General features: G+C 70.5%; 56 protein-coding genes and 1 pseudogene (1 of these 57 running past the window's edge). 39 read left to right on the top strand and 18 right to left on the bottom strand.

Translation table 11 applies throughout. The annotated features are described in order from the left end of the window. Nucleotides 1–1,121: the 5' portion of an AMP-dependent synthetase/ligase gene (locus ABI385_RS04285; RefSeq protein ID WP_348102497.1), read on the bottom strand. It extends 682 nt beyond the left edge of the window; 1,121 of the gene's 1,803 nt are visible here — the first part of the coding sequence; the start codon lies at nt 1,119–1,121; its stop codon lies off the left edge, out of view. A gap of 122 nt (nt 1,122–1,243) precedes the next feature. Between ABI385_RS04285 and ABI385_RS04280 the strand changes: the two genes are divergently transcribed. From ABI385_RS04280 to ABI385_RS04265, 4 genes are all read left to right on the top strand, one after another. Next, nucleotides 1,244–1,687, top strand: a complete 444-nt coding sequence (locus ABI385_RS04280) for an SRPBCC family protein (RefSeq protein WP_348102496.1) — start codon at nt 1,244–1,246, stop codon at nt 1,685–1,687. Between the two features lie 6 nt (nt 1,688–1,693). After that, nucleotides 1,694–3,085: an ArsA family ATPase gene (locus ABI385_RS04275; protein ID WP_348102495.1), complete on the top strand. Its 1,392-nt coding sequence runs from the start codon at nt 1,694–1,696 to the stop codon at nt 3,083–3,085. A gap of 65 nt (nt 3,086–3,150) precedes the next feature. Beyond that, entirely contained in the window at nt 3,151–3,621 is a 471-nt protein-coding gene (locus ABI385_RS04270; RefSeq protein WP_348102494.1) for a hypothetical protein, read from the top strand. Next, nucleotides 3,618–4,604 carry an ROK family glucokinase gene (locus ABI385_RS04265; protein WP_348102493.1) on the top strand — a complete coding sequence of 329 codons (987 nt, stop codon included), beginning with the start codon at nt 3,618–3,620 and terminating at the stop codon, nt 4,602–4,604. Before ABI385_RS04270 ends, ABI385_RS04265 begins: the two co-directional genes overlap by 4 nt. Before the next feature lie 41 nt (nt 4,605–4,645). Here the strand turns inward: ABI385_RS04265 and ABI385_RS04260 are convergent, their stop codons facing one another. Together ABI385_RS04260 and ABI385_RS04255 are read right to left on the bottom strand one after the other, a co-directional pair. After that, nucleotides 4,646–5,233, bottom strand: a complete 588-nt coding sequence (locus ABI385_RS04260) for a hypothetical protein (RefSeq protein WP_348102492.1) — start codon at nt 5,231–5,233, stop codon at nt 4,646–4,648. An 11-nt stretch (nt 5,234–5,244) separates the two neighbouring features. Further along, nucleotides 5,245–6,066 carry an alpha/beta fold hydrolase gene (locus ABI385_RS04255; RefSeq protein ID WP_348102515.1) on the bottom strand — a complete coding sequence of 274 codons (822 nt, stop codon included), beginning with the start codon at nt 6,064–6,066 and terminating at the stop codon, nt 5,245–5,247. Nucleotides 6,067–6,212: 146 nt separating this feature from the next. Between ABI385_RS04255 and ABI385_RS04250 the strand changes: the two genes are divergently transcribed. From ABI385_RS04250 to ABI385_RS04220, 7 genes are all read left to right on the top strand, one after another. Next, nucleotides 6,213–7,118, top strand: a complete 906-nt coding sequence (locus ABI385_RS04250) for a lysophospholipid acyltransferase family protein (protein ID WP_348102491.1) — start codon at nt 6,213–6,215, stop codon at nt 7,116–7,118. A gap of 12 nt (nt 7,119–7,130) precedes the next feature. Beyond that, nucleotides 7,131–8,273 (top strand): MacS family sensor histidine kinase, encoded by a 1,143-nt coding sequence (macS, locus tag ABI385_RS04245; protein ID WP_348102490.1) that lies wholly within the window; start codon nt 7,131–7,133, stop codon nt 8,271–8,273. Nucleotides 8,274–8,282: 9 nt separating this feature from the next. Then, nucleotides 8,283–9,077, top strand: coding sequence for a response regulator transcription factor (locus ABI385_RS04240; protein ID WP_348102489.1), 795 nt, complete (start codon nt 8,283–8,285; stop codon nt 9,075–9,077). 132 nt (nt 9,078–9,209) lie between these two features. After that, a complete protein-coding gene (locus tag ABI385_RS04235; RefSeq protein ID WP_348102488.1) occupies nt 9,210–10,049 on the top strand; it encodes a DUF4397 domain-containing protein in 840 nt (279 codons plus the stop codon). A 60-nt stretch (nt 10,050–10,109) separates the two neighbouring features. Further along, complete coding sequence (locus ABI385_RS04230) at nt 10,110–10,853, top strand: sortase domain-bontaining protein (RefSeq protein ID WP_348102487.1); 744 nt, start codon at nt 10,110–10,112, stop codon at nt 10,851–10,853. A gap of 16 nt (nt 10,854–10,869) precedes the next feature. Next, nucleotides 10,870–11,454, top strand: coding sequence for a sigma-70 family RNA polymerase sigma factor (locus ABI385_RS04225; protein WP_348102486.1), 585 nt, complete (start codon nt 10,870–10,872; stop codon nt 11,452–11,454). Then, complete coding sequence (locus tag ABI385_RS04220; RefSeq protein WP_348102485.1) at nt 11,438–12,229, top strand: anti-sigma factor domain-containing protein; 792 nt, start codon at nt 11,438–11,440, stop codon at nt 12,227–12,229. The genes ABI385_RS04225 and ABI385_RS04220 overlap by 17 nt, the downstream gene beginning before the upstream one ends. Before the next feature lie 67 nt (nt 12,230–12,296). On the opposite strand, the gene ABI385_RS04215 is transcribed toward ABI385_RS04220, so the two are convergent. Further along, nucleotides 12,297–13,145 carry a DUF1028 domain-containing protein gene (locus ABI385_RS04215; protein ID WP_348102484.1) on the bottom strand — a complete coding sequence of 283 codons (849 nt, stop codon included), beginning with the start codon at nt 13,143–13,145 and terminating at the stop codon, nt 12,297–12,299. Nucleotides 13,146–13,383: 238 nt separating this feature from the next. Here ABI385_RS04215 and ABI385_RS04210 point away from each other — a divergent pair, with 238 nt between their 5' ends. Beyond that, a complete protein-coding gene (locus tag ABI385_RS04210) occupies nt 13,384–14,682 on the top strand; it encodes a class II 3-deoxy-7-phosphoheptulonate synthase (protein ID WP_348102514.1) in 1,299 nt (432 codons plus the stop codon). Nucleotides 14,683–14,689: 7 nt separating this feature from the next. Further along, the gene (locus tag ABI385_RS04205) at nt 14,690–15,772 is read left to right on the top strand and encodes a GntG family PLP-dependent aldolase (protein WP_348102483.1); all 1,083 of its coding nucleotides are present in this window, start codon (nt 14,690–14,692) and stop codon (nt 15,770–15,772) included. Nucleotides 15,773–16,017: 245 nt separating this feature from the next. Here the strand turns inward: ABI385_RS04205 and ABI385_RS04200 are convergent, their stop codons facing one another. Both ABI385_RS04200 and pknB read right to left on the bottom strand, forming a co-directional pair. After that, nucleotides 16,018–16,875, bottom strand: a complete 858-nt coding sequence (locus tag ABI385_RS04200; RefSeq protein WP_348102482.1) for a DMT family transporter — start codon at nt 16,873–16,875, stop codon at nt 16,018–16,020. 125 nt (nt 16,876–17,000) lie between these two features. Continuing rightward, a complete protein-coding gene (gene pknB / locus ABI385_RS04195; RefSeq protein WP_348102481.1) occupies nt 17,001–18,935 on the bottom strand; it encodes a Stk1 family PASTA domain-containing Ser/Thr kinase in 1,935 nt (644 codons plus the stop codon). Nucleotides 18,936–19,071: 136 nt separating this feature from the next. On the opposite strand from pknB, the gene ABI385_RS04190 reads away from it, so the two are divergent. Genes ABI385_RS04190 through ABI385_RS04180 form a run of 3 tightly spaced genes read left to right on the top strand, consistent with a single transcriptional unit; the run spans nt 19,072 to nt 20,153 of the window. Further along, on the top strand, nt 19,072–19,470 hold the full coding sequence (locus ABI385_RS04190; protein WP_348102513.1) for an Rv2175c family DNA-binding protein: 399 nt from the start codon (nt 19,072–19,074) through the stop codon (nt 19,468–19,470). 21 nt (nt 19,471–19,491) lie between these two features. Next, entirely contained in the window at nt 19,492–19,815 is a 324-nt protein-coding gene (locus tag ABI385_RS04185) for a lycopene cyclase domain-containing protein (RefSeq protein ID WP_348102480.1), read from the top strand. Continuing rightward, nucleotides 19,812–20,153 (top strand): lycopene cyclase domain-containing protein, encoded by a 342-nt coding sequence (locus tag ABI385_RS04180; protein ID WP_348102479.1) that lies wholly within the window; start codon nt 19,812–19,814, stop codon nt 20,151–20,153. Before ABI385_RS04185 ends, ABI385_RS04180 begins: the two co-directional genes overlap by 4 nt. Before the next feature lie 13 nt (nt 20,154–20,166). Here ABI385_RS04180 and ABI385_RS04175 read toward each other — a convergent pair whose 3' ends face one another. Next, nucleotides 20,167–21,252: a polyprenyl synthetase family protein gene (locus ABI385_RS04175; protein WP_348102478.1), complete on the bottom strand. Its 1,086-nt coding sequence runs from the start codon at nt 21,250–21,252 to the stop codon at nt 20,167–20,169. 95 nt (nt 21,253–21,347) lie between these two features. Between ABI385_RS04175 and metF the strand changes: the two genes are divergently transcribed. Next, entirely contained in the window at nt 21,348–22,268 is a 921-nt protein-coding gene (gene metF / locus ABI385_RS04170) for a methylenetetrahydrofolate reductase [NAD(P)H] (protein WP_348102477.1), read from the top strand. 1 nt (nt 22,269) lies between these two features. Here metF and ABI385_RS04165 read toward each other — a convergent pair whose 3' ends face one another. Continuing rightward, nucleotides 22,270–22,953 carry a DUF4126 domain-containing protein gene (locus ABI385_RS04165; RefSeq protein WP_348102476.1) on the bottom strand — a complete coding sequence of 228 codons (684 nt, stop codon included), beginning with the start codon at nt 22,951–22,953 and terminating at the stop codon, nt 22,270–22,272. A gap of 155 nt (nt 22,954–23,108) precedes the next feature. On the opposite strand from ABI385_RS04165, the gene ABI385_RS04160 reads away from it, so the two are divergent. The 7 genes from ABI385_RS04160 to ABI385_RS04130 all read left to right on the top strand — a co-directional run bounded on the left by ABI385_RS04160 (nt 23,109) and on the right by ABI385_RS04130 (nt 32,179). After that, nucleotides 23,109–23,333 (top strand): DUF1684 domain-containing protein, encoded by a 225-nt coding sequence (locus tag ABI385_RS04160; RefSeq protein ID WP_348102475.1) that lies wholly within the window; start codon nt 23,109–23,111, stop codon nt 23,331–23,333. 140 nt (nt 23,334–23,473) lie between these two features. After that, entirely contained in the window at nt 23,474–23,833 is a 360-nt protein-coding gene (locus ABI385_RS04155; protein WP_348102474.1) for a DUF6504 family protein, read from the top strand. A gap of 49 nt (nt 23,834–23,882) precedes the next feature. Continuing rightward, entirely contained in the window at nt 23,883–24,542 is a 660-nt protein-coding gene (locus ABI385_RS04150) for an SAV_6107 family HEPN domain-containing protein (RefSeq protein ID WP_348102473.1), read from the top strand. 8 nt (nt 24,543–24,550) lie between these two features. Beyond that, nucleotides 24,551–29,317, top strand: a complete 4,767-nt coding sequence (locus tag ABI385_RS04145) for a DNA polymerase III subunit alpha (RefSeq protein WP_348102472.1) — start codon at nt 24,551–24,553, stop codon at nt 29,315–29,317. Between the two features lie 85 nt (nt 29,318–29,402). Beyond that, complete coding sequence (locus ABI385_RS04140) at nt 29,403–30,254, top strand: methyltransferase domain-containing protein (protein WP_348102471.1); 852 nt, start codon at nt 29,403–29,405, stop codon at nt 30,252–30,254. Nucleotides 30,255–30,338: 84 nt separating this feature from the next. Next, complete coding sequence (dinB, locus tag ABI385_RS04135; protein WP_348102470.1) at nt 30,339–31,601, top strand: DNA polymerase IV; 1,263 nt, start codon at nt 30,339–30,341, stop codon at nt 31,599–31,601. 176 nt (nt 31,602–31,777) lie between these two features. Next, nucleotides 31,778–32,179 carry a DUF3040 domain-containing protein gene (locus ABI385_RS04130; protein ID WP_348102469.1) on the top strand — a complete coding sequence of 134 codons (402 nt, stop codon included), beginning with the start codon at nt 31,778–31,780 and terminating at the stop codon, nt 32,177–32,179. An 88-nt stretch (nt 32,180–32,267) separates the two neighbouring features. Here ABI385_RS04130 and ABI385_RS04125 read toward each other — a convergent pair whose 3' ends face one another. The 4 genes from ABI385_RS04125 to ABI385_RS04110 form a co-directional block, all read right to left on the bottom strand. Continuing rightward, on the bottom strand, nt 32,268–32,753 hold the full coding sequence (locus ABI385_RS04125; RefSeq protein ID WP_348102468.1) for a DUF456 domain-containing protein: 486 nt from the start codon (nt 32,751–32,753) through the stop codon (nt 32,268–32,270). Between the two features lie 22 nt (nt 32,754–32,775). Further along, entirely contained in the window at nt 32,776–32,985 is a 210-nt protein-coding gene (locus tag ABI385_RS04120; protein ID WP_348102467.1) for a hypothetical protein, read from the bottom strand. A gap of 230 nt (nt 32,986–33,215) precedes the next feature. Beyond that, a complete protein-coding gene (locus ABI385_RS04115; RefSeq protein ID WP_348102466.1) occupies nt 33,216–34,310 on the bottom strand; it encodes an S-adenosylmethionine:tRNA ribosyltransferase-isomerase in 1,095 nt (364 codons plus the stop codon). Beyond that, nucleotides 34,307–35,077 carry an SDR family oxidoreductase gene (locus ABI385_RS04110; RefSeq protein ID WP_348102465.1) on the bottom strand — a complete coding sequence of 257 codons (771 nt, stop codon included), beginning with the start codon at nt 35,075–35,077 and terminating at the stop codon, nt 34,307–34,309. The genes ABI385_RS04115 and ABI385_RS04110 overlap by 4 nt, the downstream gene beginning before the upstream one ends. 25 nt (nt 35,078–35,102) lie before the next feature. On the opposite strand from ABI385_RS04110, the gene soxR reads away from it, so the two are divergent. The 7 genes from soxR (at nt 35,103) to ABI385_RS04075 (ending at nt 42,824) form a co-directional block, all read left to right on the top strand. After that, the gene (soxR, locus tag ABI385_RS04105; protein ID WP_348102464.1) at nt 35,103–35,564 is read left to right on the top strand and encodes a redox-sensitive transcriptional activator SoxR; all 462 of its coding nucleotides are present in this window, start codon (nt 35,103–35,105) and stop codon (nt 35,562–35,564) included. 144 nt (nt 35,565–35,708) lie between these two features. Beyond that, the gene (locus tag ABI385_RS04100) at nt 35,709–37,826 is read left to right on the top strand and encodes a DNA topoisomerase IV subunit B (RefSeq protein WP_348102512.1); all 2,118 of its coding nucleotides are present in this window, start codon (nt 35,709–35,711) and stop codon (nt 37,824–37,826) included. A 406-nt stretch (nt 37,827–38,232) separates the two neighbouring features. Continuing rightward, entirely contained in the window at nt 38,233–39,231 is a 999-nt protein-coding gene (locus ABI385_RS04095; RefSeq protein WP_407068220.1) for an AAA family ATPase, read from the top strand. A 33-nt stretch (nt 39,232–39,264) separates the two neighbouring features. After that, nucleotides 39,265–40,158, top strand: coding sequence for a DUF58 domain-containing protein (locus ABI385_RS04090; RefSeq protein ID WP_348102463.1), 894 nt, complete (start codon nt 39,265–39,267; stop codon nt 40,156–40,158). Beyond that, a complete protein-coding gene (locus ABI385_RS04085; RefSeq protein WP_348102462.1) occupies nt 40,148–40,618 on the top strand; it encodes a hypothetical protein in 471 nt (156 codons plus the stop codon). The genes ABI385_RS04090 and ABI385_RS04085 overlap by 11 nt, the downstream gene beginning before the upstream one ends. Next, nucleotides 40,609–41,625, top strand: a complete 1,017-nt coding sequence (locus ABI385_RS04080; RefSeq protein ID WP_348102461.1) for a VWA domain-containing protein — start codon at nt 40,609–40,611, stop codon at nt 41,623–41,625. Before ABI385_RS04085 ends, ABI385_RS04080 begins: the two co-directional genes overlap by 10 nt. Beyond that, nucleotides 41,622–42,824 (top strand): vWA domain-containing protein, encoded by a 1,203-nt coding sequence (locus tag ABI385_RS04075; RefSeq protein ID WP_348102460.1) that lies wholly within the window; start codon nt 41,622–41,624, stop codon nt 42,822–42,824. The genes ABI385_RS04080 and ABI385_RS04075 overlap by 4 nt, the downstream gene beginning before the upstream one ends. A 122-nt stretch (nt 42,825–42,946) precedes the next feature. On the opposite strand, the gene ABI385_RS04070 is transcribed toward ABI385_RS04075, so the two are convergent. After that, entirely contained in the window at nt 42,947–43,246 is a 300-nt protein-coding gene (locus ABI385_RS04070; protein WP_348102459.1) for a hypothetical protein, read from the bottom strand. Between the two features lie 43 nt (nt 43,247–43,289). Here ABI385_RS04070 and ABI385_RS04065 point away from each other — a divergent pair, with 43 nt between their 5' ends. Genes ABI385_RS04065 through ABI385_RS04055 form a run of 3 tightly spaced genes read left to right on the top strand, consistent with a single transcriptional unit; the run spans nt 43,290 to nt 45,322 of the window. Further along, nucleotides 43,290–43,595 carry a hypothetical protein gene (locus ABI385_RS04065; protein WP_348102458.1) on the top strand — a complete coding sequence of 102 codons (306 nt, stop codon included), beginning with the start codon at nt 43,290–43,292 and terminating at the stop codon, nt 43,593–43,595. A gap of 41 nt (nt 43,596–43,636) precedes the next feature. Further along, a complete protein-coding gene (locus tag ABI385_RS04060; RefSeq protein ID WP_348102457.1) occupies nt 43,637–44,557 on the top strand; it encodes an aldo/keto reductase in 921 nt (306 codons plus the stop codon). Between the two features lie 33 nt (nt 44,558–44,590). Beyond that, on the top strand, nt 44,591–45,322 hold the full coding sequence (locus tag ABI385_RS04055) for a dienelactone hydrolase family protein (RefSeq protein ID WP_348102456.1): 732 nt from the start codon (nt 44,591–44,593) through the stop codon (nt 45,320–45,322). 48 nt (nt 45,323–45,370) lie between these two features. Here the strand turns inward: ABI385_RS04055 and ABI385_RS04050 are convergent, their stop codons facing one another. The 3 genes from ABI385_RS04050 to ABI385_RS04040 form a co-directional block, all read right to left on the bottom strand. Next, the gene (locus ABI385_RS04050; protein ID WP_348102455.1) at nt 45,371–46,363 is read right to left on the bottom strand and encodes a sucrase ferredoxin; all 993 of its coding nucleotides are present in this window, start codon (nt 46,361–46,363) and stop codon (nt 45,371–45,373) included. After that, a complete protein-coding gene (locus ABI385_RS04045; protein ID WP_348102454.1) occupies nt 46,360–48,879 on the bottom strand; it encodes a DNA topoisomerase (ATP-hydrolyzing) in 2,520 nt (839 codons plus the stop codon). The genes ABI385_RS04050 and ABI385_RS04045 overlap by 4 nt, the downstream gene beginning before the upstream one ends. Nucleotides 48,880–49,022: 143 nt before the next feature. Continuing rightward, complete coding sequence (locus ABI385_RS04040; protein WP_348102453.1) at nt 49,023–49,643, bottom strand: nitroreductase family protein; 621 nt, start codon at nt 49,641–49,643, stop codon at nt 49,023–49,025. A gap of 45 nt (nt 49,644–49,688) precedes the next feature. Between ABI385_RS04040 and ABI385_RS04035 the strand changes: the two genes are divergently transcribed. Further along, a complete protein-coding gene (locus ABI385_RS04035; RefSeq protein ID WP_348102452.1) occupies nt 49,689–52,355 on the top strand; it encodes a GNAT family N-acetyltransferase in 2,667 nt (888 codons plus the stop codon). Between the two features lie 164 nt (nt 52,356–52,519). Further along, a complete protein-coding gene (locus ABI385_RS04030; RefSeq protein ID WP_348102451.1) occupies nt 52,520–53,386 on the top strand; it encodes a type IV toxin-antitoxin system AbiEi family antitoxin domain-containing protein in 867 nt (288 codons plus the stop codon). Nucleotides 53,387–53,467: 81 nt separating this feature from the next. Here the strand turns inward: ABI385_RS04030 and ABI385_RS04025 are convergent, their stop codons facing one another. Then, nucleotides 53,468–53,896 carry a DUF2304 domain-containing protein gene (locus tag ABI385_RS04025; protein WP_348102450.1) on the bottom strand — a complete coding sequence of 143 codons (429 nt, stop codon included), beginning with the start codon at nt 53,894–53,896 and terminating at the stop codon, nt 53,468–53,470. Further along, nucleotides 53,893–54,714, bottom strand: coding sequence for a glycosyltransferase family 2 protein (locus ABI385_RS04020; RefSeq protein WP_348102449.1), 822 nt, complete (start codon nt 54,712–54,714; stop codon nt 53,893–53,895). The genes ABI385_RS04025 and ABI385_RS04020 overlap by 4 nt, the downstream gene beginning before the upstream one ends. A gap of 179 nt (nt 54,715–54,893) precedes the next feature. On the opposite strand from ABI385_RS04020, the gene ABI385_RS04015 reads away from it, so the two are divergent. From ABI385_RS04015 to ABI385_RS04005, 3 genes and pseudogenes are all read left to right on the top strand, one after another. Further along, on the top strand, nt 54,894–55,547 hold the full coding sequence (locus ABI385_RS04015; RefSeq protein ID WP_348102448.1) for a DUF5998 family protein: 654 nt from the start codon (nt 54,894–54,896) through the stop codon (nt 55,545–55,547). Next, a complete protein-coding gene (locus ABI385_RS04010) occupies nt 55,544–56,689 on the top strand; it encodes a nucleotide pyrophosphatase/phosphodiesterase family protein (RefSeq protein WP_348102447.1) in 1,146 nt (381 codons plus the stop codon). Before ABI385_RS04015 ends, ABI385_RS04010 begins: the two co-directional genes overlap by 4 nt. 48 nt (nt 56,690–56,737) lie before the next feature. Next, nucleotides 56,738–57,023, top strand: a pseudogene (locus ABI385_RS04005) (thymidine kinase); the annotation flags it as partial.

Below are 57,023 nucleotides of genomic sequence, written 5' to 3'. Positions count from 1 at the left end.
CCGTAACCCTCGAGGACGATCACCCCGATGCCGCGGTAGAAGTGCCCCAAGCGGGTGCCGAGCGGCGCACCCCCCGAAACGGCATACCGGACATGTCCGCCCATCGCCGCGCGGAGCTTGCCGTAGACGAGTCGGTCGAAGACGGCATGCTTGGCCCGCAAGGCGAACCCGGGCCCGCCGGTGTCCTGGGCCTCGCTCCAGCCGATCGCGGTGTCCGCGGCCATCGCGAAAACCCTGCCCTTGCCATCGCTCGCAGCCTTCTGCTCGGACGAGTTGTAGATCTTCTCGAAGACCCGGGGGACGGCGAGGATGAAGGTCGGCTTGAAGCTGGCGAAGTCGTCCAGCAACGACTTGATGTCGCTCGAGTGGCCCATCCGCGCCGCGGACTCCACGCAGAGCACCTCGATGAACCGCGCGAAGACGTGCGCAAGGGGGAGGAACAGCAAGGTCGCCGCGTCGGGTGCGCGGACGACGCTGCCGAGGCTCTCAGCGGTGTTCTCGGCGAGGTCCTTGAAGTTGCCGTGGGTGAGGCGGCAGCCCTTGGGTCGACCAGTCGTGCCCGACGTGTAGATCACCGTGGCCAGCGAGGTGCGGTCGGTGCTGGAACGGCGCTGTTCGAGGTCGTCGTCGGCGACCTCGGCGCCGGCGCGGCCCAGCTCGTCGAGCGCACCCGAGTCGATCTGCCAGACGTCGCTCAAACTCGGCAGACGGTCGCGGACCTTGGCGACCGTCGTTGCGTGCGACCCGGTCTCCACCACCACCGCGACGGCCCCGGAGTCCTCGAGGATCCAGGCGACCTGGTCCGCGGACGAGGTCTCGTAGATCGGCACGGTCACGGCGCCCGCGGTCCAGATCGCGTAGTCGACAAGGGTCCACTCGTAGCGGGTCCGCGACATCAACGCCACCCGGTCGCCGACGCCCACGCCGGCCGCTATCAGGCCTTTGGCGAGCACATCGACCTCCGAGGCGAACTCGGCGGCCGTGACGTCGAGCCAGCCAGCCCCGTCGCGTTTGGCGAAGACGACCTTGTCGGGGACCTCGCGAGCGTTGACCACCACGGTCTGCGCGAGGTTGCCCTGCGTGGTCGGGGCGATCAGTGGTGCGACGACGTTGTCCTGCACGACGTTCTCCTGGTCCCTGCGAGGTGCTGTGCGGCCCGCCCGACGTTCTCGAGCGAGACAGTGGACGGCAGGATACCGGTGAACGAACGGGTGGTGTGCGCCCAGGTTGTAACCTTCCGCGCATGGCCGACCGCACCGAGAGCTCCATCTCCATCGCCGCGGCCCCCGGGGCCGTTCTCGACGTCATCGCCGACTTCTCGGACTACCCGAAGTGGGCGGGTGAGGTCAAGGCGGTGACGGTGCTGTCCGAGGAGGGGGACGGCTGGCCCGACCAGGTCCAGTTCACCCTCGACGCCGGTGTCATCAAGGACACCTACGTGCTCGACTACGAGTGGGACCTCGCCGACGACGGCACCGGCGTCGTGTCCTGGTCGCTCGTCAAGGCCACCGTCCTCAAGGCGATGAACGGGTCCTACACCCTCGGCTCGACGGGCGACGGCACCACGGTCACCTACCGACTTGCCGTCGACCTCACCATCCCCATGCTCGGCATGCTCAAGCGCAAGGCGGAGAAGGTCATCGTCGACACGGCGCTCAAGGAGCTGAAGAAGCGCGTCGAGAGCTGACCCTCGGTGCGCATCGTCCTGTTCACGGGCAAGGGTGGCGTCGGGAAGACCACGACCGCTGCCGCGACAGCCGTCCGGGCCGCGCGGTCGGGAGTCCGCACCCTGGTCCTGTCGACGGACGCGGCGCACTCGCTCGGCGACGCGCTCGACCGTGACCTGCGTGCGGTCGACCACAGCCACAGCCACAGCCACAGCCACAGACACGGTGACGGTGACGGTCAGGTCGGAGCACCCGATCCGGTATGCGTCGAACCTGGACTGCACGCGCTGCAGGTCAGCGCGCCGCACACGGTCGACCGGTCGTGGCGGGTGGTCCAGGACTACCTGCTCCAGCTGCTCGGCACGCTGGGTATCGACACCGTCGTCGCAGAGGAGCTCACCTCTCTCCCGGGAGCGGAGGAGGTCGCCGCGCTGTTGGAGCTGCGGGCTCGCGCCCAGTCCGGCCAGTGGGACCTGGTCGTCGTCGACTGCGCCCCCACCGCCGAGACGCTGCGGCTGCTCGCGCTCCCGGAGGCCCTGGCCTGGCACCTCGAGCGGCTGCTCCCCGGTCAGCGTGGCTTGTTGCGAAGCCTGCGTCCGGCCGCCGCGGCGGCGGCGGGCGTACCTCTGCCCAGCCCGGAGGTCGCCGCGACCGTCAGGGGGTGGTACCGCCAGATGCGCGACGTCCACACCCTGCTGACCACGGACCGGTCGTCCGTCCGGCTCGTCCTCACGCCGGAGCGAGTCGTCATCGCCGAGGCCCGGCGGATGTGGACCTCGCTGAGCCTCTACGGGTTCGTCGTCGACGGCGTCGTCGTCAACCGGCTGATCCCCGTGGGCAATCACAAAGCTGACGAGGCTGACGCGGGTGACCAGGCTGACCAGGCTGACCAGGCGGACTCATGGCAGCGGGCCTGGAACACGGCGCAGGCGGCCGGCCTCGCCGAGGTCGAGCGCTCGTTCGGTGGCGTCCCGATCGCGACCGCCCCCTATCTCGCCCACGAGCCCATCGGCCCCGACGCCCTGGCGGCGCTCGCCGACCAGACCTCCGGGATCGACACCCTCGGTCCGGACCAGCTGCTCGAAGCGGTACGCCGGCCGGGGTTGACCGTGAGCCGCACGACCCGCGGCTACGAGCTCCGCCTGCCGCTCCCTCTGGTCACCGCGTCCGAGGTCGACCTCAAACGGCGCGGCACCGAGCTGCTCGTCGCCGTCGGGGACCACCGCCGGGTGCTCAGCCTCCCGTCGGCGCTGCAACGCTGTGTCGTGCGGGGCGCCGGCGTTCGTGATGGCACACTCCGGGTGGCCTTCCAACCGGACCCGGACCAGTGGCGTACCCCGTCGGTCGACGGCCGGGACGGGCCCGACCACGAACCCGACGAGCCGAGTGATGCCGTCACGCAGGAGGTGGCGCGGTGAGTGACTCCGGCAAGAGCACGAGGGGACAGAGGGGACAGAGGGGGCCGAGGGGACAGGTGGGGTCGGTGGCGCAGGAGACCGCCCGGCTGCTCGACGCGTTGTGCGCGACCACGGTTGCGCTGACTGAGCCGGCTCCCGAAGCCGAGCCCGAAGCCGCACCGGATCCCGAGCCCCAAGCCGCACCGGATCCCGAACCTGAAGCCGCCGAACCCCTCGAGCCGTGTCCCACGTGCGGGCACCGGGGTGAGGCGACGCATACCGGGGCAGGTTCGTCCACGGGGTCGCCGGCCGACGTGTGCCACCTCTGCCCCGTATGCCAGCTGCTCAAGGTGGTCAGGGCGGTGCGGCCCGAGACCCTCGACCGGCTCGCCGAGCTTGCCGGTGCGGTGACCGAGGCACTGCGCGACGCGGCCGCCGCCCGCTGGGACGACACCCGCGGGTCGGCGCCACCGCCACAACCGCCACGGACGACCGTGGAGGACATCCCTGTAGGCGAGGCCGAGGACCTGGGGTCGTGGGACGAGGAGGCACCGTGAGTGCGTTGGCCATCGGCATCGACATCGGTGGCACCAAGGTGGCCGGCGGTGTCGTCGACCACGCCGGCCGGGTCCTCGAACGGGCCCGTCGCGACACCCCTCACCGGTCGATGTCGCCGGACGTCGTCGAGAACACCATCGTCGAGGTCGTGGGCGAGCTGATGTCCGCGGTGCCGGCCGGCGGGACCCAGCAGGTCGTGGCGGTCGGGATCGGGGCGGCCGGGTTCGTCGGAGCAGACCGCGCGACGGTGGTGTTCGCACCGCACCTGTCCTGGCGTCACGAGCCGTTGCGAGACGCTCTCAGCCGGCGGGTGGCCGTGCCGATCTTCGTGGACAACGACGCGAACGCGGCCGCCTGGGCGGAGTGGCGGTTCGGTGCCGGTCGGGGCGAGTCGCACCTCGTGATCGTCAACCTCGGCACCGGGATCGGCGGCGGCTTCGTCATCCACGGGAAGGTACAGCGCGGTCGGTTCGGGATCGCCGGCGAGTTCGGGCACATGCAGGTGGTCCCGAACGGGCTGCGGTGCGAGTGCGGCAACCGTGGCTGCTGGGAGCAGTACGCCAGTGGCAACGCTCTCGTGCGCGAGGCCCGGGGGCTGATCCTGGCGCGCTCGCCGATGGCGAGCGACCTGCTCGTGCATGTCGGCGGCGACGCGGGGGCCCTGACCGGACCGCTGATCACATCGGCGGCGCAGGCGGGGGACCAGACGGCGATCGAGCTGCTCGCCGAGATCGGCGGCTGGCTGGGCGTCGGGATCGCCAACCTGGCAGCGGCGTTCGACCCCGGGACGTTCGTTGTGGGTGGCGGCGTGAGCGCGGCGGGCGACCTGTTGCTGGACCCGGCTCGGGAGACGTTCCGGCGGCAGCTTCCCGGCCGTGGCTACCGGCCGGAGGCGGACATCGTCGTTGCCGAGCTCGGCAACGAGGCCGGCCTGATCGGAGCAGCCGACCTGGCTCGGATCGACCTCGGCTCGTCCGGCTGACCCTCATCCGTGGTCTGGGAGACGGGTCGGGCCGACCGGGATCAGAGGCGGATGCCGTCGTCGTCCTCGTCGCGGTCCAACGGCTGCCTCAGGACCAGCAGGACGAACCCCGCGATCGAGACGAGCAGGGCGAACATCATCCACCAGCCGTTGCCGTCCCGGTTGAACAGCAGGAGGTAGAGGAACAGCAGCGGACCGGTGACCAGGGCGGCGATCATCGTCCAGAAGTGCTTGTCCTCCGACGGGGGGAGCGGCGCCGGTGGCGGCGGGACGTAGTGCGCGTCCTCGGTCAGGCTGCCGTCCGGCCGGACGGTGTCGGGGTCGTCCATCGCGTCGAGGTGGTCGAGCGCGTCGATGAGGTTGCTGGGTTCCACCACCTCGCTCGGCACGATGACCGGCTCGGTCCGAGGTCCGGGGATCACCGGGTTGACGCCGTCGACCGCGCGGTGTCCGCCGACGCCATCAGCGTCCCCATAGCCCTTGGCGTCCGCAGCGTCCGCAGCGTCCGCAGCGTCCGCAGCGTCCTCGATGTCCCGGGTGGGGTCACCGTATGGGTCCAGCCCGAGCGCGACATCGTCCCAGTGAGCCACGATTGCGGCCCACTGCTCTTCGACGTCTCTCTCGGCCATGGCTCAGGGTCTCACTCGGTGTCGTGGATGTCGTGGGAGCTGGTGGGTTCGGTGGTTTCCGGGGTCGGCAGGTCGAGACGCTCGATGAACCGTACGGACTCATCGTGGATCACGTCGGCGTCGTTGTCGAGCGTCGCTACGTGGAACGAGTTCTCGAGCCAGATCTCCGTGACATCGGAGCTGCCGGCGTGCTCCATGAGGTATGCCGAGCTGACCAGTGGCACGACGTTGTCCACCCTCGAGTGCAGCAACAGCACCGGCTGGGTCACCTCCCCGAGGTCACGTCGCACCTCCTGCCACAGCTGGGTCTGGGAGTGCATCGACCGCAGCGGGTTGCGGTCGTAACCGAGCTCCTGCTCGCCGCCCTGCTTCTTGATGTCGTTGGCGATCCCCGGGAACGACGGGACGAGGCGCTGCAGCACCGGCAGCGCGACCAGCATCCGGTTGTCGTGCAGGTAGATGGGGTTGACCAGGATCAGCCCCGCAACCCTCGGGCCCTGCTCGATGGCGAGCTTGGTCGCCAGCAGACCGCCCATGGACAGACCGGCCACGACCACCCGCGTCGTGCGGGACCGCAGCTCGGTGAACGCGTCCTCCACCGCGGCGTACCACTGAGGCCAGCGGGTGGTGTTGAGGTCCTGCCACGTCGTGCCGTGCCCCGGCAGCAGCGGCGCGCTGACGGCATACCCCTGACCGGCGAGGTGCTCGGCCCAGTGCCGCACCCCCTGGACGGTCCCGGTGTAACCGTGCAGGACGAGTACGCCGGTGGCGGCGTGCTCGCCGGAGCCGTCACTGGCGTAGGGCTCGGCCCCGGGCATGACCGGCGTGGGCATCTGCACCGTTCCCTTCGTCGCGTAATCGGTGGGGTCTGAGCGAAATGGTCCCATGCCGGTCCATCCTGCGGGTAGTGCCGTAAAGTGCGGCGGGTCGATGGCGGTGCGACCGAGCGGGATCTCTGCAGGAGAGGACGGGTCGGGCGGTGTTCTACTGGGTGCTCAAGACGGTCGTTCTCGGCCCTCTGCTCAAGCTCCTGTTCCGGCCGTGGGTCGAGGGCGAGGAGCACATCCCCGAGGAGGGGGCGGCGATCTTCGCCAGCAACCATCTCTCGTTCTCCGACTCGATCTTCCTGCCGCTGATGCTGCCGCGGCGGATGACGGTCCTCGCCAAGTCCGACTACTTCACTGGTCGCGGGATCAAGGGCCGGGCTACCGCCATGTTCTTCCGCGGGGTCGGCCAGCTGCCCGTCGACCGCTCCGGCGGCAAGGCGGGAGAGGCCGCCCTCAACTCCGGTTTGCGGGTCCTGCGACGCGGCGAGCTCCTCGGGATCTACCCCGAGGGCACCCGCTCACCCGATGGCCGCCTCTACCGGGGCCGCACGGGGGTGGCCAGGATGGCGCTCGAGGCCGGCGTGCCGGTGCTGCCGGTCGCGATGATCGGCACCGACAAGGCGCAGCCGACCGGCAAGAAGCTGCCGAAGATCATGCGGATCGGCATCCGGATCGGGCGCCCGCTGAGCTTCTCGAGGTACGAGGGTATGGAGGACGACCGGTTCGTCCTGCGCTCGATCACCGACGAGATCATGTATGAGCTGATGCTCCTGTCCGACCAGGAGTACGTCGACGAGTACGCCACCTCGATGAAGAGCCGGCTGCTCACCGCAGCGCGCAACAAGGCGCGCGAGCTGCAGGAGGCAGCCAAGCCGGGAAGCGCGGCGAAGGAGCTCGAGGAGGCGCTCGACGCCGCCGAGGGCGGTGCCTCCGCCAGCGCCGAGGCGGCCACCATGACGGCTCGGAGCTCACCCGTCGACGACGTGCCCATCGGCCGCGCCGGCGACCCCGACATCGCCGACGTCTCCGGTGTCGGCGACGAGCGTGCCGCGAGCTGACCGGCATACTCCATGCTCCAGCGCACCGTCGCCAGCCGCGACGACTCCCTCGTGGTGTCCGCCCTCTGGCGGGCGATCGAGGTGTTCCGCCCGCTTGCTCTCGTGTATGCCGCGTGGTCGGCCTGGACCCGCGCGGGTCAGATGCAGCGGCCCGGGGCGGCGGTGGCAGTCTTCGTGGTCCTGGCCGCCTGGACGGCGGCCCAGGGTGTCTGGGGCCGTCGGCAGCTCGCCTGGCAGCTGACCGAGCTGGGGCTGGCTGCGGCCGCCGTCATCGCGACCCGTTGGGTCGACTCACCCGATGCGGCGATCCTTGGCATGACAACCCTGCCGAGCATCTGGCAGGCGGTGCCGGTGGCGTCGATCGCGGTGCTGCGAGGCTGGCGCGAAGGCACTCTCGCCGGTGCGGTGATCGCCGTCGCCATGGTCGTCGGAACCCAGGCCATTGCGCTCGCTGCGGTGAGCAACGGACTTTTGGTCATGCTCCTCGGCGGCGTGGTGGGCTTCTGTGCCGATCGTGCGCGAGAAGAGCAGGAGGAGCTGCGCCAGGCGCTCGAACGCAAGGCCGAGGACGCGGAACGCGACCGGCTGGCGCGCACGGTCCACGACGGGGTGCTGCAGGCACTCGCGTTCATTCACCGGCGCGGTGTGGACGCGGGCGGGGAGGCGGCCCGGCTCGGCGAGATGGCAGGAGAGCAGGAGCAGCGGTTGCGGGAGCTGGTCAGCGGGGTGCCGATCGACGAGCTCGAGGCAACGGTCGGCGGACCGGTCGACCTGCGACAGAACCTGCACCAAGCCGCGGCCGGTACCGCCGACCTGATTGCCCCGGCCGAACCCGTGCTGCTGCCTCGTCGCCCGGCGGCCGAGATGGTGGCCGCCGTGGAGGCAGCGCTCGACAACGTCCGACGACACGCCGGTCCCGACGCGCACGCCTGGGTCCTCATCGACGACGCGGGCGAGGACATCGTGGTCACGGTCCGCGACAACGGCGTCGGCGTGTCCGAGGACCGGATCACCGAGGCATCGGAGCGGGGGAGGCTCGGCGTGTCATCGTCCATCCGGGGCCGCCTCGAGGAGCTCGGGGGTTCGGCCCGGTACCTTTACGGACCAGGCGGGGGAACCACGGTCGAGATGTGGATTCCTAAGCAGAGTGGGTGAGCTCGGACGATGAGCAGGTCAAGCAGACCGGGAGAGAGTCCGCGTTCGGACGCAGTCAGCGGCACCAGCGGCACCAGCGGCATCGATGCGGACGAGTCGTTCGACGCCGATGACACCGAGGACGCCGATGACACCGAGGACGGTGCCCTCGCCGACTCGCAGATCACGGTCGTCGTGGCCGACGATCACCCGATGTGGCGCGACGCGGTGGCGCGCGACCTGCTCGACGCGGGCTTCGTGGTCGTCGGGACCGCCGCCGACGGACCGTCGGCGATCCGCCGGGTTAAGGCGACCACCCCAGACGTCCTGGTGCTCGACCTCAACCTGCCTGGCGTCCACGGCGTCGAGGTCTGCGCCCAGCTCGCCGCTGAGGAGATTCCGACGAAGATTCTTATCCTGTCGGTCAGCGGCGAGCGTCAGGACGTGCTCGACGCCGTCAAGGCGGGTGCCTCGGGATATCTCGTGAAGTCCGCCGCGCGGGAGGATTTCCTGGAGGCGGTACGCCGCACGGCACGCGGCCGGGCGGTCTTCACTCCCGGGCTCGCCGGGCTGGTGCTGGGCGAGTTCCGGCGGATGCAGAACGCGGCCACCGCTACCTCGCAGACGCCCCAGCTGACCGACCGAGAGACCGAGGTTCTCAAGCTCGTCGCGACCGGGATGAGCTACAAGGACATCGCCTCCGCGCTGTTCATCTCTCACCGCACCGTGCAGAACCACGTCCAGAACACCCTCGGCAAGCTGCAGATGCACAACCGGGTCGAGCTGGTGCGCTACGCGATCTCCAAAGGTCTGCACCGGGACTGACCGGCATGCAGGTGCATCCCCACACCGGTCTCGCGCGGAATAGAGAGTGTGTGGGGGACGCGTCGTCCCATCGGACGGGGCTCAATGCCGCGTGAGCTCCCACAGATCGCCTACTGATCGAAGGAGTACGACATGCGCATCATGCCCGCACTCGGCGCGCTCACCCTCGCCGCTGCAGCATCCATCGGAGCCGCTGTCGCGGCGCCGTCCGCCCAGGCCGCCGGGACCGCCCAGGTCTCGATCCTGCACGCAGTCCCCGACACCCCCGTCGACGTCTATGCCAACGGCAAGGCACTGCTGACCAACTTCACCCCTGGCACGCTGGCCGGTCCGCTGAGCCTCCCCTCAGGCTCGTATGACCTCAAGGTCACCAAGGTGGGCGCCGGTGCTGGGGGCGCCGCAGTCATCGAGGCCAAGGGCGTCAACGTCCCGCCCAACGTCAACGTCACTGTCGTCGCACACCTGTCCGCGACCGGCACGCCCGAACTGACGCCCTACGTCAACGACACCTCGATGGTCCCGGCCGGCAAGGCTCGCCTGACCGTTCGTCACACCGCCGCCGCGCCTGCGGTCGATGTGCGGGCGGGCGGCACGCCGGTCTTCACCGGTCTGACCAACCCGGGTGAGAAGTCCGGTGTCGTCGCCGCTGGCACCGTCTCGGCCGATGTGGTCCTCGCGGGGACCAGCACCGTCGTCATCGGTCCGGCCAACCTGACGCTGAAGGAGGGCACCAACACGATCGTGTATGCGTGGGGCTCCGCGGATGCGAAGAACCTCAAGCTCGCGGTGCAGACCATCAGCGGCATGCACTCCTCGCCCGGTGGCGTCCCCGCCGGTGACGGTGGTCAGGCTGCCGGTTCTGGGTCGTCTGCTCCCGCCATCGCGCTGGTCCTGCTCGGCGGTCTCGCCGCCGGTGGGCTCGTGCTTGTTAGCACTCGTCGCCGCTCCCAGGTCCGCGCCACCTCGGTCTGATGATCGGTCCCGTCACCTCGGTACCGGCCAGCTGACCTCGACAACATGAGGCAAAACGCCGTGAGAGCACCCCGGTGGGTCAGGGTGGTCGCCATCCTGGCGGCCACTCTGGTGGGGTGTGCCCTCACGGCGTTCCTCCTCGTGCCTCGACTCTGGCCGGCGACCACCGACGGCACCTCGGCCGGTCTCATTGCAGCAACCCCTGCGCCGACCGGCATACCGCACGCGAGTGCGACGTCGAGCCCCACCGGTCCGGGCGAAGCGCCCCCGAGCCCGCCCGGACCGGTGGTCACCGCACTTCCGGCCGCACCCGCCACCGTTTCCACCCCACCCTCCGTCCAACCTGCCCCGACCCGCCTCGTCGTGACCCGGCTCGGCATCGACATGGCGGTGGAGCCCACCGGTGTAGACACCAACGGCCAGATGGGGCTTCCGCCCGACCCCGCGACGGCCGGGTGGTACCAGTGGGGCAGCGCACCGCAGGATCCCTCCGGTGCCGCAGTGCTCGCCGCGCACGTCGACAGCAAGACCCACGGCATTGGCCCGTTCGTCCGGCTCGGCTCGGCACGCGCCGGCGACGAGATCGACGTCTGGGTCGGCGTGACCAAGGTCGTCTACCGCGTCTCACAGGTCGCGCGGGTCGACAAGGTCACCCTGGACGCAGACGGCCTGTTCTCGCTGGTCGGCCCGCCCCGGCTGCACCTGGTCACCTGCACCGGCGACTACGTCAAGGGTTCGGGATACACCCAGAACCTCGTGGTCGTCGCCGACCGGGTGCAAAGCCCCCAGGATCAAGGCGGGTGACCTATTGTTTGCCGCAATGACCGAGATGGACACGTCCCGTGGCACGCTCGCCCTGGCCGAGGCCCTGGCGGGCGGGTCTTCCGACGCGTTGTCCGAGTGCTACCGCCTCTGGGGACCTCTGGTCTTGGGCATCGCGGCGCGTTCCTTGGGTAGCCGGGTCGACGCCGAGGACATCGTCCAGCAGGTGTTCGTGTCGGCGTGGCGCAGCCGCGGGACCCTGCGTCCCTCGCAGTCCGCGCTGCCGGCATGGCTGATCGGCATCACCCGACGCCGGGTCGCCGACGAGTATGCCCGCCGCTCTCGCGAGTCGGCCAAGGCGACGCGGGCCGGGTCGGTCCTCGCGGTGGCAGGCGAGGAGCACACGGACCCTGTCGACCGGGTCGACGCAGTGGTGGACCGGGTGGTGCTGAGGGACGCGTTGGACCAGCTTCCGGAACCTCGTCGTAGTGTCCTCAATCTGATTTACCTCGAGGACCGAACACAAGAAGACATCGCCGAACGGCTCGACCTGCCGCTCGGCACCGTGAAGAGCCACGTTCGACGTGGTCTGCTGCATCTGCGGCGCGAGCTGAGGGAGGTGACCGATGACCCACGCTCCTGACGAGCTCCTCGCTGCCCTCGCGCTCGGCGAAATTGATGTCGACCCCGCCGTGCGCGACCACGTTGGTGGTTGCCCGGTGTGTTCCGAAGAGCTCAGCGAGCTCGCGCACGTGCACCAGATGCTCCGCGAGGAGACCGGGACGCCGGCGCCACACCGCGACCTTCCCGGTCCGGACGTGTGGGCACGCATCGTTGCGGAGACGTCGGCGACCGGGCCGTTTCGGCCCGGCGACGTAGACGGCCCCCCGGTGGTCAGCTCAACGCCGGATGAGACGCATACGGCTACCGTCCTCGTACCCATCGAGCAGGGCCGGAGGTCTGGTCGTCACGAAGGCTCGACCACCCGTCGGCGCGTCCCCTGGTTGGTCGCTGCTGCTGCGGCCTGCCTGCTCGTCGGCGCACTGGTCAGTCGAGCAGTGTGGCAGCCGTCCGAGCCGAGCGCCACGGTAGTAGCCAGCGTCGCGCTGACAACGCTCGACGCGTCCCGCCAGCAGGAAGGGACCGCGCAGCTGGTGGACACTCGGGGGGTGACCGAGCTACGGGTCGACACGAGGCCGATGTCCGTCTCTTCGGGCTTCGTCGAGGTGTGGCTGATCAACACCGACCTCAAACGGATGGTGTCGATCGGGGTGCTCTCGTCATCGCAGGCCGTGTTCCCCGTGCCGGCCGACGCGATCGGTCAGGGCTACACCATCGTCGACCTCAGCCACGAGCAGTACGACGACCGGCCCCAACACTCGGGCGACAGCCTGATGCGCGGAACCCTGCCCGCCTGATGCACCTGCCCGCCTGATGCACCTGGCCGCCTGATGCGTCTCAGGCGATGGGCACGGCTGCGCGGCGTCAGTCGGTGGCCTGCCTGAGCGCCGCCAGGACGCGGACGTCGATCCCGTCGGGGCTGAGCCGCATCTCGTAGTTCTCCACGCCTGCCCAGGACTCCAGCGCCTGGGCGACGTCACCACCGCTGTAGCCGAGCGTTGCCAACCGCTCGGTGACCTCCACCCCCAGCTCACCCGCCAGCGGCTGCACGCCCTGCGGGCCGCCGAAGTAGAGGTCGTTGAGGTCCAGCAGCCGCGCCAGCTCGTGAGGGGCGTCCGGGTCATCGTCGACCCGCAGGTCGACCAGGACACCGCTGGCGTCATAGCCGGCGCCGGGCGAGACCACGAGCAGGGCGGCACTCTGGCGCCCGCGTGAGTCGCCACCGGCCGCGTCGCCGGCGAGCAGGGCTGCCACCAGACGTCGTTCGAACGGGTCACCGGCGCTGTCCAGCCAGGCGTGCTCCATGTCCGCCACGACCTGTTCGCCTGTGAGGATGTTGCCCTGGATGGCATAGCGGCCGGAGTCGTCGGCACCAGACCGGCCGCCGGCCCAGTCCATGCAGGCGCTCCCGGTATAGGTCGCCTGGCTGTCGGCGCCGACCACACCGAGCTGGCGGTGCTCACGGTCGTCGTCGGCTGCGGTCACCTGGGCGATGGCGTACGCCGCGTCGTGGCCGCCCCGCAGGTGGTCCAGCGCGTCGATCTTGTAGGACCACTTCGCCATGGCCTGCGTGGCCGCCGCACCGACCACGTGGGTGACCCCGTCGACCGACCCGAGCCGGGCATACGGGACGACACTGCCGACCGCGAGGAACTTGCTCGCCACGGCTACGCCCGCCGCGGTCCCGTCCGTAGCGACGATGGAGAAGGTCATGCCGAGCACCCTAGACGGCCCGTCGAACGTGAGTTGGTCCCGGATCGGGCCCTGCAACGGTGCCAGGCGGGGGGCAACTCCCGTTCGAGAGACTGGGCCGTCATCCGGACCCCGGCCGGGCGGACCGGGTCCCCGACCTAGAATCGACGCCGTGACCGTCACACCACGCCTGGACAGCACCGACTACCAGGCCGACTACCAGGCTGACTACCAGGCCGCGCTCGAGAGTGCCGCCCGCGTGCTGACCGCCGGGCAGCAACCGGAGTGGCCCGACGCCGCCGCGGTCCAGGCGGCCGTAGCGACTCTCGCCAGCTACCCGCCTCTGGTGTTCGCGGGGGAGTGCGACATCCTGCGTGACCGGCTCGCCTCCGCGGCGCGCGGCGAGGCGTTCGTCCTGCAGGGCGGCGACTGCGCTGAGACGTTCGCCTCGGCGACCGCCGACAACATCCGCGACCGGATCAAGACGATCCTGCAGATGGCGGCGGTCCTCACCTACGGCGCGTCCGTGCCGGTCGTGAAGATCGGCCGGATGGCCGGCCAGTACGCCAAGCCACGTAGCAGCGGCAGCGAGGTGCGCGACGGCGTCGAGCTGCCCGCATACCGCGGTGACATGGTCAACGACTTCACCTTCGAGGCGACCGCGCGGACGCCAGACCCGCAGCGGCTGGTGCGGGCCTACCACGCGGCCTCGGCGACCCTCAACCTCGTGCGGGCGTTCACGACGGGGGGGTTCGCCGACCTGCGCCACGTCCACGACTGGAACCGCGGGTTCGTCGCGAACTCGGCGAACGCCAAATATGAGCGACTGGCGCACGACATCGACAAGGCGATGAAGTTCATGGCGGCGTGCCGGGCCAACTTCGACGAAATGCGCACCACGGAGTTCTTCTCGGCCCATGAGGCGCTGATCCTCGACTACGAGCGGCCGCTGACCCGCATCGACTCCCGGACGGGGCTCGCCTATGACACGTCCGCGCACTTCGTGTGGGTCGGTGAGCGAACCCGCGACCTCGACGGCGCGCACGTCGACTTCGTGTCGCGGATCCAGAACCCCATCGGCGTCAAGGTCTCCGCCAAGGCCGAAGCCGACCAGCTGCTCAAGCTCATCGACAAGGTCGACCCGGACCGGGTGCCGGGACGAGTTACCTTCATCACGCGCATGGGTGCCGGCACGATCCGCGACGCGCTGCCGTCGATCGTCGAGCGCGTCACCGACGCCGGTGCGCAGGTCACCTGGATCTGCGATCCTATGCACGGCAACACCTTTGCCTCGACGACGGGTTACAAGACACGCAACTTCGACGACGTGGTCGACGAGGTCCGCGGATTCTTCGAGGTGCATCGCGCGCTCGGTACCATCCCCGGCGGGATCCACGTCGAGCTGACCGGCAACGACGTCACCGAATGCCTCGGGGGGGCCGAGAAGATCCTCGACGCCGACCTGGAGAAGCGTTACGAGTCGGTCTGCGACCCCCGTCTGAACCACCAGCAGAGCCTCGAGCTGGCGTTCCTCGTCGCCGAGATGCTCAGCGAGTGAGACGTCGGTGGCTGTGACTCCTGTGACTGCTGTGGCTCTGCGGGCGGACCTCCTCTCGGACACCGTGACCCGCCCGACCCGCCAGATGCGACACGCCATGGCGAGCGCCGAGGTCGGCGACGACGTCTTCGGCGAGGACCCGACGGTGAACGCGCTGGAGTCCGAGGTCGCCGGGCTGCTCGGACACGAGGCGGGGCTCTTCACCCCATCGGGGTCGATGGCCAACCAGCTCGGCCTGCGGCTGCATGTCAAGCCCGGCGAGGAGCTGGTCTGCGACTCGCTGGCCCACGTGGTCCGCGCCGAGCTGGGCGCTGCGGCGGTCTTCTCGGGAATCTCGTCGCGCACCTGGGTCGCGAGCCGCGGGCTGCTCGATGCGCAGCAACCGCTCGCGCTGATGATCACCGGAGCCGGTGTCTACCAGGTCAACACGGCGCTGGTCGTCGTCGAGAACACCCACAACTTCGGCGGCGGCACCGTCCAGCCGATCGAACAGATCCGGGCGTTGCGTGCCGGCACGCTCGATCGCGGCGTCCGCATGCACCTCGACGGCGCGCGACTGTGGAATGCGCACATTGCGAGCGGGGTGTCGCTCTCCGACTATGGGAGGGAGTTCGACACGGTCTCGGTATGCCTGAGCAAGGGTCTCGGGGCGCCGGTCGGGTCGGTGCTCGTGGGGTCGGCCGGCGCGATCGCCGAAGCGCGGGTGTGGCGCAAACGCTACGGCGGGGGGATGCGCCAGGTCGGGATCCTCGCGGCCGCGGGACGATATGCGCTCGCGCACCATGTCGAACGGCTCGCCGACGACCACACCCGGGCGGCGCGGGCGGCTGCCGCTTTTTCGGAAGCGGCGCCCGGGTGCCTGGACCCCGCGACCGTGCAGACCAACATCCTGGTCATGGACGTGGCCGGGGCGGGATGGACGGGGGCGCGCCTCGCGGCTGCGGCCCTCGTCCAGGGTGTGCGGATCTATGCGGTCGGCCCGAACCTGGTCCGGCTGGTCTGGCACCTCGACGTCGACGACGAGGCGACGACGGCCGCTGTCGACGTGGTGACCGCTCTCCTGCGCAGCGGTCCACCCGCGTCCGACTGATGACGCGCGCAGGTTCGACAAGCGGCGCACACCTTGCACACTGACCTCGACCCGACTCCGGTGCGCGCAGGTCGCCGAGGGTGCGCGCAGGTCGCCGAGGGTGCGCGCGGGACCACGAGATAGCGGTCCGGACTCTGGTGTTTGCGGGTTCCGGACTGATTCCGGGCGTGGACCCCACAAACATCAGAGTCCGGTGGCCCCCGGTGACCATCGCCGTCCGGTGCGGGCGCTGGCTCAGGGGGCGGTCAGGTCACCTCGTGGTGGAGCACCTCGGAGCTCGGCTGGCCGGGTCCTCGTCCCCGCAGCTCGACGAGGTACATCGCGGCCAGGACGAGCAGACCACCGACGACCATCCGCGCGGTCAGCCCCTCCTGGCCGACGAGGACCGCGAACCCAGCCGCGAACACCGGTTCCAGGGTCATGACAATGGCGGCCCGGGTGGCGGTCATCCGCGCCTGCGCCCAGGTCTGCGCCCACAACGCGAACACGCCCGCCGCCGTCGCCATGTAGAGCACCGCCGCCCACTGACCGCCGGTCGACGGCAGCACGAGGCCGCCTGGGACCGCAGAGATCGCGCAGACGACGGCGATCGCGATCATCTGCACCGCCGCCATCCCGGTGGCGTGCAGTGGGACCGACCAACGGCCGAGCCCGATGATATGCAGCGCGTAGACGACCGCGCACCCGAGCGTGAGTGCCTCCCCGAGGCCGATGCTGACCCCGCGCAGCGACAGCACGGCCAGACCCACGGTAGCCAGGCCGACGGCATACCAGGTGGCGCGAGGCAGCCGTTCGCGAAGCAACAGGGCCGACAGGACCGGGGTGAGCACGACGTAGGTGCCGGTGATGAACCCCGACACCGAGGCATCCGTATGCGCGAGCCCGATGGTCTGCAGGATCTGGGCAACCCCGTAAACCACCCCGAGTCCGAGGCCGACCACCCACTCTCGGCGCCCCAGCCGACGTACCTGCGGCCAGAAGATCGCCATCATCAGGACCGCCGCGATCCCGAACCGCACCGCCAGGAAGTCCGTGGGTGGCAGCGTCGTCACGAGGTCGTGGATGAGGAAGAACGTCGACCCCCATACCGCTGTGAGCAGCACCAGCAGGCCGGTAGCGACAGCGGTACCCCGCCTTCGTGAGTCCGCCGGCCCCGAGGGACCAGACGAATCCGGCGGACCCGGCGCACCTGGCGGACCCGAGGTCGCGGACACGGCGGGCGGCCGCGTCAGACGATCGTCAAGGTGATCGTCGAACCTTTGCGGACCATGGAGCCTACCGCGGGGTCAGAGGCGCGCACAGTGTTGAAGAACCCGCCGAGGACGTTGTCGTACGCGACTTTGAACCCCGCGGCCTGGAGCAGCTGGGCAGCCTGGTCGCGCTGTTTGCCGATCGTCGCGGGGACCGCGACCAGGACCGGCCCCTTCGAGACGACGATGGCGACCGCGTCGCCCTTGAACAGAGTCCCCGTCGACGGGTCCTGCGAGACGACGGTCCCGGCGGGCACGTCGTCGCTGTTGACCTGGCCACCCTGGGTGACGGTCAGGCCGGCGTTCGTGAGCGCTGTGGTCGCATCCGCGGTGGTCTTGTTGGTGACGGTCGGGACGGTGATCGGCTGACGCCCCTTGCTGACCGTGAACGCCACCGGCGCATCGGGTTTGAGTGACGCACCAGGAGCCGGGTCCTGCTTCGTGACCGTGCCGGCGGCGACGGTCTCGCTGAACTCCTCGGAGCGGGCGCCGGCGGTGAGGTTCACCGCCGCCAGCGTCGCGGCGGCGGCGTCTGCAGGGGTGCCCACGAGGGTCGGCGCGGCATACCGTTCCGGTCCCCTGGAGACGACCACGCTCACCGCAGAGAGCTTGCGGACGCGCGCACCGGCCCCCGGGTCCGCCGTGATGACCTGCCCCGTGGGCACCGCCTCGTCGTACTCCTGGGTGAGGCTGGCGCGCAGGTCCGCCTCCTGCAGGGCACCCTCGGCGACGGCGCTCGATGCGCTGACCACATTGGGAACGACGGTCATCGCGCCCGGCCCGGCGCTGAACCACCAGAGCGTCCCGCCACCACCGGCCACCAGCAGCGCCAGCAGCAGGGGGACGAGCACCGGCCGAAGCCGCCGTCGTCGACGCGCCGGACGAGGTGGCGGGGTTGTCGGGGAACCACGCCCGTATGCCTCGGGCTCGGTCCGCGCAACCATCGGCACGACGGGCACGACTGAGGTCGGTGCAACCTGGGGGGACACGCGCGTCGGCGCAGCCGCCGCGACGCGCCGGGGCTCCGTCTGCGGCCGCGCGTCGAGCTCGGCCGGTGTCATCTGCTGACGTGACCGGCGCACCTCGACGAGGTAGTCACCGGCGTTGGCCGGTCGCTTGTCCGGGTCCCGGGCCGTCGCGAGGGCGACGAGCTGGTCGAGCTCGGGCGGGACCGTGTCCACGAGGTCAGACGGCACCGGCACGGTGCCGTGGACATGCTGGTACGCCACGTGGATGGGCGAGTCGCCGTCGAACGCCTTGCGGCCGGTGAGCATCTCGAACAGCACCAGCCCCGCGGCATAGACGTCGGACCGGGCGTCGGCGATGCCGCGCTCGACCTGCTCGGGCGACAGGTAGGCGACCGTGCCCAGCAGGGTGCCGGCCGCGTTCGTCGTCGTGGCCGCCGTGACCGCGCGGGCGAGTCCGAAGTCGGCGACCTTGACGAACCCGTCGTCGCGCAGGATGACGTTCTCCGGCTTGACGTCTCGGTGGATGAGGCCGCCGTCGTGGGCCGCAGCGACCGCCTGCAGGATCGGGTCGAAGATGTCGAGGGCGGCCCGGGGTGTGAGCGGGCCCTCAGCGGTCAGCACGTCGCGCAGGGTGCGGCCCGGCACGTACTCCATGGCGAGGAACATGTGGCCGTCGTCCTCGCCCTGGTCGAAGACGGCGACGACGTGCGGGTGGCTGAGCTGGGCCGCCGAGCGTGCCTCGCGACGGAACCGGGACACGAATGTCTCGTCGCGAGCGAGGTTCTCGCGCATCACCTTGACGGCGACCTCGCGCTCGAGGCGCTCGTCGATGGCGAGGTAGACCGTGGCCATCCCACCGTCGGCGATGTGTGAGAGCACCCGATAGCGGCCGTCGAGCAGCCGCCCGACGACAGGCGTGGAGGATGCAGACACGCTCGATGCCATGGCCGAAGTCTACGAAGGCGAGCGGTCCAAGCCCCGCACGTCGGGGGCGCGGCGTGCCTGCGGTCACGCGAGCATTACCGCCCACCGTAGGCTGAGCGACGTGTCTGACCACCCTGCCACCGAGCCAGTGAGGGAGCTGGACGACACGCTCGATGACTTCGGAGCCCCTGATGCCCTGCCTGCCCTCGAGACGTTGGTCGGCGAATGGACCACCGTGCCCGGCATCGCCGAGCGCCTCGACCTCTCCCTGGCCCGCGTACGCCAGTTCCTCGCCGACCGTGAGCTGCTCGCACACCGCACCGGGCCGAGGCGGGTCGTCAGCATCCCAGCGAAGTTCCTCGGCGACGAGGGGCCACGGCCGGAGCTGAAAGGAACCTTCACCGTCCTCGCCGACGGGGGGATGTCCGACGAGGAGATCCTGCGTTGGTTGTTCACGGTCGACGCGAGCCTGCCGGTCACGGGTGCCCCGATCGACTCGCTCATCGCCGGGCACAAGACCGAGGTACGTCGGCGCGCCCAGGCGATGGCGTTCTAGGTCGCCGGCCGGAACCGACCAGTGCGACACCTCGCGTATGCGGCGATGCTCCTGTTCTGCCTGATGGGCACGCTGCCCCTCGACGTCGTCTTCCACGCCGGGGTGCTGCGACAGGTGCGGCGGCTGGCACTCAGCGTGCTGCCGGTCGCCGTCGTGTTCGTCGCCTGGGACCTGGCGGCCACGCACGCAGGGCATTGGACGTTCGACCCGGCGCAGACCCTGCCGTTCCGGCTGTTAGGTCTTCCGGTCGAGGAGCTTGCGTTCTTCCTCGTCATCCCGCTGGCCGGACTGTTGACCTACGAGTCCGTAGGCGTCGTGCTGCGCCGCCGTCGAGGCACCCGATGAGCTACACCACCGGTGCCGTTCTGGGCATCGTCGTGGCGCTGGCCCTGGACCTGGTCGTGCTGCGCACCCGGCTCGCGACGACGCTCCAGTGGTGGGCGGCATACGCCATCGTGTTCGCGTTCCAGCTGCTCACCAACGGCTGGCTTACCGGCCGCCTGATCGTCACCTACGACCCGGGAGCGATCATCGGCAACGGAACCGTGCCTTTCCTCGGCGACGGGCGGATCGCGTTCGCGCCGGTGGAGGACCTGGGCTTCGGGTTCGCCCTTGTCCTTGGCACCTGTGCGCTGTGGGTCTGGTGGGGGCGCCGGCTCCGACCCCTCTCAGAGGATCGCTGAGCAACGTCGCTCGTCAGGCGTCGCGCGTGGCGGTGATCCGGACCAGCTCCTCGAGCACCCCGACCGCCTCTGGCTCGAGAGAGTCGGCGCGCCGCAGCGACGCCAGTGACTCTCGCGCACAGGAGTCGACCATCGCCTCCACACGCGTCACGGCACCGGTGTCGACCAGCACGTCGCGTAGCTGGGCCACGCCGTCCTCGTCGATGTCAGGTTGGCCGAACAGCTTGCCGACCACCGCGTGCTGGACGGCGTCGGCCTCGTCGAGGGCGAATGCCATCAAGACGGTGCGTTTGCCCTCGCGCAGGTCGTCGCCCGCCGGCTTCCCCGTGATAGCCGGGTCGCCGAACACCCCGAGCACGTCGTCGCGCAGCTGAAAAGCCTCACCGAGAGCCAGCCCGTAGTCCGAGAGGTGGGCCAGGTCTCGCTCGCTGACGCCACCGACGGCGGCGCCGATGAGCAGGGGGTGCTCGATCGTGTATTTCGCACTCTTGTAGCGCATCACGGTGCGCGCGGACGCGATGCGCGCGGCCGTGTCGAGGTGGTCCCACCCGCGTGCCGACTCGAGCAGGTCGAGGTACTGACCGCCCATCAGCTGGGTACGCATCGTGTCGAACATCCGCCGACCGCGCGCCAGCTCGCTATCTGGCAGGCCGCAGGTGGCGTACAGCTCGTCCGACCATTGCAGGCACAGGTCGCCGGCCAGGATTGCACCCGACTCGCCGAACCTGTTGCTGTCGCCGGCCCATCCTGACTCGGCGTGACGGGCCGCGAGCGCGCGGTGAGCCGCAGGCATACCTCGTCTGACGTCGCTTCCGTCCATGACGTCGTCGTGGAGCAGGGCGGCGGCCTGGAAAAACTCCATCGAGCTCGCCAGGCGCACCGCTGCATCCGAGTCGGCTTGTCCCGCAGCGCGATAGCCCCAATAAAGGAATGCAGCGCGCAACCGCTTACCGCCGGCGAGCAGCCGCACGATGCTGTCGAGGAGCGGCTCGACCGCGTCCCCGACCGGGGCGAGGACCTCGCTCTGGACGGCCATCTCCGCGTCGAGGGCCAGCTGGATCCGACGGCGCAGGTCGCACAGGTCGAGCGGGTGGGACACGCGGCTCCTGTCGGGGAGGGTCGATGGGCATGGATCTGAGGTGCTCCGGCAAGCCTACGTGCCGGACGGCCCCCCTGCTCGCCTACCCTTGACGCATGCCCGCCGCCACTCGCATGCTGCGTCCGGCCCATCTGACACGCTCCATCCCGAGCGCGATCGCGGGAACGCAGCCGAGCATCAGCTTCGAGTTCTTCCCCCCGCGCGATGATGCGGCCGAAGCCGTTCTGTGGGAGGCGATCCGCCGACTCGAGAAGGTACGCCCGACGTTCGTGTCCGTCACCTACGGAGCAGGAGGCTCGACGCGCGACCGCACCATCCGTGTGACCGAGCGGATCGCGCGCGAAACCCTGCTCACCCCGATGGCCCACCTGACCTGCGTCGGACACTCGGTCACGGAGCTGCGCGGGGTCGTCGGCTCGCTGTCCGCGGTGGGCATCCGCAACATCCTCGCGCTGCGCGGCGACCCCCAGGGCGGCGCCGGAGGCGAGTGGGTGCGTCATCCGGAGGGCATCGACCACGCGGACGAGCTGGTGTCGCTGGTGCGGTTGCTCGGGGCCTTCACCGTCGGGGTCGCCGCGTTCCCGGACCAGCACCCGGAGAGCCCGAGCCTCGACTTCGATGCCGAGGTGCTCGTGCGGAAGGCCGACGCCGGCGCCGAGTTCGCTATCACCCAGTTCTTCTTCACCCGCGAGGCCTACGTCGGGCTTCGCGACCGGGTGGCGGCGCGGGGAAGGGACATCCCGATCATCCCGGGGCTGATGCCGGTCACCAACGTCAAGCAGCTGGCCCGGATGACGCAGCTGTCCGGTCAGCCGGTGCCTGCGTCGGTGACGTCACGGCTCGAGGCGGTGGCCGACGACCCGGAGGCGGTGCGGCAGGTCGGCGTGGAGATCACCACCGAGCTGGCTCAGCAGCTGCTCGCCGAGGGCGCGCCGGGTATCCACTTCATCACGATGAACCGCTCGACGGCGACGCTGCAGGTGTTCGACAACCTGGGGCTGACCGCCGCTCAGTAGCTCACTCTGGGCGTCGGCGCTGCTCTAGAGGTTCGGTCTCGGGCGCAGGCGGGCGAGCGGGTATGCGTGTCGCGTCCGAAGGTGGCTCGGAGGTGAGGCCGTGGCGGGCGCCCCAGTCGGCATACCGGCTCCGCACGCGCCGCAGGCGTTTGAACAGGTAGAGCACGAGGAACGCCCCGGTCACGAGGATCAGGAGGGCAATCGAGGCGGCCACCCACGGGTTCAGGAACGCCAGTGACACCACGCCCGCCACGGTCACGTCCTCGCCCGTCGAGACGAGGACGTTGCTGGCGGGTTCGGGGGAGGTGTTGACGGCGGCGCGGGTGCCGGCCTTGACCAGGTGCGCAGCCAGGGCGCTGATCCCCCCGGTCGCCGCGCCGAACGCCGCCGCCAAGGACGAGCTCTCGTGCCCGATGAGATAGCCGATGGTCGCGCCGACCAGCGGCCGGATCACAGTGTGCACCGTGTCCCAGGCGGAGTCGAGGTAGGGGATCTTGTCGGCGAACATCTCGAGCAGGAACAGGATCCCGGCGACGACCATGACGTCGGTCCGCCCGAGCGCGGCAGGCACGCCGGCGACGTGGAAGAAGCGCTCGGCGACGCCGAGGATAAGGACGACGAGGTAGGCGTTGATGCCGCTCGCCCAGCCCGTGGTGAATACCCATGGCAGGATCTCGGTTCCCACTTCACCTCCTGTGTGCCTCGGTGTGCGTGCGGTATGTCTGTGGCCAGTGTGCCGCTCGTGTCAACGGGCGCCGGTCAGCTGGCCTCGATGGACTGGCCGCCGGTGATCCGCAGCAGCCGCCTGAGCCGCCGTCAAGGGGACGTTCGGCCAGGGTGGTGACGCTGCTGTCTGACCGGGTTCGGCTGGATTTCGACTACGCCGACAACCCGTCGTGCGCGTACGGCTCGCGCTGGGCCTGTCCGTCGGCGCCGGTGGAGAACTGGCTCGAGGTGCCGATCGAGGCGGGGAAGCAGGTGTACGCGGCGGCGCACCAACGCGAGAGGTGGCCGACGCGCCGGCGACACGCCGAAGCGGGCAGCCGGCACGCTGACCGGTCTTGACACGGTGTCCGAGTCAGGTAGTACCGTGACTGTTAAGTCGAACAGATGTACGAATAACAGGCACAGCCAGTCCGATCCACCACCCATCGTGCCCACCCGGGCACCCATGCCATCCGCATACCTGAAGGGGCCATGCCGTCATGCGCCGATACAGCGACCCGATCGAGGTGCGGTCGGTCCCCGAGGTCGAGATGTCGGCGCTGGACGCGATTGCGGACAAGGATGACGCGCTGGCGGCGCGCCCCGGGTCACCGCAGGCCTTCATCTGGCACGGCCGGCTCTATGTCGTGCGTCGGGTCCTCGCGCACTGGCACGAACGCCGGGCCTGGTGGCGCGACGCGCTCGACCCGGCGGTGGGGGAGCCGACCGGCATCGACGTCGCCTCCCGGGAGCAGCACCTCTGGCGGGTCGAGGCGAGCCCGGGGCAGGCCTTCTCCGTCGGCGTCTTCGACCTCACCGCAGACGACCAGGACTGGCGGCTCGTCCGGGTCGCCGACTGATCGGTTGCACCAGCATCGCACCACATCAAGCAACAGCAGGGAGATCCGAATGAGCACCCAGTACGCCGACCACCGGTACGCCCGTCCACCGGTCGCCTCGACCTGCCTGGACCTGCTCGACCGGTCCCGTTCCGGGCTGCTCGTCGCGTGCCGCACCGGGGACGCCGCCGAGCGCTACATCGAGGCCCATCTCGGTGCGCTGCGCGCCGCGGCCGCGCTGTTGGCCGTACGCAGCGTCCCCGGACGACCCGGGAGCGCCGGGGACGCCATCAGTACGGGCAACTCGGGCAGCTCGGGCAGTACAGGCAGCTCGGGCAGTACAGGCACTGACGGACCCTACGAGTCGGGAGGCCGGGGTGCGACCGGCCGGCAGTCAGGTCGCGACAGGGTGGCGATCCCGGCAGGCGCATCGCGCCTCCCGACCCGGTCCCGACCGCGCAGCGTGTGGGAGATCCTGCCCCGGGTCGCTCCCGAGCTGGTCGAGTGGTCGGCGTTCTTCGCGGCGTCCGCGCGGCGGCGGGCCGCGATCGAGCGTGGCCTGCCGATCGGCGCCCGCGAGTCCGACGACCTGTTGCGCCAGGCCGAGGTCTTCCTCGAGATCGTCCAGGACCTGCTCGGCATCCCACGGGCCGAGGCGCTGCCGATGTATGTCGCACCGGTGTCTCGCTCGGGGGCCGGCCTGTCCGGCCCGTCTTCCGTCGGGCTGTGAGGGCCGCCGTGCCTACCCGTGTACCCACCTCCCTCACGAGCTCGACCTTCGTCCACCTACACGTGGCCTCGGGTTTCTCGATGCAGTACGGCGCCTCGTCCCCGGCGGACCTCGTCCGGCGGGCGGTGGCGTGGGGGCAGCCGGCACTGGCGCTGACCGACCGCGACGGTCTCTACGGCGCGGTGCGGTTCGTCCAGGCCTGCACCGACGCAGGGATCGCCCCGATCCTCGGCGTCGACCTCGCCGTCCGACACGGACCGCCACCCGGACACCATCCCGGCCAGTCCGGTTACTCCGGTCCGCCCGCCTCGGCCGTCCGCACGCCGGTCCGCGGTGGTGCGGTCGTCGACCCCCGGCTGCCGCGGGTCACCGTCCTCGCCCGCGGTAGCGGCTCGAGTGGGTCCACCGGCCGCGGTTCGGGTCTGGAGCCTGGGGCCGGGTGGGGCCGCCTCTGCCGACTGGTCACCCGTACCCACCTCGGTGGGGAGCGCGGTGAGCCGGTCTGCACGCCCGAGCTGGTCGCGGAGCTGGCCACCGCGCCGGGTTACCGCCCGGACCGCGGTGGTGGGAGTGCCAGTGCCGGTGCCGGTGGCGCCCGGACGGGGCGTCGAGCCGGGTGGGCAGCGGACGACGGGTCGGCCGGTCCGAGCCCGCTCGTGGTCCTGCTCGGACCCGACTCCGACGTCGGGCGCGCGGTCCTGCGGCGGCGGCGCGCAGAGGCCGAGGCCACCCTGGCCCGGTGGCAGGCGTTGTTGCCCCGTGACGCGATCGCCGTCGAGGTGGTCTGCCACGGTGGGCCGGAAGGCACCCCCGGCAGCCTCGGCCACGCGGCCCGGCTCTACGCGCTCGCCCGCGACCACCGCATACCGGTCGTGCTCACCGCCGCCGTCCGGCACGCCGACCCGCAGGAGGCCGCGACCGTCGACGTGCTCGACGCTGCCCGCCGGCTCGTCGCCCTCGACGTGCGCCACCTCGACCGGATCACCACGGCCGGGCACCTCAGCCCCACCCCCGCGATGTATGCCGTCGCTTGCGACATCCTCCAGGCTTCCGGACCGGGGCTGGCCGGTGGCGCGTCACTGGCTCGGGAGGGTGCGCGCGCGCTGCTCGACTCGACCGTCTCCCTGGCCATGGAGTGTGTGCAGGACCCCTCGCTCGACCTCGGGATCGGGGCCGTCCACCTCCCCGAGCAGACTGTCCTCGACATCGCTCCGGAGATCGACCCGCAGACCGTGCTCGCCCGTCGGTGCCGCGAAGCGGTCGCCACCTGCTATCCGCACGAGCTGCCGAGCGAGCTCACCCGGATCGAGTCCCGGCTCGAGGACGAGCTCGACGTCATCGCGGGACTGGGCTATCCCACCTACTTCCTCACCGTCGCTACGGTTGTCGACCTCATCAAGGAGATGGGGATCCGGGTGGCTGCCCGTGGTTCCGGCGCGGGGTCACTCGTCAACTACCTGCTCGGGATCTCGGGCGTCGACCCGATGCGCTACGGCCTGCTCATGGAACGGTTCTGCTCGCCGCTGCGCGCCCAGCTGCCCGACATCGACATCGACGTCGAGTCGGCGCGGCGCACGGAGATCTACGAGAAGGTGCTGGCCCGGTTCAGCGGTGAGCGGGTCACCTGCGTGTCGATGATGGACACCTACCGGGTGCGGCACGCCATCCGTGACGTCGGCGCGGCGTTGGGAATGCCCCCCAGCGAGGTCGATGCGATGGCCAAGGCGTTTCCCCACATCTCGGCCCGCAACGTCAGGCACGCGATCGCCGACCTGCCCGAGCTGCGCGCGAGCGGCCTCAACGCGCCCCGCCTCGACCTCATGCTCGACCTCGTCGAACGCCTCGACGGGCTGCCGCGACACATCGCCCTCCACCCGTGCGGCGTCGTGCTGTCGAACTCGAGGCTGCTTGACCGGACCCCGGTGGAGGCCAGCTGGCTGGGCTTCCCGATGAGCCAGTTCGACAAGGACGACGTCGAGACGCTGGGTCTGCTCAAGCTCGACATCCTCGGCATCCGGATGCAGTCGGCGATGGCCCACGCCGTCGACGAGGTGCGCCGGGTCGACGGTGTCGCCATCGACCTCGACAACCGGCAGCAGGTGCCGCTCGACGACGAGACGACGTTCCGGATGGTTCGGACGACGCACACACTCGGGTGCTTCCAGATCGAGAGCCCGGGTCAGCGCGAGCTCATCGGCAAGTTCGGGCCGGAGACGTTCGAGGACCTGATCACCGACATCTCGCTGTTCCGGCCTGGCCCGGTCAAGTCGGACATGATTGTCCCGTTCCTCAACGCCCGGCACGGGTGGAAAGCCCCCGAGTTCCTCCACCCGACGCTCATCCCGGCACTGCAGGAGACCGAGGGCGTCGTCGTCTTCCACGAGCAGGTCCTGCTCATCGTCGCCGAGACGACCGGGGTCACCCTTGCCGAGGCCGACGAGGTCCGCCGAGCCATGGGTTCGCCCACGGGGCAGAAGGCGGTCGAGGCGTGGTGGCGTCCGGCGGCGCGCGCCCGCGGTTATCCCCGTGACGTCACCGACAAGATCTGGGAGGTGCTCAAGGCGTTCGCCTCCTTCGGGTTCTGCAAGGCGCATGCGGCGGCGTTCGCACTACCGACCTACCAGTCCGCGTGGCTCAAGGCACATCATCCAGCGGCCTTCCTGTCCGGCGTGCTCACCCACGACCCCGGGATGTACCCCAAGCGACTCATCCTCGACGACGCCCGCAGTCTCGGCATCGCCGTCCTCGGTCTCGACGTCAACGACTCCAAGCACGTCTACGTCGTCGAACGGCTGGACTCACCCACTCCGCTGGAGATGGGTGACATCGCCCGAGAACCCGACCGGGATCACCCCTCTCCACGTCCATATCCGCTCTCCGACCTCCCGGACGGCAGCGGCTACGGGATCCGGATCTCGCTCGCCGACGTCAAGGGGATCAGCGAGGCCGAGGTTGCCCGGCTCGTCGCGGGGCAGCCGTACTTCAGCCTCGCCGACTTCTGGAACCGCGCCCACGTCTCGCGTCCGGTCGTCGAACGGCTCGTTCTCGCCGGGGGTTTCGACTCGGTGTATGCCATCGACGCCGTGGGAGCGCTGGGCGCCGTCGCCGGGGGGCGGGGCGAAGGCCGGCTGGGCCGACCAGCGCATCGAGGCCCGCGGGCAGCACGGGCACCGCAGCTCGAGGACCAGTCAAGGGATCAGTCGAGGGTCCAGTCAAGGGTCCAGTCAAGCGACCGAGCGGGCGACCGGGCCGACGTCCCGCTCGACGGCCCCCTCACCACGCTGACCTCGGCAGGACTCGGCCGTCGTGGTCGAATCACCCGCCGCGACCTGCTGCTGCACGTCGCCGAGCTGGACCGCTGGTCGCGGGCGGCGGCTGCGAAGGGTCAGCGGGGTCAGCGGGGTCAGCGGGGGTTGCGCGGGGGTGGGAGCGCGGCGCGGTCGAGCCCGCCGCGGGCCTCGGGAGCGAGGTCGCCCTGGTCCGGTCAGCCTCTCGGCCAGGTCAATCCCGGCGACGGCCCAGGCGCCGCGTCGTCTCCTGGGAATGGGGTGGCTCGGGTGGCGACACCGACCGACGTCCTGAGCGGTGAACGGGTTGCAGCCCTGGCCCGGTCCCAGTCCCAGGCAGCCCGGGCGGTGGTTCCCGCCGGGCACCAACCCATCCAGCTCACCCTCGATCTCGGCGACACCCCTCGCCTCGAACGCGGGACCGGTCTTCCGGAGATGACCGGGCCGGAACGGGTGCGCGCCGAGCTCGACATCCTCGGCCTCGACGCCAGCGCCCACATCGTCGACTTCTACGGACCGATGCTCGACGCCCTCGGCGTGACCCGGTCGACGGACATCCTCGGTGCCCGCAACCGCAGCGAGGTCCTCATCGCCGGGGTCAAGGTCGCCACCCAGACTCCGCCTGTCCGCAGTGGTCGCCGGGTCGTCTTCCTCACCCTCGATGATGCGACGGGACCCGTGGACGCGACCTTCTTCGAGGATGCCCAAGGCCCTTATGCAACAACGGTGTTCCACTCGTGGATGCTGCTCGTGCGGGGCATCACCCGGCGCACCGGTCCGCGTGGCATCTCGGTCCGGGCGACCGGTGCGTGGGAGCTGTCCGGCCTTTGGGACGCCTGGACCCGCGGTGGTCTGCCCGCCGTGCTGCGTGCCATCGAGGAGGAGGACCGGGACGCCGTGGCCCGCAACGAGAACGCGCTCGCCGCAGCGGCCGAGGCCGACGGCCGCATCTACCCCCTGCGGCCCCGGGTCAGCTCGGGTGGTGGCGGTCGCGAGGTCGGCGGCGACCGGGTCGCCGACGAACGGGTGACGGACGAACGGGTGACGGACGACCGGGAGGGCAACGGCGCGCCGCCGCGCCGCCCGGACTGGGTCGCCCAAGGGCCGGACGGCGAGGAGTACACCGATGGGGCCGCCCGGAACACCCGGGCAGGCGGGATGGGCGGCGGCTCACTCCCACCGGGGACGCGGCGGGTGCTTGTCCACGCGTCCGGGTTCACACAGTCTCCCTATGCCGACGTGCGGCCGGCCGGGGGAGACACCCGGGCCGCTCGGGGTCTGGCCAGCGGTGGCGTCGTCCCGGACGCGTTCGAGCATGCCCAGCCACCTGCCCAAACCTATGGAGGCCTACCCCATACCCACCCACACACCTCGCCACATGCCCTGCCAGATGACCCCGACGCACCGCCGGACACGGACGGGGTGGCCGAGCTCGGTACGCCGCTGCGCAAGCTGTGGCACGCCAGCCCCGGAAGCTCGGGTCGGTAGTGAGCATTAGGGTGAACGCACGTCGGCGAGCCGCTGCCGGCGACCCGGGGGACCCACGTGACCAGCCGGGCGGAGGGAGGACGACGTGGCCGACGACCGCGCCGCCACTTTCGACACCCCCACCATCGACACCCCCACCATCGACACCCCCACCGTCGACGCCCCTGCCCATCCGGTCCCCACGCCGCCGCGCCTGCAGGCCGTCAGCGACACCGTCGGTGAGCTCGTGGGTCGTCGAAGCCGCGACCTCGAACGACCATTGCGCGTTCTCGACCTCGGTGGCGGGACGGGTGGGCTGGCCGTCCCGCTCGCGGCGCTCGGACACCACGTCACCGTCCTCGACCCCAGCCCGGATGCCCTCGCGGCGCTCGAGCGCCGGGCCGCCGAATACTCCGTGGCCGACCGGATCACCGCGCGACAGGGCGACACCGACAGCCTGGCGGACACCGAGACCCTGGTTGACCTCGTCTCGGACGGCGCCTTCGACCTGGTCTGCTGCCACGGTGTCCTCGAGGTCGTCGACGACCCTGCCGGAGCGCTCGCCGGCGTCGCCTCGGTCCTCGCTCCGGGCGGCTACCTCTCTCTCCTTGTGGCCGGGCGGCTTGCGGTGGTCCTGGCTCGCGCCCTGGCCGGGGACTTCGGCTATGCCCGGCAGGTCCTCACCAGCGAGGACGGGCGGTGGGGTCGCACCGACCCGCTGCCGAGACGGTTCGACACCGAGGAGCTGGCCACCCTGCTCGACCGGGTCGGCTTTCGCGACGTCGAGGTGCACGGAGTACGCGTGTTCGCCGACCTGGTCCCGTCCGCGACGCTCGACAGCGCGGCGGACCGGGCCGCACTCGACGCGCTGGAGCGTGAGGTGGCCGCCCATCCGCGCTACGCCGACGTGCTCGGACGCCTGGGGGCCGGGCTGCACGCCACCGCCCGCCATGCCTGACGCGGCGGCTACCGCCGTGCTCCCCAGGGATGCGGCGAGACGAACGAACCCGCATACCGGCTCTGGTCGTCGAGGAGGCCGGAGGTGAGCCGCCGGCAGTACGCCGCCCCGAGCCGCTCGGGTGACGGCGAACCCGACGACACCGGCTGCACGATCCTGCACCTCGACATGGACGCGTTCTACGCCTCGGCCTCGCTGATCGACCGGCCCGACCTGCGGGGCAGGCCGGTGATCATCGGAGGAGGCGGCAACCGTTCGGTGGTGCTGTCCGCCACCTACGAGGCGCGCCGCTTCGGAGTGACCTCGGCGATGCCGATGGCCCGGGCCAGGCGGCTCTGCCCCCTGGGCGCCGTCCTCGAGCCGGACTTCACCCGTTACTCCCAGATCTCCGACGCCATCATGGCGACCTTCCACTCGGTCACCGACCTCGTTGAACCGCTGTCCCTGGACGAGGCGTTCCTCGACATCGCCGGGGCGCAGCGCCGGCTCGGCACCCCGACCCATATCGCGCAGTGGTTGCGCGACATCATCGCCGACGAGCAGGGCATCACCTGCTCGGTCGGCGTCGCCTCGACCAAGTTCGTCGCCAAGCTGGCCTCCGGCCTCGCCAAGCCCGACGGGATGATCGTCGTTCCGCACGACGAGGTGCTCGGCTTCCTCCACCAGCTGCCCGTGGGGGCGCTGTGGGGAGTGGGGGAGCGCACCGAGGAGTCCCTGACCCGTCTGGGGTTACGCACCGTCGCCGACATCGCGCACACGCCCGTCGAGACGCTGCGCCGCGCCCTGGGCGACTCCTCCGGCAGCCACCTGCACGCCCTGGCCTGGGGCCGTGACGAACGGTCCGTGGTCCGGCAGCAGCGGGAGAAGAGCATCGGGTCGGACGAGACGTTCGCCTACGACGTCGACGACCCCGTCGTGATCCATCGTGAGCTGCTGCGTCTCGCCGACCGGACCGCCGCACGTGTCAGGTCGGCCGGGATGATGGGCCGGACGGTGTCGATCAAGGTGAGATTCGCCGACTTCACCACGATCACCCGCGCCAAGACGTTGCGGGAGCCGACGGACGTCTCCCGCGAGATCTACGCGACTGCCCGGTCCCTCTTCGACGCGCTCGGCCTCCAGCGGGCCAGGATCCGGCTGGTCGGGGTGCGGATGGAGGGTCTCGTAGAGTCCGAGAGGGCGCCGATCCAGGCCACCCTCGACGAGCCGGACCATGGCTGGCGAGACGCCGACCGGGCCGTGGACCGAGCCAGCGCCCGGTTCGGTGCCGGCGCCGTGCGGCCGGCTGCGCTGGTGCGCGACGACCCCCGGCGGGGACCCCCCAGGAGAGGCGTTGCACAACCGTAAACACCAGTTGTGGTGGCCCACTCGCGAAAGGCCGCCAAAAAGACTTACAGTGACTCACGAGTAAGGCGTTGACCCGCCATGGACCCGGCAACGAAGCCTGACGGGCCGCTGTTCGAACTTTTGGGAGCGTTCGTTCGTCCACCCACTAAGGGACGATCGGGCAAGGGAGGTAGATAGTGCCGCTGTCCGAACACGAGCAGAAGGTGCTCCAGGCCATGGAGCAGGCTCTGTATGCCGAGGACCCTCGGTTCGCAACGCACATCACGAACCACGGCCTGCATCCCAACAAGCGCCGCATCGTCGTCGGCGTCCTCGCAGTCATCGTCGGACTCGGCCTGGTGATGCTCGCCGCGCTCAACCAGACCATCTGGCTCGGGGCGGTCGGCTTCGCCCTGATGGTGGCCGGTGGAGCGTGGGCGTTCAGCCCTGCGAAGAAGTCCGTCCTGGGGGCCGTGGGTCCCGATGGGTCCGTGCGCCGGGCCGCCACCGGTGGTGGGCAGCGTCAGGGCGGTCAGAAGCCTGGGTTCATGCAGCGCCTCGAAGCGCGCTGGGACCGCCGCCGCCACGACGAGTGGTGACGGACGAGTGGTGACGCGCGTCTCGAACGCCTGACGGCAACGCCTTACCGCAACGACTTACGGCGACGACTTACGGCACGCTGCGGCCCTAGGGGATCCCGAGCCGCCACACCCCGACGACCCAGACGGCCACGATGACGAACCCGGCCGTCAGCTCGATCCCCATCGACATCGCCACGGCCTTGAGCGCGTGCGTCGTCGACGACCACGCGATCCGGTGGTCGCGCTGACGCGTCGCCTCGACAAGGTAGATCCCCAGCACGAACCCCACCAGCGCGCCGACGATCGGGATGACGAAGAACCCGACGATCGCCAGACCGACGGCGAGCACCAACGTGCTCGTGCGGACCCCGGCCGCCTTGAGCCGGCGCCCGGGTACGAGGTACTGCGTGACGACACCCGCGGCATACGCGAGCCCGGCGACACCGAACACGAGCCACGCCCCATGGTTCGGATGGTCGAACGCCCACAATGCGGTTGCCGCCCAGACAAGGAGAAGGCCGGGCAGGACGGGCACGACGATGCCCACCAACCCGACCGCCATGAGCAGCCCGGTGACGACAACGGTGATCACCGGTTCCTGCCCTCTCCTTCGTTCAGCCGAGCTCGTCCTCCGCCGTCAAGCGGCTCGTCTCGTCCTGGATCTCGCTCGCGTGCGCCTGCAGCTGGGGCAGGTGCTCACGCCCGTGGTGGGCGCAGAACAGCAGCTCGCCGCCGTTCACTAGGCGGGCGCGAATGTAGGCCTGCGCACCGCAGCGGTCACAACGATCCGCTGCGCTGAGGCTCGGGGCCAATGTTGCGTTCACGTCTGCCTTCTCTCACATGCTGGTTGGGGTAGGCCATCTGGTTCGACAACGTCCCCGTTGACGTCCTCCGGCCATCGTTGGATGTGACAACCGGTGCTTCGCTTTCAACAGTCAAGCACGTGGGTTGCTTCCCGAGCGGCATTAGCCCGTGATGTGAAACACGCTGTGCCGAACCGTGATCTCCATGTGAGGTGTTCGTTGCCAACTGCCCCGGTGGATGCGCCGGAGCCTCACCTCCTCGCGCCGGCGAGGTCGCGCCTGGGCAGTAGCAGGCATGAGTCGCCGAACTCGTGCCACAGGTATGCGTGCGAGACCGCCGCGTCGTAGGCCTGCTGAGTCAGCTCCGTACCCGCCACCGACTCGACCAGCAGCAGGTGGGAGGCCTCGGGGTCGTGCCATCCGGTGACCAGGCCGTCGACGACCCGGGCCGGCCGCTCCGGCGAGATGACGAGGTCCGTCCAACCGCTGTTGGTCCGCACCTGCCCGTCGCTACGCGTGGCCGACTCGATGGCCCGCGTCGCGGTCGTCCCCACGGCAACCACCCTGGAGCCGCGCCGACGGGCGGCGTTGACGAGGTCGGCGGTGCTGGCCTCGACCGAGAACCGTTCTGGCTGCGGCGCCTCCCCCGCCTCCTGTGACGACACGCCCGTGTGGAGCAGGACCGGTGCGAACTGAACCCCGGCGCTGACCAGCTCGCTCACCAGGGCCGGTGTGAAGGGCCGCCCGGCACTCGGCATCTCCGCACTCCCGGGGTGGTGCCCGAAGACGGTCTGGTAGTCCGACAGCGGGTAGCGCTCCTGGAGGTACCCGTAGACGATCGGCCGGCCGTGCATGGACAGCACGGCATCCAGGTCACCACTCACCTGCGCTCGCCACAGCCGGTTGCCGCGCCCGGTGGGGGAGGAGAGGGTGCGTGGGTATGGGTCCAGCAATGCCGCCGATACCGGGCCGATGCTCAGCCGATCACCGATCTGGGCGTCCAAGACAGGACGTGCCGCGTCCGGCGCTGTCCGGATTTCGACGACGAACGAGCCGTCATCGAGGGGTGCGGCGACGTGCACGACGACGGGGCCGTGTCGTGACGACATCGCGTCCACCTCTGCCGCGACCGTCGCCGAGGTGTTGACTACGAGCACGTCACCCGCCTCCAGGAACCGCCCGATGTCGCGGAACCGGACGTGCTCGAAGCCGATGTCGCGGTCGGCAGCGGCGACCAGTAGGCGGATGCCGTCGCGCTGGATACCCCCGGCCTCTGGTGGCTGCGAGGCCGTGTTTTCCCTCGGAGATCGGAAGGTGGTTGTCGGAACGGACGCCAGCGCGGTCATGAGTGGACCACCGCGGTCGTGTCGACTGCGAGGTCGGCGCCCCGGTACCGGCCGCTCGGCGGCCTCAGGTCGAGCAGCCGCAGCAGCGTGGGGACGACCGTCTCGGGCAGCGGGCGGTCGCTGATGTCCTCGTCGGGGAAGGCGGCCTGGTGCATCTGCGTCCGCATGTCGCCCGGGTCGACGGCATACCAGCGGATGCTTGGGTGCTCGACGGCGAAAGTCCCGATGACGTGGTCGAGGGCCGCCTTGCTGGCGCCGTAGGCACCCCACCCCTCGTAGTGCTCGACGGCGGCGTCCGAGGAGATCGCGAGCACCGTGCCTCCCGACGACGCCAGTTCCGGCAGCAGCTGCCGGGTGAGCTGGACCGGCGCCCCGACGTTGGTGTCGAGCACCTGCGCAAAGGTCGCCGCCTCGAGGTCGGCCAGCCCCGGTTGTGGGCTGCCGCCGAGCTCGCTGGCGTTGTGGACGAGCAGGTCCAGGCCGCCGGCGCGCCGGACTGCGGTGACGAGCTCGGTCCGGTGTCGCGGGTCGGTGACCGAGCCCGGGTATGCGTCGACCGTCGTCTCGGACGTCAGTGCGGCGGCCGCTGCCGCAAGGCGGTCCCGCCCGCGGGCGTCGACGACGAGGTGCCAATGGCGGCGGGCGAGCGCCTCGGCCAGGGCCTGGCCGAGGCCCGCGGACGCGCCGGTGATGAGTGCGGTGGGCATGAGCGTGCCTTTCGTGATCTGGGTGTTGGTGATGCCCCCATGCTCGAACTTCAAGTCCACTTGAAGTCAAGGGTAGTCTGTTCCCATGCCCACCGAACGTTCCCTGACCGTGGCCGAGGTGGCCCATCGCAGCGGCTTCGCCCCGTCCGCGCTGCGCTTCTACGAAGGCCGTGGCCTGATCGAGGCGTCCCGCACTTCCGGCGGCCAGCGCCGCTATCAGCGGATCGTGCTGCGTCGGCTCGCCTTCATCCGGGCGGCCACGAACATCGGGCTCCGCTTGGAGGAGGTGGCCGAGGAGCTGGCCACACTGCCCCGGTCCCGGACTCCCACGGCGGCCGACTGGCAGCGGATCTCGCGGGACTGGCGGGGCCGTCTCGACGAGCGGATCGCGGCCATCGAGGCGCTGCGCGACCGGCTCGACGGCTGCATCGGATGCGGCTGCCTCTCGCTGCGCTCCTGCTCGCTCTACAACCCGGGAGACGAGATCGGCACTCGGATGTCCGGCGCCGGGCGGCTGCCCGAGCTGCTGCGCCGGCGCGGCGCGTGAGCAGGACGATCCCCCAGCCCGCCCTGTGCGCGGCGTTCCGACCTCCGTCGTGACCAGCGGATAGCCTCCAGGCGTAGGACCCGCACGGCCCGGTGAACGCCCGGGCAGAACCAGGAGAGTTCGGCAGTGGCCAGCGCCGCACGCATGCCCGCCCCCAACGGCGGGGACTACACCGCCCGGCACCTGCAGGTGCTGGAGGGGCTCGAAGCTGTCCGCAAGCGCCCGGCCATGTACATCGGCTCGACCGACGAGCGCGGCCTCATGCACTGCCTCTGGGAGATCATCGACAACGCGGTCGACGAGGCCCTCACCGGCGCCGGGACCCGCATCGAGGTCGTCCTGCACGCCGACCGGTCGGTCGAGGTCCGGGACCAGGGGCGAGGCATCCCGGTCGACATCGAGCCGCGCACCGGGCTGTCCGGAGTCGAGGTCGTCTTCACCAAGCTGCACGCCGGCGGGAAGTTCGGCGGCTCGTCCTACGCGGCCTCCGGGGGCCTGCACGGGGTAGGTGCCTCCGTCGTCAACGCCCTGTCGGCGCGGCTTGACGTCGCGGTCGACCGGGGGGGCAAGACCTACGGCATGAGCTTCCGTCGCGGTGAGCCCGGCGTGTATGCCGACCGCGACCAGTCGGACCTGTCGCCGGACGCGACCTTCTCGGCATACCAACGCAAGAACGAGCTGCCCACCATCGGGCGGGCCAAGCGGGGGGTGACCGGCTCCCGGGTGCGGTTCTGGCCGGACCACCAGGTCTTCCTGCCGGGGGCCGAGCTGGACTACGCGCAGATCGCCGCGCGCGCCAGACAGACGTCGTTCCTGGTGCCCGGGCTGGCGCTCGTGGTGCGCGACGAGCGCCGACTGGCGGGGACGCCAGGGCAGGACGGGCCGCACGAGGAGGTGTTCCTGCACGACGGGGGCATCGCCGAGTTCGTCGAGTTCCTCGCACCGGATCCGGCACTGACGCAGGTCTGGCGGCTCGAGGGGTCGGGAACGTTCACCGAGACCGTGCCGGTCCTCGACCCCGCCGGGCACATGGAGATGACCGAGCTGACCCGCGACTGCGCCGTCGACGTGGCGCTGCGATGGGGGACCGGTTATGACGCGAAGCTGAGCTCGTTCGTCAACATCATCACCACGCCCAAGGGGGGCACCCACGTCCAGGGGTTCGAGCAAGCACTGCTCAAGGTGTTCCGCAAGCAGCTCGAGGTCAATGCCCGCCGCCTCAAGGTCGGCTCGGACAAGGTCGAGAAGGAGGACGTCTTCGCGGGGATGACCGCGGTGGTGACCGTCCGGTTGGACGAGCCGCAGTTCGAGGGCCAGACCAAGGAGGTCCTGGGGTCGTCGGCGGTGCGGGCGATCGTCAGCCGAGTCGTCGAGACCGAGCTGACCGACCGGATCACCAACCCGGCCCGCGGGCAGAAGGCCGAGCCCGCCCTGCTGCTCGAGAAGGTCGTCTCCGAGATGAAGTCGCGGATCAGCGCGCGGCTGCACAAGGAGACCCAGCGTCGCAAGACCGCACTCGAGTCGTCGTCACTGCCGTCCAAGCTCGCGGACTGTCGCACTCACGACGTCGCCCGCTCGGAGCTGTTCATCGTCGAGGGCGACAGCGCACTCGGCACGGCCAAGCAGGCGCGGTCGTCCGACTTTCAGGCGTTGCTCCCGATCCGCGGCAAGATCCTCAACGTCCAGAAGGCGTCCGTCGCGGACATGCTCAAGAACGCCGAGTGCGCCTCGATCATCCAGGTGATCGGCGCGGGCTCGGGTCGGTCCTTCGACATCGAGGCGGCGCGTTACGGCAAGGTCATCATCATGAGCGACGCAGACGTCGACGGCGCTCACATCCGGACGCTGCTGCTGACCCTCTTCTTCCGTTACATGCGCCCCCTCGTCGAGGCGGGGCGCGTCTTTGCCGCCGTACCGCCGCTGCATCGCCTCGAGGTGATCGCTGCGGGCAGCGCCAGGAACGAGCTGATCTACACCTACAACGAGGCGGAGATGCGCCGTACCCGTGCGTCCCTGGAGAAGCGCGGCAAAAAGGTCAAGGAGCCGCCGCAGCGCTACAAGGGTCTAGGTGAGATGGACGCCGACCAGCTGGCGGACACCACCATGGACCCCCGCCACCGGACGTTGCGACGGGTGACGCTGGGCGAGGCGGAGCGTGCCGAGGGCGTGTTCGACCTGTTGATGGGTTCCGACGTCGCTCCGCGCAAGGACTTCATCATCGGCTCCGCGTCCGCCTTGGACCGCGACCGCATCGACGCCTGACCCACGCCGCTACCCACGGCAGGGTAGTGACACCTCGCCCGGATCGCGCGCCCAGCTTCGGTGGGTTGCGCACACCTCGGTCGAGGCGCGCGCAGTCTGCACGGTGTGCGTGTGTCGACGGACCTGCGCGCGATCGTGTGAGGTGTGCGCGATCTGGGGTTCCCGGGGTGACGCAGACCCGGTACCGGCAGCCCAGTTCCGATCGTCCGCTCCCCGCCTGACCGAACTCACGTTCCTCCCGGTTCTCGGCGCCGCCAGGGCCGACAAACCAAGGACAACGTGAGTCCGGTCGGGATCAACCCGGAAGGACGTGAGTCCGGTCGGGAGAGCGAGCCGGCCACCGGCATACCCGTCATGAACGCCGGTCGTGGCGAGGCACCACAGCGCCGCCGCTTACGATCCGTGCATGGAACAGCCGTCCGGACCGATCCTGCGCCCCGACGAGATGTCCTGGTCCGGCACCACCGTCGAGCGGCTTTCCGACGCCTTCACGGGCAAGGTCGTCGGACAGGAGCGTCTCCAGGAGACCCTGCTCATCGGGCTGCTCACCGGCGGACACATCCTGCTCGAGTCGGTCCCGGGCCTGGCCAAGACGACGGCAGCCTCGACGCTCGCCCACGCCGTGAGCGGCTCGTTCGCCCGCATCCAGTGCACTCCCGACCTGCTGCCGAGCGACATCGTCGGGACCCAGGTCTACGACGCGTCGACGGCGGGGTTCAGCACCCACCTCGGACCGGTGCACGCCAACATCGTGCTGCTCGACGAGATCAACCGCGCCTCGGCCAAGACCCAGTCGGCGATGCTGGAGGCGATGCAGGAGCGCCAGACCACGATCGGTGGCCAGGGCTACCCGCTGCCGGCTCCGTTCCTCGTCCTCGCGACCCAGAACCCGATCGAGCAGGAGGGCACCTACATCCTGCCGGAGGCTCAGCTCGACCGCTTTATGCTCAAGGACGTTCTGGACTACCCCACGCTCGAGGAGGAGGCCGAGGTCCTCTACCGGATCGACGCGGGCGTGTTCCGCGAGGACCAGGTGCCCGTCATCGGCATCGAGGACGTGATCCGCCTGCAGGAGCTCACCCGACGGGTCTACCTCGACCCCGTGATCGTCCGGTATGCCGTCGGCCTGGTCTACGTCACCCGGCACGCCGAGACCTACATCGACGCGGGCCTGGCTCGGTTCGTCGAGTTCGGCGCCAGCCCCCGCGGGAGCATCGCCTTCACCCAGGCGGCCCGGGCCCGAGCCCTGCTCGCCGGCCGCGACCACGTGGTCCCCGACGATATCAAGGCGCTCGCCCACCGGGTGCTGCGACACCGGGTGGTCCTCGGGTTCGAGGCGGTTGCGGAGAACACCCGCGTCGAGACTGTGGTCGACGCCCTCGTCGGCACCGTCCGCACCCCCTGAAAACCCCCTGCGCCAACCGGACCGGAGCCCGTCGTGACCGCCCTGCTCAGCCCCGTGAAGAGCAAGCTCTTCATCGTCGCCCACCGGCGGTCGTGGGGGCTGCTCGACGGTGAGTACGCGTCGGTGTTCCGGGGCCGCAGCCTGGACTACGACGACCTGCGCGAGTACGTCCCAGGCGACGAGGTCCGCGACATCGACTGGAAGGCGACGGCGCGGCACGGCAGCCCGCTGGTCAAGCGGTGGGTGGCTACCCGCACGCAGACCGTCGTCTTCGTCGTGGACTCCGGACGCGGCATGGCTGCGCTCGCCGCCGGCGGAGAGCCCAAGTCGGTGGTCGGGATCAACGTGGTGGGCACCCTCGGGTACCTCGCGCTGCGGCACGGCGACCTGGTCGGACTGGTCGAGGGCGATGCGACGGCTACCCGCCCGTATGCGGCGAAGGGTCGGGAGGGGCACCTCGAGCGGCTGCTGCGGGCGATAGCAGCCCGGACCACGCTGGACTCCGGACCCAGCCGGTTGTCTGCCCAGCTGGAGCATGTCGCCAGCCACTACGCAGGGCGGCTGCTGCTCGTCGTCGTCGCGGACGAGCGCGACCTCGACGGCGACGACGTGGTCCTCGTCCGGCGGCTGCACGCCCAGCACGAGGTGCTCTGGGTGACGGTCGAGGACGCCGACCCCACGGCGGTCGGCGCGGGCCGCCGTGGGGTCGGCGCCCGGGACGTGGGTGACGAGCTGGTCATGGCACCCGAGGTGCGGTTCGACGAGCAGCTGCACGCGGCATACACCGCCTCTATGACGGCTCGCCGGGCGAGCCTGGCGTCGACGCTCGAGGGGCTGGGCATCGTCCACGGCCGGGTCGGTGCCTCGGAGCAGGTCCTGTCCGTGGTCTTCCGGATGCTCGAGAGGCAGCGCCGCCGTGGTCGCTGACTTCTACCCGCCGATGACGTACTCCGCCCTGTGGACCGTGATCGCGGCGGTCGTCGCAGTCGCCACCGTCGGGTGGTTCGTCGTGGTCTGGGCGCAGACCCGCCGCGTCAAGGCGTTCGTCGCACCGGAGCCGCCGCCCGGGTGGCGGCTGGCCCAGCTCAAGGGCGAGTACCTGCAGCGGATCGACGAGATCGTCCGACGTGCCGGGGTCGGTGAGCTGTCCGCGCGCCAGGCCTACCAGGACCTCAGCGCCGCTGTTCGCCAGTTCGTGCGAGCCGCCTCTGGTGTCGATGCCCCGACGATGACCCTGACGGAGCTGCAGCGCACCGGGCTGCCAGCGATGGCTCCCGTGTCCGACGTCGTGTTCCGGCTCTACCCCGTCGAGTTCGGTCCCGAACGCCAGGTTGCGCTGCCCGAGGCTGCCGCCGTAGCGCGGGAGGTCGTGGCGCGATGGGTCTGAGCACGATGGGTCTGAGCACGATGGGTCTGAGCACGCTGGCCCAGCCGCGGGTCATCCTGCCGTCGGTCGCCGTCCTGACGCTGCTCATCCTCGGCGTCTGGTGGTGGCGCCGTCGACGCCGCGAGCCGGCCGCGATCCCGGTGGCCAACACCGAGGCGCTGCGGGCGCTTCCGGAGTATCAGCGGGCCGTGCGTCGACACCGGTGGCAGCTGCTGGGCGGGGCTGGGCTCTTGGCGGTTCTCCTGGTCGCGGCCGTACTCGGCGCCGCCCGTCCGACCCAGACCACAACCCTGGTCTCCCAGAAGGACAACCGTGACATCGTCCTGTGCCTGGACGTCTCCGGGTCGATGATCGAGGTCGACTCCCGGGTCGTATCGACCTTCACCAGCCTGGTGCAGGGCTTCAAGGGCGAGCGGATCTCGTTGGTGATCTTCAACAGCTCGGCCGTCCCGGTCTTTCCCCTGACCGACGACTACACGTTTGTCACCGAGCAGCTGAACCAGGCGCAGCTGGCGCTGACCCGACTCGACCCGAGGGACCCGTTCTTCGCCGGAACCCTCAACGGCGAAGGCAGCTCGCTGATCGGCGACGGACTTGCCACCTGTGTCCGCAGCTTCGACCATCCCGAGCTCAAGCGGGCCCGCTCGGTCATCCTCGCATCGGACAACGAGACCCTCGGCAAGTCGTTGTTCACGCTGCCCGAGGCGGGTCAGCTCGCCGACAAGGACCAGATCCAGGTCTACGGGATCAACCCCTCCGACAACCCGAGCTCGACGGCGGCCACAGAGATGCAGTCGGTGACGGAGTCGACCGGTGGCGTCTACTTCGCCCTGAACGACATCAGCGGCGTCCAGCGCGTCCTCGAAGCGGTCTCGTCCCGCGAGGCCAGCCGGATCCCGTCCTCCCCACGAACCGTGGTCCACGACAACCCGGTCCTGCCGATCGGACTCGCCTCGCTGGCAACCCTCGCCTACCTGGGGTTGCGCCGGATCAGGTGGCGCCCGTGACCAGCCTGTCGTTCTTGCCGGTCGCTCCGTGGCCCATCCTGTTCCTCTTGGCCGGGCTCGCCGCCGCGCTGATCTGGTGGCCGGCCGGACGGCGCGAGCGCACCGAGACCGGCGGGGCCCGCGGCAGACGGAGTGCGGTCGTCCTCCTGCTTCTGCTGGCTGCCACGCGTCCGGCCCTGCCCGGCACCGACGTCCGCGTCGACGCCAGCTCGGTCGACGTCTACTTCGTCGTCGACACGACGACGTCGTCGATGGCCCGTGACTACGCCGGGTCCGAGCCTCGCCTCGCCGGTATGCGTACGGACCTCAAGGGGGTCGCCGCGCAGCTGCCGGGTGCCCGCTTCACGGTGCTGAGCTTTGACCTCGACACCACGACTCGGCTGCCTCTCACCAGCGATGCGACTGCCCTCTACGCGGCCGCTGACACACTGCGCCCCGAGACCTCTCGCTGGTCTCGGGGCAGCAGTGTCACGGTCGCCCGCACCGACCTCGTCGCTGCCCTCCAGCGCGGTCAGGCCACCCACCCCGACCGCGCCCGGTTGGTCTTCTACCTCGGCGACGGAGAGCAGACGGCCGAGACCGAGCCGCAGCCGTTCGAGATCCCGGGGGGCTTGGTCAACGGGGGAGCGGTGCTCGGGTACGGCACCGCCGCGGGTGGGCCGATGGCGACGACGGGGAACCTGTCCGAGGGCGACGTCGTCGACCCCTCGACCGGCAAGCCGGCGATCTCGACGATCGACGAGAAGCAGCTCGCGCAGATCGCCGACCAGCTCGGCGTCCCCTACCTGCACCGGCAGTCAGACGACGCAGGTCAAGCCATCGTGGACGCCGTGCACCTCACGCAGCTCGGCTCGGTCAGTGGCGCCGAACAGATCGAGCTCGGCGGCCGGACGGAGCTCTACTGGGTGTTGCTGCTCGCCGTCGCCCTGGTCGGGGCCTGGGAGCTGGGGTTGGTCATAGCGTCGCTGACCTCGCTCGCGGCGCTCAAAAGACGGACCGCGCTGGGACGGACCGCGCTGGGACGGACCGCGCTGGGACGGCCGAGGCTGGGACGGACGAGGCTGGGACGGCCCCCGACGAGACGACAGGCCGGGGCGGGCCGTCGGCCCCGAGGCACACCCTCGGATCCTTCACCGGGCAGCACGGGACACACCCAGCTGGAGACGTCGTCGAGCACAGGGGGAGGAGGTTCGGCGTGAGCACCATCACCCCCACGCGCGTACCCCTGAGCCCGGGCTCCGGTTCGGAGCCAGGCGCCGCGCCTGAGGACCCCGGGGCGCGGGCGGGGCGGTTGCGGCTGCGTCGCCGACTGGTTCTCTGGTCACTGCCCGTCGTGCTCCTGCTGGCCCTGGTCGCAGCCAAGCTCGCCCTTATGGTGGCGCTCGGGGACCAGGCGCGCGAGGCATACGCCGCGGGCAACGTCACCGGCGTGGAGTCGGCTGCCGCACGACTGGGTCTCCTCAACGTCATCGAGCCTTACAAGGCGCCGTTCGCCCGTGGTGACGCCAGCGTCCTCGCGCAGGACTACGACAGCGCACGCGCCGCCTTCGAGGAGGCGCTCGCCCTCGCACCGGCCGACTCGCGCGACGCCTGTCAGGTCCGGGTCAACCGTCCTCAGCATCGAGAAGCTCGGGGCGGCAGCCACGGACGCGGGACAGGCAGACGTGGCCAAGGCCGACAACGACCGGGTGCTCGCCCTCGTCGTGGCGGCGCCGCAGGGGTGTTTCGAAGGAGACGCCTCGACCGACGAGGGTCAGCAGCTGAACGATGCCCGGCAGCAGGCCCGGCAACAACAGCAGGGCCAGGGGCAGGGGCAGGCGCCGCAGGACCAGCAGGGCCAGGGCGACCAGCCGAGCCAGGACAAGCAGCAACAGCTGGACGACAAGACCAAGGACAACCTGCAACAGCGCGGTCAGGGCGACCAGCAGCCCGGGAGCTCAGGACGGCCGCCGGTCGACAAACCCTGGTGACCTTGCGGTTTGCGGACGAGGCGCCAGGGTAGGTGCCCGATATGACCTCGTTGGACTTCGGTGGACTGGTGCTCGGCGGCAACGTGTTCGGATGGACGGCCGACCGGGAGGCGAGCTTCGCCGTTCTCGACGCCTTCGTCGACGCGGGAGGTCGGGCCATCGACACCGCCGACGTCTACTCGCAGTGGGTGTCCGGCAACACCGGCGGCGAGTCCGAGTCGATCATCGGCGACTGGTTCGCTGCCCACGGACGCAGTGACGAGGTCGAGATCCACACCAAGGTGTTCAGCAAGAAGGACCGACCTGGCCTGTCCTCAGCCAACATCCAGGCTGCGGTCGACGACTCGCTGCGCCGGCTGCGAACCGACCGCATCGACCTCTACTACGCCCACCGGGACGACGCGGAAGTAAGCCAGGCCGAGTACGTCGCGGCCTTCGACGGGCTGGTCACCAGCGGCAAGGTCCGCGAGGTCGGCGCCTCGAACTTCACCGCCGAGCGACTCGACTCCGCCCTTGACCTCGCGCGTGACGAGGGACTGACCCCGTTTACGGTCGCCCAGGACCAGTGGAACCTCATCGAGCGGGAGATCGAGTCCACGCTCCTGCCGACGCTCGAGGAGCGCGGGCTGGTCGAGCTGCCGTACTCGTCGCTGGCCAGCGGGTTCCTCACCGGCAAGTACCGACCCGGCCTGACCGTCGCGTCGGCCCGGGCCCAGGCGGCCGGGCGCTACCTCGAACGGGACGGCGTCGGCGACCTGCTGGACGCCCTGGACGAGATCGCCGCGGCGCACGCGACGTCGGTCACGGCGGTGGCCCTCGCCTGGCTGCGGGCCCAACCGACCGTCGGCGCACCGATTGCGAGTGCCCGCACCCTCGAGCAGGTGCAGCCGCTCGTCGACTCGATGAGGCTCGCGCTCGACACTGACGAGATCGAACGGCTGAGCTCGATCACGAGGCCGTGACCCGGTCCCAGCGCAGGGGTGGAGACTCCACCCATGTGCTTCTCCAGCGACCAGCACCCACCCCTGCCTCCCCGGTCCAGCGAGGTCGGCCAGCACGGGCCGACCGAGCTGGTCGCTGCCGACGGCACGCAGCTCGCCGCGTACGACGCCGTCCCGGTGACCCGCCGCGGAGCCTCCCTCGTGCTGCTCCCGGACATCCGGGGCCTGCATCCGTACTACACCGACCTGGCGCTGTGCTTCGCCCAGGCGGGGATTGACACGGTCGCGATCGATCCGTATGCGCGCACAGCCGGGATGACCGCGAGGGACGCCGACTTCGAGTTCCTGCCGCACGCCAACGCGCTGAGCGGCGAGCAGGTCCTCATGGACGCCCACGCCGCCAAGGCCCGGCTTGAGGAGCGCAGCGACGACCCGGTGTTCACGCTGGGGTTCTGCAAGTTCGGTGGTGAGTCCTGGGCGTTGGCGGCAACCGACCTGGGCGCCGCGGGATGCATGGGCTTCTACGGCATGCCCGGCCGAGTGATGGACGTCGTCCGGGAGATAACGGCCCCGGTACTGGTATTGGCTGCAGGTGCGGACAAAGCCACCACCCCGCAGCAGAACGCCGCCTATGACGCCGCCCTCACCGAAGCCGGGGTGGAGCACGAGTTCGTCGAGTATGACGATGCACCGCACTCGTTCTTCGACAAGCAGTACGCGTTCTGGGAGACAGCCTGCGAGGACGCCTGGCGACGCATACTCGGCTTCGTGGACGCGCACCGCTGACCGGGTGCGCTGACGAGTCAGCGTCGCTTGATCGGCCGACCTCAGCCGTCACACCTGAGTGACGCTCGTGGCCCAGCTCCGTGACGGGAACGCCGCGGTACCGCAGGAGTTCTCCCGCGGCTCACCGACAACCACCTCGAGCTGGACGAGCCAGGTGCGCCCGTCGCGGTGCACGACGCGCACCCCGTCGCGTTCCCGGTCGTGCGCCCGGTCACTGTCGGGCGGCGCGTCCAGGGCCTGCAGGTCGGTCTCACCGATCAGGTGACGGACGGTGGACTCGGCCGCCTGGCCCCGCTCCCGCAGCGCGCTGGCGCCTCGGTCGTGCCACGGCCCGGTCATCGCGTCCGGAAGGGCGCCACGGTCAGCGGCCTCGACGACGTCCGCGATCGTGGCCTCCGTGAGCCGCGCGAGGTTGCGCCCCCACGGCAGCAGCACGCCGGTCGGCGAGAACCGGTGCCCGCCCGTGTGCGAGCACTCCCAGACTCGACCGGGGTATGCCTGGTGGCCGGCGGCCGCCACCGGTCGGCCGCGAACCGCGCAGCAGACGTCCCGGCGACCGTTGGTGCAGACGAGCATCACGGGCGGCGCGGGCCGCGCCGCGGGAAGTGCGGCCAGGACCGCGGCCCGGTCACCGCGGGCCAGCGGCGCGAGGTCGATGTCGAGCACGGCGGCCGGGGCGTCCGCGACGTCGAACACCAGCAGGAACGGCTCGGGACCGCTCCAGGCCAGGTAGCAGCGGCGCGGGTCTCGATGCTGGTCGGCATGGGGGCCGGGTCGTCGGATCAGGGTCAGCCGGCCGCCGAGCTGAGTGCACCGGCGTTCGAGAACACGACCGATCTCGATGGGCAGATGCGACTGCGTCGCGGCGTTGCGGCCCCACGGCCCGTCCTGTTCGAGCGCGACCCAGAACCGCGCCGGCGCCGCGGTGCCGTAGACCGAGGCGTCGTCGGCGCCGTCCCACACGACCGAACAGGCGTCAGGTGCGCTGACGCCGTGCCCGGTGGTGGGTTCGAGAGGCTCCGCTCGTCGGTCTGCCGTCACGGGGTCCCCTCTGGCGAGGCAGCGGGCGACGGCCCGTTGCCGGTGGCCGCACCGCTGGATAGCGCCCCCGCGATGGCCGCGATGACGACGCCCGTCGGTGACCCGGACCCGTCTCGCCTTCCCGTCGGGGGAGGGAGCTCGACGGGGACCCCGTTGGCTGCGGCGGCCTTGGCAGGCACGGGCCCGGCCCAGGCGAGGACCAGCGTGTCCTCACCCTTGAGGAACCGGTGGCAGCGCACCCCGCCCGTCGCCCGCCCCTTCGCGGGGTACTCGGTGAAGGGGGTGACTTTGAGAGAACCCGCCTCGGTGCCAGGCAACGCGCCCGACGACCCACTCGAGGTCACGACGACGGCGTCGGTTTCGAAGTCCAGCACCCCGAACCAGACGACGCGCTGGCCCGGCGCCAGCCGGATGCCGGCCATCCCGCCGGCGGCGCGACCCTGCGGCCTCACGCTCGATGCAGGGAAGCGCAGCAGCTGGGCGTCGGCGCTGACCAGGACCAGCTCGTCGCTCTCGTCCCGAACCGCTGCGGCACCCACCACGCTGTCGCCGTCCTTGAGCGTGACGAGCTCGAAGTCCGGTCGCGCCGGGTAGTCCGTCGTCACCCGCTTGACGACCCCCTGCGCGGTGGCCAGGGCGAGCCCCGGCTGGTCGGGTGAGACGGAGGCGAGCGTGAGCGGCTCCTCACCGCGCGGCAGGTCGACGTAGGCCGCCAACGGCGCCCCTCCGCCCAGGGACGGCGGGCCGTTGGTCACGGGCAGCGCGGGGAGGTCGACCGCCGTCAGGCGGATCATCCGACCGCGGCTGGTGACCAGCCCGACCTCGCCTCGGGCGGTGGTCCGGACCGCTCCGACGAGGACGTCGTGCTTGGCCCGGCCGCCCTCGGCCGGGAAGGCGGCGTCGGTCAGCGTGCGGGCCAGCAACCCGGTCGACGACAGGAGCACCCAGCAGGGGTCGTCGGGGATCTCGAGCTGCAGGGCCGAAGAACCGGAGCTGAGCGCAGACACCGGCGCACCCGCCGACTCGAGCAGGACCGTACGCCGCGGGGTCCCGTGCGCCTTGGCGACCTCGGCCAGCTCGGTGGAGACGGTTCGCTGCAGCAGCCGCTCGTCGCCGAGGATCGCGCGCAGCTCCTCGATCTGGCGCTCGAGATCGGCCTTCTCCTTCTCCAGCTCGATGAGCGAGAACCGGGTCAGCCGCCGCAGCTGCAGCTCGAGGATGTAGTTGGCCTGCGCCTCGGACAGGTCGAACACGTCGATCAGCCGGGCTCGAGCGGCTGCGGTGTCATCGGACGTGCGGATCACCTGGATGACCTCGTCGATGTCGGCGATCGCGACCAACAAACCGTTGACCAGGTGCAGCCGCTCCTCGCGACGGGCCAGCCGGTATGCGGTCCGTCGCCGGACGACGTCGGTGCGGAACTCGACGTAGACCTTGAGCAGCTCCTTGAGCCCGAGGGTGCGTGGCTGCCCTTCGACCAGGGCGACGTTGTTGATGTTGAACGAGTCCTCCATCGGCGTCAGCCGGTAGAGCTCCTCCAGGACCGCGTCGGGGTTGAACCCGTTCTTGACCTCGATGACCAGCTGCAGGCCGTGCTTGCGGTCGGTGAGGTCCTTGACGTCGGCGATGCCCTGAAGCCGTTTGGCCTGCACCAGGTCCTTGATCTTCTCGATCACCTTCTCGGTGCCGACGAGGTAGGGCAGCTCGGTGACGACGATGCCCTGGCGTCGGGCGTTGATCGACTCGACCCGCGCGGCCGCGCGGGTGCGGAACGCGCCTCGACCGGTGAGGTAGGCGTCGCGGATCCCGTCGAGGCCGATGATCCGGCCACCACCGGGCAGGTCAGGGCCGGGGACGAACTTCATCAGGTCGTCCAGCGAGCAGGTGGGGTTGGCGATGAGGTGCCGGGCGGCTCCGATCACCTCGACCAGGTTGTGGGGCGCCATGTTGGTCGCCATGCCCACGGCGATCCCGCTGGCTCCGTTGACGAGCAGGTTGGGGAACGCGGCCGGGAGCACCTCCGGCTGGGTCTCGGTGTCGTCGTAGTTCCCGACAAAGTCGACCGTGTCCTCGTCCAGCCCGGCGACCATGAGCATCGCGGCGGGGGCCAGCCTCGCCTCGGTATAGCGGGCCGCCGCCGGCCCGTCGTCGAGCGAGCCGAAGTTGCCGTGCCCGTCGACCACCGGCACCCGCATGGTGAACGGTTGCGCAAGGCGTACCAGCGCATCGTAGATCGCCTGGTCCCCGTGCGGGTGGTACTTGCCCATCACCTCGCCCACGACCCGCTGGCTCTTCTTGTGCGCACGGTCCGGCCGCAGGCCGAGCTCGCTCATGCCGTAGAGGATCCGGCGCTGCACCGGCTTCAACCCGTCGCGGGCATCGGGCAGGGCCCGCGAATAGATGACGGAGTAGGAGTACTCGAGGAAGGCGTTCTGCATCTCCTCCTCGACGTCGATGTCGATGATCCGCTCGACCACCGGGTCATCGGGCGGTGGGGGAGTGCTGCGTCGAGCCATCCGGACCTGCTCCTTGCTGCTGTACGCCTGCGTGTGCCTGTCGGCGCGTGTCGTGCGGTTGACTGGCCCCGGCCACGGGACGCGCCCATCCTCGCGCACCCCGTCCAGCCCGGCTCGACAGACCCGCCGACCTGTGGATGGTCCTAGTGCTCCCCGAACCGGCCCCAGTGCGCCACCTGGTCGGCGGTGCGTCGGCCGCGCTCGAGGGACGGGCTCTTCGGGCCGTCGACCGCATACCCCATCGCGACCGCCCCGATGATGGTGTGCTCTCTCGGAATCCCGAACGCCTCGTGGACGTCGTCGTGGCACTCCGGCGGAACCCCGAAGAACAGCCCGCCCAGCCCCTGGTCCACCGCCGTCAGCAGGATCAGCAAGGCGGCCATGCCCGTGTCGATATCCCAGTAGGGCACCGGCCACCGCGCCTCGTCCCGGTCCGTCCAGCCCTTGTCCGGCGCGGCATACCGGTCCAGGTAGGCCTGCTTGTCCGAACAGCAGAGGATTACTGCTGGCGCGGTGCGCATGCCCACCGACCAGGCGTCTGGCGAGGCGTCCTCGTCGTCGAGGTCCTCACTCGTCGCGGTCCAGAACCGTTGCCGGTCCCCGGCCGAGGTCAGCACGACGAAGTCCCATCCCTGGCTGAAACCTGCGCTCGGCGCGCGCACCGCGTTCTCGAGGCAGGCCCGCAACGCGGCCTGCGGAACGGGCCGGTCCGGGTCGTAGCGACGAACCATGTGCCGACGACGGACCACCTCGGAGAACTCCATGACCGAGATGCTGCCAGCCCCCGGCCCTGGTGCAAGCATGGGTCCATGCCCCGCGACCGCCGTGACGCGCCGTTGCCGTCACAGTGGGCCGCGGACGTCGTGCTGCGAGACGGCTCCGTCGGACATGTCCGGCCGATCACCCCACAGGACGCCGACCGGCTGCGGGCGTTCCATGCGGGCCAGTCGGACGAGTCGATCTACCTGCGCTTCTTCGCACCGATCCGTGAGCTGAGCGAACGCGACGTGCACCGGTTCACCCACGTCGACAACGTGGACCGGGTGGCCCTGGTCATGACGGTCCGCGGCGACATCATCGGCGTCGGCCGCTGGGACCGCATCGACGCGTCGTCGGCCGAGGTGGCGTTCAACATCTCCGACCACTACCAAGGCAAGGGGATCGGCTCAGTCCTGCTCGAGCACCTCGCCGTGATCGGGCAGGAGCTCGGCGTCACCAAGTTCGTCGCCGAGGTACTGCCCCAGAACCGCCGGATGCTCAACGTCTTCAGGGAGGCGGGGTATGCCGTCCAGCATCACTACGAGGACGGCGTCGTCGGGGTCTCCTTCGACATCAGGCCGACCGAGCAGTCCACTGCGGTCCGCCTCTCTCGCGAGCACCACGCGGAGTCGGTCAGCGTGCACGCCCTGTTCCACCCCGAGTCGATCGCCGTCATCGGGGCGGGTCGACGGCCGAGCTCGATCGGCCACCGGCTGCTCAGTAACATCCTCGAGGGCGGCTTCACCGGGCCGGTCTACGCCGTCAACCACGAGGCGCTGGAAGTTCTCGGGCTACCCGCCCACGCCCGGGTGGGCGACATCCCGGGTCCGGTGGACCTCGCCGTCGTCGCTGTGCCGGCCGGCAGCGTCCTCGACGTCGTCGACGAGTGCGCTGCCAAGGGGGTGCGATCCCTGCTCGTTGCCTCGGGCGGTTTCGCGGAGATCGGCGGTGACGGTGGCGAGCGTCAAGACACGTTGCGTCGCCGGGCCCGGGAGTCCGGTATGCGGGTCGTCGGCCCGAACTCGTTCGGGCTGCTCAACACGGACCCGATGGTGCGGCTGAATGCGACGCTCGCCCCCCGGACCCCCTCGTGCGGCGGGCTCGGGCTGTTTGCCCAGAGCGGGGCGCTCGGTGTCGCGGTGCTGGCCTCCGCCGACCGACGCGGGCTCGGCGTCTCGACCTTCGCGTCGGCGGGCAACCGGGTCGACGTCTCAGGCAACGACCTCATGCAGTACTGGATCGACGACCCGCAGACCCACGCGGTCGGGCTCTATCTCGAGTCCATGGGCAACCCCCGCAAGTTCTCCCGTATCGCCCGGAGCCTGTCCACCACCAAACCGGTGATCGTCGTCTCGTCGGGAGTCTCCGCCTACGGCGCCCCTCCCGGCCACCGCGTGCGCGAGACGCACGTACCCACCGGTGCGTTCACGGCGATGCTGCGCCAGGCCGGCGTCATCCGGGTCGAGAACGTCCACCAGCTCTTCGACGTCGCCCAGCTGGTGATCCACCAACCGCTCCCGGCCGGGCAGCGGGTCGCCATCGTCGGCAACTCCGACGCCCTGGGCGCCCTCACCGCCCAAGCCGCGCTGAGCTGGGGTCTCGATGTCATGCACGGCCCGGTGTCGCTGCGTACCGATGCGAGCGCCGAGCAGTTCGCTGCCGCGTTGCAAGCCGCGTTCGACGACGACCACGTCGACAGCGTCCTGACCTGCTTCATCCCGCCCCTGGAGACCGTCGACGCGCAGGTCATCGCCGCCGTGCGGGACATCTCACGCCGCAGCGAGAAGCCCTGCGTCGCAACGTTCCTCGGTATGTCCGGGGTGAGTGAGGAGCTCGCGCTCGAGACGCCCGACGGAGCTCCCCGCCGGATCGTCCCGTCCTACGCGATGCCCGAAGACGGCGTTCGCGCGCTGGCGGCAGCGACCCGCTACAGCCAGTGGCGGGCCCGGGACCGGGGGCTGCCGGTCGACCCCGTCGGGGTCGACCGCGAGGCCGCCGCGCACCTCGTCGAGCGAGTCCTTGCGGGAGACGCCGACGGCAGGACGCTGACCAGAGACGAGGCCACCGAGCTGCTCGCGGCATACGGGATCGCGCTCTGGGACGCTCGTCTCGTCGGGACCGCGGACGAGGCCGTGGCTGCCGCGGACGCACTCGGCTATCCGGTCATCCTCAAGACCACCTCTCCGATCCTGCGCCATCAACCCGGGGTGAACGGCGTTCGGGCCGACCTGCCGGGGCCTGGGGCGGTGCGGGCCGCCGTCGAGTCGATGCGCTCGCGGCTGGGGCCGATCGCCGACGGGTCGTTCCGGGTGCAGGCGATGGCGCCACCCGGGGTGGTCTGCGTCCTCACCAGCGTCGAGGACCCCCTGTTCGGTCCGGTGGTCAGCTTCTCGGTGGCTGGCCCCCCGACCGAGCTGCTCGGCGACATCGCCCACCGCATCCCGCCGCTCACCGACGTCGACGTCTCCGACCTCATCTCCTCGGTGCGTGCCGCGCCGCTCCTGCACGGGCACCGCGGTGCCATGCCCGTTCACCGGGCCGCGCTGTCCGACCTCATCGCCCGGCTGTCCTGCCTGGCGGACGACCTGCCCGAGGTCGTCAGCGTCGAGCTGCAGCCCGTGAACGCCTGGTCCGGTGGCGTCGACGTCCTGGATGCCGAGATCTCGCTTCGACCGGCCCTGACCCGCAAGGACGCCGACCGCCGCGCGATGACCTGACCCGCGCTTCGCCACGCGAACTCGGCGCATGGTGCTGCGCACAGCACACGGCATACGGTGGGCTGAGCGCACAACGGTGTGCTGAGGCGGCCACAGGGTCGGTCCACGCCGGTTTATCCACAACGGGTACCAGGCCCGACCCTCTCTGCGGGCAGCATCTCGGGATGGACCTGCTGAGTCGCCTCACCCGTGACGGCGTCTTCAGCGCTGCCTACGCGGTCGCGGCTGGCATCGACGCCTCCGAGCTCAGACGCCTGGTCGCCGCCGGCCAGTGTCACAGACTCATCCGCGGTTGGTATGCGCTCGGTCCGGTGGGGGAGTCCCGGATGGAGCACGGTCTGCGCGTCAGCGCCCTGACCCAACACCTGCCGGGCGTCTGCCCCAGCCATCATTCGTTGCTGACGATGCACGGTTTGCCGCTGCTTCGAGCAGATCTTGACGTCGTGCACCTCACTCGGCTGCACGACCGGGCCAGCCGACATCGCGACGGGGCGATCATCCACCCTCACCTCGAGGGGGTTGTCACCGTGGCTCAGGCGATCGTGCAGACCGGGTTGGTCAACGGTCCGTCGGATGCCTTGGTCGCGGCCGACGCAGCCCTGCACCGGTGTCTCGTGAGTCCCCGGCAGCTCGCGGAGGCCGTCGGGCAGCTCGGCGGGCATCCCCACATCACTGGTGTCCGGCGCGCTCTCGCGGGAGTCGACAGCCGATCTGAGTCGCCCGGAGAGACGCTGCTCCGTGAGGTCCTCGTCAGTGCGGGCTTCGCCGTGACGCCGCAGTTCGTCGTCCACGACGATCAGGTCGACTGGCGCGCCGACCTGGTGATCGACGGAACGACCGTCCTCGTCGAGTTCGACGGCCTGATGAAGTACACCGGGTCGAGCGACCTCGTGGCCGAGAAGCTCCGCGAGGACCGCTTACGAGACCTGGGCTACGAGGTCATCCGGGTCACCTGGTCCGACCTCGCCCACCCGGAGCGCATCCTCGAACGGATCCGGCGGGCCATCGCCCGCGCCCGACGGGCCGCCTGACTCAGCACATGGTGCTGCGCTCAGCTCACCGCATACCGTCAGCTGAGCGCAGAACCGTGTGCTGAGTGCACGACGTAAGCCTCACTGGTCGGGCGTATCGGGCTCTTCGGTCGGCTCCAATGACCCTGGGTCCAGGTCCTTGGATTGAGCCGTATCCCTGAGGCGTTGCTCCAGCTCGAGCCGCAGTAGGGCCACCTCCTCCGCCACCGTGCGCGCCGACTCCTCGAGGTGCGAGATCTCGATGCTCAGCTGGATGCAGACGACGAGGAGCACGAGGAACGCCAGGATGAAGATGAGGTTGATCGGCGTGGTGACCCCGACCAGGGCCGTCAGCCCGCCCGTGATCGAGGGGACGAAGGTGAGCAGGACGACGCCGACGATGACGCCGAACCAGAGGACGCTGTACTTCTCGCGTAGCCGCTGGGTCCGCAGCAGCCAGAACAGGGCGAGCAGGAGCAGCACCGCGACGACGAGGGCAAAGGGGTAGCCGCTCTGGCTGAGGATGCTCACCCGTCCAGCTCCCCATATCGCGAGTGCGCGCCCCTGTGCAGCTCTGGCCTGGGTCGGGTCAGCGCGAGAACCAGGGCGAGGACCGCGCGACCGAGGAAAGCCGTGGCCCGCAGTGGGCTGTGCGACGGTTGGCCGCCGGCCCGAGGGCGCATCACCACGGCCACCTCACGGATCTGCAGGTGTGACCGTGCGGCGACGACGAGTGACTCGACGGTGTCGCCGAGGTACTCGGCCGGATAGCTGCGCGCGAACAGCTCGATCGCACGCGGGCCGCAGGCCTTGAAGCCCGAGGTCGTGTCGGTCAGCCGGGTCCCGGCGATCCGCGAGATCGTGATGGACAGCAGGCGCATGGCCCACCTGCGCGGTCCACGCGCCACATAGGCGCCGTCGCCGGCCGCCCGCGCCCCGATGACGATGTCGAGCCCACCCGGCCCAGCCGTCCCGGCCGTACCGATCGTCCCGACCGTCCCGACCGGCCACCCCAGCCCGGCCAGCAGGGCCGGGATGTCGGCGGGGTTGTGCTGCCCGTCGGCGTCGACCTGGACGGTCGCGCCATAGCCCTGTCGCCGGGCATACCGATATCCGGTGCGCATCGCGCCGCCGACACCGAGGTTGATCGGCAGGCGCGCGACGAACGCTCCGGCCGCGAGGGCGACAGAAGCGGTCGCGTCGTCGGACCCGTCGTCGACCACGAGCAGGTCGGCTGTCAGGGACGCGTCGCTCATCGCCGCACGGATCTCGGTCACCACGGCCGCGACAGTCGCCTCCTCGTTCCAGGCCGGAACGATGATGAGCACGCGGTCGGCGGGCCTCGTCACGAGGGCGAGGCTATCCCGTGCCCCCCGACCTGCCCCAACCTGCGCCGACCTGCCCCTGACCTGCCCCGAACCTGCCCCTGACCTGCGCCGACCTGCCCCGACCTGCCGCGAGCTGGCCTCGCCTGGCCAGGCGCGCATCGGTGGGCAACGCAACAGCCGGTATGCCTGAAGGTGCGAGGATGGTGCGCATGGCAGCACCCCGAGACATCCGTACCACCGGGATCGGCCGTCCCGCCGCCCTGCCGCGCGACCTCATGGCGGCCATCGAACGAGCCGGCTACTACCCGGCACTCGTGGCCGACGTCGTGGAGTCGGCCCTGGGCCTGGACGAGGTCGTGGCCCACCTGGTCCACCAGGAGACGACGTTCGACCACGACGCGGTTCGGCGGCATGTCACCGTCCTCGCAATGACCCCGACCCGTCTGGTCATCGCCCACGCCGACGACCACCACGACGACGAGCCGGGTCTGGCGGTCGCCACCGCGACGAGCGAGACCGTCCCGCTCAGCTCGGTCCGAGGCGTGATGTTGACCCACGTCGTCAGTGCTCCCGACTCCTACGTGCGCGGCTCTCTCGGCCGTGAGGTGACCCTGACGGTGGGTTGGGGTGCCGTGGCTCGGATCGACCTGGTCCCCGCCAGCTGCGCAGACCCGGAGTGCGACGCGGACCACGGCTTCGAGGGCACGGTCGCCTCCGACGACATCTCGCTGCGCATCAGCGCCGACGCCGATGGCGAGGAGGCGCTCTCCACCGGGATGTACTTCGCCCGCACGCTCTCGGCGGCCATCGGCTCGACGGGCCTCTCGACCGGAGGCCCAGGACACGGGCGGTGACGTCCGGCCCACCGGCCCCACCGGCGTACGCGTCGACCAGCCTGGCCAACGTCCTGCCCGCAGTCGCCCGCAGCATCGGGTCCGGTCGTTATGCCGGTGTGCCCGACCTGGGCCTGGCACCTGCCCGTCGAGCCGTGGTCGTGCTCGTCGATGGGCTCGGCGACGTGTTGTTGCGTCGGCGCAGCGGTCATGCCCCGTTCCTGCGGTCCCACCTGGGGTCGGCGCTGCGGCTGGACTGCGGGTTCCCGTCGACGACGGCGACGTCGATGGGCAGCTTCGGGACCGGGCTGCCGCCGGGTCAGCACGGGCTCGTGGGTTATGAGGTCCTCGATCCCGACCAGGACCGGGTCTTCAACGAGCTCTCCTGGGAGAACGGCCCTAACCCGACGGCGTGGCAGCCGTTGCCGACCGTCTTCGAGCAGGTGGCCACCGAAGGGGTCGGCGTCACGAGGATCGGACCGGGGTTCTTCGACGGGTCCGGGCTGACGACGGCTGCCTTGCGCGGCGGTCGGTTCCAGGCCGCAAGAGAGCTCGATGACCGGGTGGTGACTGCGGTCACGGCTGTCCGTTCTGACCCGCGAGCCCTGGTCTACCTCTACTGGGGCGACCTCGACAAGGTGGGGCACGTCAACGGATGCGGCTCGTGGGAATGGGGGGACGAGCTCGAGTCCGTGGACCGGGCTCTCGCCCGACTCGCGGCGAGTGTGCCCGGTGACACGGCGGTGCACGTGACCGCCGACCACGGCATGGTCGACGTCCCGCACCTGCGCCGCACCGATCTGGCCCACGAGCCCGTGCTGCTCACCGGCGTACGCCACGTCGGCGGCGAACCCCGGTCCGTCCAGCTCTACTGCGAGCCCGGTGCCGCCGAGGACGTGCTGGCCACCTGGAGAACGGCCATGGGTCGCGGCGCGTGGGTCCTCGGACGCGACGAGGCGGTGCGCGCGGGCTGGTTCGGGGAGGTCGCGGACCGGGTACGGCCCCGGATCGGCGACGTCGTCGCGATGATGCGCGGAGAGCACGCCGTCGTCCACACCGGCCGGACCCGCCCCGAGCTGCTGCGGCTCATCGGCCTGCACGGCTCGGTCAGCGTCGACGAGCGCGCCGTCCCGCTCGTGAGCATCGGTGCCCGCGACGGCTGACTGCCTGCCGACCGATGCTGCTGACGGGTCGCATTAGAGTGGGCGCCCGTGGCAGAGCTCGTCTTCTTCAACGGCACGATGGACTGCGGCAAGTCGACGCTGGCCTTGCAGATGGACCACAACCACGCGGTTCGTGGGCGCGGCGGCCTGATCTTCACCAAGCTGGACCGCGCCGGTCAGTCGGTGCTGAGCTCGCGGCTGGGGTTGTCCACGCCGGCTCGCGAGGTCACGGACGACCTTGACTTCTGGGGCGAGGTGGTCGACCTCGCCACCCTCGGTATGCGGGTGGACTACCTGATCTGCGACGAGGCCCAGTTCTACACACCCGCCCAGG

The organism is Lapillicoccus sp., assembly GCF_039935575.1.
Lineage (GTDB): Bacteria > Actinomycetota > Actinomycetes > Actinomycetales > Dermatophilaceae > Lapillicoccus.
The sequence above is the reverse complement of the archived record's forward strand: the minus strand, read 5'-3'. Positions and strand labels throughout refer to the sequence as shown.

What these genes read in the sequence shown, in the direction of transcription:
- ABI385_RS04280 (WP_348102496.1), top strand. Translation starts at nt 1,244, where the DNA reads ATGGCCGACCGCACCGAGAGCTCCATCTCCATCGCCGCGGCCCCCGGG.
- ABI385_RS04260 (WP_348102492.1), bottom strand. Translation starts at nt 5,233, where the DNA reads ATGGCCGAGAGAGACGTCGAAGAGCAGTGGGCCGCAATCGTGGCTCAC.
- ABI385_RS04255 (WP_348102515.1), bottom strand. Translation starts at nt 6,066, where the DNA reads ATGCCCACGCCGGTCATGCCCGGGGCCGAGCCCTACGCCAGTGACGGC.
- macS (WP_348102490.1), top strand. Translation starts at nt 7,131, where the DNA reads ATGCTCCAGCGCACCGTCGCCAGCCGCGACGACTCCCTCGTGGTGTCC.
- ABI385_RS04240 (WP_348102489.1), top strand. Translation starts at nt 8,283, where the DNA reads ATGAGCAGGTCAAGCAGACCGGGAGAGAGTCCGCGTTCGGACGCAGTC.
- ABI385_RS04235 (WP_348102488.1), top strand. Translation starts at nt 9,210, where the DNA reads ATGCGCATCATGCCCGCACTCGGCGCGCTCACCCTCGCCGCTGCAGCA.
- ABI385_RS04225 (WP_348102486.1), top strand. Translation starts at nt 10,870, where the DNA reads ATGACCGAGATGGACACGTCCCGTGGCACGCTCGCCCTGGCCGAGGCC.
- ABI385_RS04220 (WP_348102485.1), top strand. Translation starts at nt 11,438, where the DNA reads ATGACCCACGCTCCTGACGAGCTCCTCGCTGCCCTCGCGCTCGGCGAA.
- ABI385_RS04215 (WP_348102484.1), bottom strand. Translation starts at nt 13,145, where the DNA reads ATGACCTTCTCCATCGTCGCTACGGACGGGACCGCGGCGGGCGTAGCC.
- pknB (WP_348102481.1), bottom strand. Translation starts at nt 18,935, where the DNA reads ATGGCATCGAGCGTGTCTGCATCCTCCACGCCTGTCGTCGGGCGGCTG.
- ABI385_RS04180 (WP_348102479.1), top strand. Translation starts at nt 19,812, where the DNA reads ATGAGCTACACCACCGGTGCCGTTCTGGGCATCGTCGTGGCGCTGGCC.
- metF (WP_348102477.1), top strand. Translation starts at nt 21,348, where the DNA reads ATGCCCGCCGCCACTCGCATGCTGCGTCCGGCCCATCTGACACGCTCC.
- ABI385_RS04155 (WP_348102474.1), top strand. Translation starts at nt 23,474, where the DNA reads ATGCGCCGATACAGCGACCCGATCGAGGTGCGGTCGGTCCCCGAGGTC.
- ABI385_RS04150 (WP_348102473.1), top strand. Translation starts at nt 23,883, where the DNA reads ATGAGCACCCAGTACGCCGACCACCGGTACGCCCGTCCACCGGTCGCC.
- ABI385_RS04115 (WP_348102466.1), bottom strand. Translation starts at nt 34,310, where the DNA reads ATGACCGCGCTGGCGTCCGTTCCGACAACCACCTTCCGATCTCCGAGG.
- soxR (WP_348102464.1), top strand. Translation starts at nt 35,103, where the DNA reads ATGCCCACCGAACGTTCCCTGACCGTGGCCGAGGTGGCCCATCGCAGC.
- ABI385_RS04100 (WP_348102512.1), top strand. Translation starts at nt 35,709, where the DNA reads ATGCCCGCCCCCAACGGCGGGGACTACACCGCCCGGCACCTGCAGGTG.
- ABI385_RS04095 (WP_407068220.1), top strand. Translation starts at nt 38,233, where the DNA reads ATGGAACAGCCGTCCGGACCGATCCTGCGCCCCGACGAGATGTCCTGG.
- ABI385_RS04080 (WP_348102461.1), top strand. Translation starts at nt 40,609, where the DNA reads ATGGGTCTGAGCACGATGGGTCTGAGCACGATGGGTCTGAGCACGCTG.
- ABI385_RS04070 (WP_348102459.1), bottom strand. Translation starts at nt 43,246, where the DNA reads ATGCTGAGGACGGTTGACCCGGACCTGACAGGCGTCGCGCGAGTCGGC.
- ABI385_RS04060 (WP_348102457.1), top strand. Translation starts at nt 43,637, where the DNA reads ATGACCTCGTTGGACTTCGGTGGACTGGTGCTCGGCGGCAACGTGTTC.
- ABI385_RS04055 (WP_348102456.1), top strand. Translation starts at nt 44,591, where the DNA reads ATGTGCTTCTCCAGCGACCAGCACCCACCCCTGCCTCCCCGGTCCAGC.
- ABI385_RS04045 (WP_348102454.1), bottom strand. Translation starts at nt 48,879, where the DNA reads ATGGCTCGACGCAGCACTCCCCCACCGCCCGATGACCCGGTGGTCGAG.
- ABI385_RS04040 (WP_348102453.1), bottom strand. Translation starts at nt 49,643, where the DNA reads ATGGAGTTCTCCGAGGTGGTCCGTCGTCGGCACATGGTTCGTCGCTAC.
- ABI385_RS04035 (WP_348102452.1), top strand. Translation starts at nt 49,689, where the DNA reads ATGCCCCGCGACCGCCGTGACGCGCCGTTGCCGTCACAGTGGGCCGCG.
- ABI385_RS04030 (WP_348102451.1), top strand. Translation starts at nt 52,520, where the DNA reads ATGGACCTGCTGAGTCGCCTCACCCGTGACGGCGTCTTCAGCGCTGCC.
- ABI385_RS04015 (WP_348102448.1), top strand. Translation starts at nt 54,894, where the DNA reads ATGGTGCGCATGGCAGCACCCCGAGACATCCGTACCACCGGGATCGGC.